The sequence below is a fragment of the Ectobacillus sp. OTK genome (genome assembly GCF_059698935.1).
Genome location: NZ_AP048547.1, coordinates 4,852,501 through 4,907,999, shown reverse-complemented (window position 1 = coordinate 4,907,999; position 55,499 = coordinate 4,852,501). Strand labels below are relative to the sequence as shown.

Genomic DNA, 55,499 nt, shown 5'->3' with positions numbered 1-55,499 from the left:
TCTTCATCAGCAGGTGAACGGCAAACAGCTTGTGTATTTGGATAATGCCGCAACTTCACAAAAGCCGCTCTCTGTTATTGAGACACTAGATCGTTACTATAAAGAATATAATTCAAACGTACACCGCGGCGTTCATACGCTTGGCACGCAAGCAACTGATGCATATGAAGGCGCACGCGAGAAGGTTCGAAAGTTTATTAATGCACGTTCGATGCAAGAGATTGTGTTTACGCGCGGAACGACAACAGCGCTAAACATGATTGCAAGCAGCTATGGTATGGAGCATGTCGGTGCTGGTGATGAAATCGTCATAACGTACATGGAGCACCATGCTAATATTATCCCGTGGCAGCAGGTAGCAAAGAAAAAAGGCGCAACGTTAAAATATATCCCGCTTCAAGAAGACGGTACAATTTCTCTTGAAGATGTGGAGAAAATAGTTACGCCGAGCACGAAAATTGTATCTGTTATGTATGTCTCCAATGTGCTTGGCACCATTAATCCGATCAAAGAAATCGCTGAAATTGCGCATCGCAATGGTGCGATTATGGTAGTAGATGGAGCGCAAAGCACACCGCATATGAAGGTGGATGTGCAGGATTTGGACTGTGATTTTTATGTATTGTCGAGTCATAAGATGTGCGGTCCTACTGGCGTAGGCGTATTGTACGGCAAAAAGCACATTTTAGAGAATATGGAGCCGGCAGAGTTTGGCGGTGAAATGATTGATTTTGTAGATTTATACGAATCAACATGGAAGGAGCTTCCGTGGAAGCATGAAGCAGGCACACCAATTATCGGTGGCGCTATCGGACTTGGTGCAGCGATTGACTTCCTGGAAGATCTCGGTCTTGAAAACATTGAAGCCCACGAGCACAAATTGGTACAGTACGCAATGGAGCGCTTATCAGGAGTCGATGGCGTGACAATTTATGGACCAAAGCATCGTGCTGGTTTGATCACATTTAATATCGATGATGTGCATCCGCATGATGTTGCGACTGTTCTAGATGTAGAAGGAATTGCAGTTCGTGCTGGACATCATTGCGCTCAGCCGCTCATGAGATGGTTGAAGGTGTCCGCAACAGCACGGGCAAGCTTTTATCTATATAATACAGAAGAAGAAGTGGACGCATTTGTTGAAGGGCTAATTAAGACGAAGGAGTATTTCACAAATGTCTTCTAATAATCTCGATGCATTATACCGTCAAGTGATAATGGATCACTATAAAAAACCTCGCAACCGAGGTGTTTTAGGTGATGATAGTGTAACGGTAGATTTAAATAATCCGACCTGCGGTGACCGCATTCAGCTGACAATGAAGATTGAGGACGGCATCGTACAGGATGCGAAGTTTGAGGGAGAAGGATGTTCCATCTCGATGTCATCCGCATCAATGATGACGCAGGCAGTGAAGGGAAAGAAAGTAGAAGAAGCACTGAAGCTATCGACAATTTTTTCCAACATGATGCAAGGAAAAGAATATGATGATAGTGTAGACTTAGGAGATATCGAGGCGCTTCAGGGCGTTTCGAAATTCCCGGCGCGCATTAAGTGTGCCACTCTCGCATGGAAGGCGATGGAGAAGGGACTGCACGATCATAACTAATGCTCCCCGGGATATTAAGGAGGGAAAATAAAATGGCGAAGCAAATGCCGGATATCGGCGATTATAAATATGGATTTAAAGATAAAGACGTATCAATTTTCCGTTCTAAGCGCGGATTAACGAAGGAAATTGTAGAAGAGATCTCCCGTATGAAGGGCGAGCCGCAATGGATGCTTGACTTCCGTTTAAAATCGCTTGACCATTTCTATAACATGCCAATGCCTCAGTGGGGCGGAGATTTAAACGACTTAAACTTCGACGAAATTACGTATTACGTAAAACCGTCTGAGAAGTCCGAGAAGTCTTGGGATGAAGTACCGGATGAAATTAAAGCAACCTTTGATAAGCTTGGTATTCCAGAAGCGGAGCAAAAATATCTTGCAGGTGTATCGGCTCAATACGAGTCTGAGGTTGTATACCATAACATGAAGGAAGACCTTGAAGAGCTTGGAATTGTATTTAAAGATACAGATAGCGCCTTAAGAGAGAATGAGGATATTTTCCGCGAGCATTTTGGAAAGGTTGTTCCTCCAACTGACAACAAATTTGCAGCATTAAACTCTGCAGTTTGGTCAGGCGGCTCCTTTATCTATGTTCCAAAAGGAGTAAAGGTTGATACGCCTTTACAAGCGTACTTCCGTATTAACTCTGAAAACATGGGACAATTTGAGCGGACATTAATCATCGTAGATGAAGATGCACATGTTCATTATGTAGAGGGCTGTACAGCTCCTGTTTATACAACTAACTCGCTTCACAGCGCTGTTGTAGAAATTATCGTGAAAAAAGGCGGCTATTGCCGTTATACAACAATTCAGAACTGGGCAAACAATGTTTACAACCTTGTAACGAAGCGTACAGTTTGTGAAGCAAATGCGACAATGGAATGGATTGATGGCAACATTGGCTCGAAGCTGACAATGAAATATCCTGCGGTTATCCTAAAGGGAGAAGGTGCGCGCGGTCTGACACTTTCTATCGCAATTGCTGGTAAGGGTCAGCATCAGGATGCGGGTGCAAAGATGATTCACTTAGCACCAAATACATCCTCAACAATCGTATCTAAGTCCATCTCGAAGCATGGCGGAAAAGTAACATACCGCGGTATCGTTCACTTTGGACGTAAAGCGGCAGGCTCCCGCTCAAATATCGAATGCGACACGCTCATTATGGATAATCAATCGACGTCGGATACAATTCCATACAACGAGATTTTAAACGATAATATCTCGCTTGAGCACGAAGCGAAGGTATCGAAAGTATCTGAAGAGCAATTGTTCTATCTCATGAGCCGCGGTATTTCCGAGCAGGAAGCAACAGAAATGATCGTTATGGGCTTCATCGAGCCATTTACACGTGAGCTTCCAATGGAATATGCAGTTGAAATGAACCGCCTTATTAAGTTTGAGATGGAAGGTTCTATCGGCTAAGACTATCGTTGTCTGAATTAGATTGATTTTATAGTGAAACACATCAACAGGCTTTAGGGAAGGTTCCTAAAGCCTGTTTCATTTGAATATACATGTACCCTTACCGCCGGGCTGTACCTTCCTTTATAAGAGAGCTGTCCCCTCGCAAGCTAATCGGGCTATGCCCGCTTTTTTGAGAAAAAATCTCTTTTGGAAACCCGTTCTTTTTATTGATTTTTCTCCTTGAAATAACATAATTTAAAATAAGGGACTTGTACAGTTGCCGTTGCCTTCTATATTGTACGCAAGTGGGATAAAGAAGATGGACAAACGGAGAGAGGAGTGTTGTTTTCTGAAACAAGACCATGAAACAGTCGTTCATTTATACCATACAAATGATTTACATAGTCATTTTGAAGAATGGAGTTCTATTTCCCGGTTTGTCCGGCAGGAAAAGCAAAGGCATAAGCAGCAGGGGGAAGCTGCTTTTATATTAGATATTGGTGATCATATTGATCGGTTTCATGTTATTTCCGAAGCAACGGCTGGTAAAGGGAATGTGAAGCTGTTAAACGAAGCCGGGTACGATTATGTGACAATCGGAAATAATGAAGGCATTACGCTCTCTAAAAAGCAGCTGGATGAACTGTATGAAGACGCAAAGTTCCAAGTGCTGCTTGCAAATTTATTTGAAGAGAACGGAAGTCGCCCGAGCTGGACAAAGCTGTATGATCTTTACACATTGCCAAACGGAGCTGTCATTGCGTTTTTTGGCCTTACTGTTGCATATGAAGCATTCTATTCGCAGCTTGGATGGAAAATCGGCGACCCATACGAGGCGTTGGAGGAGGTATTGGCGGAGATTCGGCATCAGGCAGATGCTATTATTCTTTTATCTCACCTTGGCCGCAATGAGGATGAGTATATCGCGGAGCATTATGATATAGATGTTATTCTTGGCGCGCATACGCATCACTTGTTTGAAACGGGACTGTTTGTGAACAATACGCTTCTTTGTTGTACTGGAAAATGGGGACAGTATGTGGGCCATGTAAAGCTGCAATTTACGGAGAATAAGCTCACGAGTAAGCAGGCGCGTGTGATTTCCTCGAAGCTTCTCGGCGGATATGCAGGGACGGATCATAGCATGCGGATACTGCAGGAGGAAAGTGAGCAGTTGATGAATGAGCCTGTTGTCGAATTAAGAGAAACACTATATGCACATTGGTATGAGGAAACGGCATTTAATAAAATGCTCGCGGACTCTTTAAAGGAATGGTGTGATGCTGAAATTGGCATGCTGAACGCAGGGGTGCTTCTGGATTCACTTCCGCAGGGACATATTACGCGTCGGGATATTCACCGTATTTGTCCTCATCCCATTAACCCGTGCCGTTTGCTTATTACAGGAAAAATACTGCGGGATGTCATTATTAAAGCACGCAGGCCGCAAACGGAACAGCTGGAAATTAAAGGTCTTGGCTTTCGCGGAAAAGTGATGGGGAAAATGATTTATTCTGGTCTTGAAGTGACTCCTGATGACATTCCGGGGAATAAGCTGCTGCTAAAAGAGGTGCTGGTGAATGGGCAGCCGCTCGAGCCGGAGCGGATGTACTCCGTTGGCACGCTTGATATGTTTACATTTGGATACATTTATCCGGAGCTTGCAAATGCAGCCGAGAAAAAGTATTTTATGCCGGAATTGCTGCGGGATGTATTACAGGACACCTTAACGAAATTGTAACATCTACTTCCTCCTTTCATACAGATAAAAGGAGAGGAGTGTGAGAAGCAGTGGTTACATTAGAGCCAATTGTCATCAACAATCATATCTTTTTGGCAGTAAGCGTGCAGCTCCCGAAAACAAATCTGCTGGCAGTTATGAGCGAGAAAGGCTACATTATGTGCGGTGCGCTCGATGTTGCTTTATTGAATGAAAAGCTGCGTGATCGCGGCATTATTGCGGGGCGTGCAGTTGGCGTACGCACGATTGAGCAGCTCCTTGAAGCACCTTTAGAATCTGTCACGTACGAAGCGGAGAAGCTTGGCATTACAGTCGGCACAATTGGGCGCGATGCGATGCTAAAAATGATTTAACAGATATTGTCCTTTCTTCCTGCATACATATGGTTAGGAAGGAGGGATTTTTTATGCGCAGAATACGACGCAGCTTCAGGCTTCGCCGCGGTCCGCTCCCATTTCGGTATGTGCTAATGATTTCGTTTTTCATTTTTCTCGTACTGACCGTTCAAGGACTATGGATTGTAAATAAAAGCATTGAACCGACGCTCATATCTTATGCGGAAGTACAGACGAAGCGGCTTGCTACCGTTATTATTACAAAAGCTGTGGAAGATAAGGTATCAGAGGGATTAAATACAGAAAAGCTTGTAAAGGTGAAGATGGATAACGATGGCAATGTATCGTCCGTCGACGTTGACGCACAAATGGTGAGCTCCATCGTGACGTCTACGACAACTACTATGGAACAGTATTTGCATGAAGCAGAAAAGGGAAATATAGAGAAATTAGGTATTAAAGAGACGGCGAAGGTTAATTTGGCCAAAAGTTTAGCTGATGAGGGCATCTTATTTACGGTACCGCTTGGACAGGTAACGAAAAACGCTATTCTTGGAAATATTGGCCCCGAAATTCCTGTTAGCTTTACAACAATCGGAGATGTAAGCGCAAAGGTAAAGGAGCAAGTTAAGCCGTATGGGATTAATAATGCCATGGTGCAGGTCGTCATGGAGGTAGAAGTGATGCTGAAGGTCATTATTCCGTTTGAGACGAAGGAAACGAAGGTAAAAACGGATATTCCGCTCATGATCAAGATCATCCAGGGAGATGTTCCAAGCTATTATCACAACGGAGGAGCAAATGGTGCAAGCCCGGCACTTCCCTCTTTAAAGGAAAAGAATTCATAATTAATTAGTAAACTATTCTGTGGATTGCCCTTCACAGAGCTAAGGAAGGGGACTTCTTTCAGAAATAAACTAAATCCTTCCCTTATACATAGCGGGGGAAATTGATTCTTTGGCAGAGGAAAGCAGCTTTTCTTTTCACTTTGCTGTAAAAAGAGGTATATGGCATTTTTGATCATATACCTCTTTATTGCTTTTACAGCTTGATTTATCTTTTCTTCTTAAGCATTTGCCATTCCTGGCGCTCCCAAAAGCTAAGTTGATAGTAAGGATCGTACGCCCATTCCGTATAGCCGTTATCTTTATATGCTCCATAGTGGAGATGGGGCGGGAATTTTCCAGCTGTTCCTGGAGGCCCGTAGCCTGTGTTGCCGACAAAGCCAATTACCATACCCGGCTCGACAATTTGTCCAACTGCTACGTTCTTTGCAAAACCTCCTAGGTGGGCGTAATAATGATAGTTGTTGTTTAAGTCGCGAATCCCAATGCGCCAGCCGCCTAGACGGTTCCAGCCCTTTAATTCTATAATGCCATAGCATGTTGCGCGAACAGGAACACCGTGAGCCGCGAAGATATCTGTCCCTTCATGCATGCGTCGTCCGCCGAAGCTTCGTTTGTCACCAAAGGTACTTCGGTAGCTATGGTTGCTTCGAACCGGTACAGGAAAGGCATTTCCTTCAATTTGTAAACGTCCGTAATGATCATAGATACGGGCGTACCCTAAAATAATTTCAACTGTTTTGGCGCGTTTGTAGTACTCCCAAAGCGCAATTTTTAAGTGGTCACGGTCTGTACCGAAATGGCTGAGCACTGTAGCCATCGTATACAGTACATCCCTGTCATTATTTTGGTCAGCAGAGCCATCCCCGTCACCGTCTAGTCCCATTCCTCCAAATAGCCCAATTGTATAGGGATTGCTGTCCCCCTGGTTTGGATTGCTAGGGCCAGCCCACATTTCCGGTTTGAAATAAATAGAGATGACACCGTTTTGCTTTTTAGGAATATCACGGCGTACAGATCGAACGCTGCGTTCGTATTGATCGACTGCTGCGTAGTAATACCACGGAATAAACGTGACAGTTTCCATTTCCTTATATAAAGCCATTCGTTTTTTGTAAATCTTCTCTTTATCTGCTTCTCCGTATACTTTTCCTTGAAAGAGAAGCAAACTAATACTCATGAGAAGGAAGAGTTTTCTATACACGGGTATAAGCTCCTTTCCAGCCGTTACTCTTTATAGTTTGGGATATACACGGTATTTCATAATGGTAAATTAATGGTAATGACACGCAATGTTTGAGCATTTTGCAGAATTCCTTTAGAATAGATATGGGACTTTGAAGTATGCGGAAAAAGTGGAGTGATGATAATGACAAATAAAACAGAACATGTGCGCAAGCCGGAATGGTTAAAAATTAAATTAAATACCAATGAAAATTATACGAGCTTAAAGAAAATGATGCGCTCGGAAAATTTGCACACGGTTTGCGAAGAGGCAAAATGCCCGAACATTCATGAGTGTTGGGCGGTAAGAAGAACGGCAACATTTATGATTCTTGGCGATATTTGTACACGTGCCTGCCGTTTCTGCGCAGTCAAAACAGGTTTACCGACAGAACTGGATCTCCAGGAGCCGGAACGTGTAGCAGATTCTGTGTTCCAAATGAATCTAAAGCACGTTGTAATTACGGCAGTTGCTCGAGATGATTTGAAAGACGGGGGAGCGGCTGTGTTTGCGGAAACAGTTCGCGCAGTACGCCGTAAAAATCCATTTACCTCTATTGAAGTCCTGCCTTCTGATATGGGCGGTGTAGAGGAAAATTTAAGAATGTTAATGGATGCGCGCCCTGATATTCTCAATCATAACATTGAGACGGTACGCCGCTTATCTGATCGTGTTCGTGCACGGGCAAAATATGACCGTTCTCTTGAGTTTTTGCGCCGTGCGAAGGAAATGCAGCCTGATATTCCAACAAAATCAAGTATCATGATTGGTCTTGGGGAAACGAAGGAAGAAATTGTGGAGGCATTGGACGATTTACGCGCTAATAATGTTGATATCGTTACCCTTGGACAATATTTGCAGCCTACTAAAAAGCATTTACCGGTTGTAAAATACTGGTCTCCAGCTGAATTTGCAGAGCTAAAGGAAATCGCACTATCCAAAGGCTTTAGCCATTGTGAAGCAGGCCCGCTTGTTCGTTCGTCTTACCATGCAGATGAGCAAGTAAAATCTGCACAGGAAAATAGCGCACAGGCTCAATAAATATGAAAGCGGAATCGCTCGTCTTAAAGAGGAAAACAAGCAGCTGAACATTCAGCTGCTTGTACTATTTCTTCATATTTTGCAGTGAATCATCACGCTGATTGTTCAAATGTGGCTTAGTGCTCATTTCTTGCTTCAACATATCAATTGTTTGGGCGAATTCTGTATTGTTCATTCTTCCGGATTTTAAGCCTTCCATTTGCGTCATCAGTTTCTGCTCCGTGGATGTATACACATGATAGTAGCGCGGTACGACGGAAAGTGCAGTTCTGCGGACTTGATCTTGAACGAGCTTTGGATTGGTTGTGTTCGCCCGGTAGACAACAAATACTTCATCATCCGTTACCATCGTTGCTGCATCTGTTACATCTGGCATCTTAATTTCTAGATCGGTAATAATATTGGCGAGAGTTTCTCTGTCAATATAGGCAACCTGATTGCGGTCGCGATCTGTAGTGTCATTTTTTTGTCTGCGTGAATAGCCCATATTTGTCGTTGCATACCGCATATGGCTTGTGTCAGATCCATGTCTGTACATACTGTTTCCATTTCCCTTATTGGATAGAAGTACACGCCCGCCTTCTTCCTGCTGGAGTGCATCACCTCCTTCTCCCACTTCAGCTGTATCCCGTGTTTGGCATGCTGTTAAGAGAGAAAGGGCGGCAACGGTTGTTAGCAATATCTTCTTCATTACTTTCACCTCCTTAGACTTATCATTTGTCAGTAACGCCTTTTTCAGATTAGAAATTGTTGGCTGTCACTCTTTATGATACGATTAGGATAATTACGTGCAGAAAGGAAAGGAAACACGATGGAACAAAAGGAAGAGGTAACGAAAACGGTCACCATCAATAACATTTCCTATGAACTGATGGACGAGCATCGGGAAGGCTTTAATGAACAGGCGTTTAAAGAACGCTATGCTGAAATTTTAAATAAATACGATTATATTGTTGGTGATTGGGGCTATAATCAGCTGAGGCTGCGCGGGTTTTTTGAAGACAGCAGCCAGCGCGCAACATACGATACGAGAATTAGCACATTGTCTGAGTACTTGTATGAGTTTTGTAATTTTGGCTGTGCGTACTTTGTCTTGAAGAAAATAAAGAAGTAGGGCGTACGGATCTGCGATCTGTACGTTTTTTCTTTGGAGAGGATATCTTATTAAGGGGTTTTAAAGGGCTGGGAGAGAAGAAATAGAAGTGTGCGCCCAAGCTTCATGGAAACAAGGGCACGCATGTTAGATGAGAAGATGATAGCGTGTCTGTCTGCTTTTCTTAGATCAGAAAGTATAACTTTTTGCGGGGACGCCGCCCTGCTCCCATGACCCGTTTGCTGTAGGGAAAGAACTCTGCCTATTGGGGCAAAAAGCGCCTCAATGGGCGGAGAACTGTCTCCTTTGGGAGCAGGACGGACCGCGTCTGCTTTTCTTGCTAAAACGGTTACATAATGACTTCATATAAAAATGAACGGAGTTCCTCTGCCCCTTCTTCATCAAGACCGTATGCATATTCTAAGTATCCAGGTTCGTCTAGATCATCTCGGCCGATAATGGCAAATCTGTTTCGCAAAATGTCTAGAACCAATACCTTACCATAATAACGGTCAGATATAACTAATGCTAAATCGTAGCGCTCGCTTTCCCCCATAAAACTAACAAAGCGCGTTTGCGTCGTTACGGTATCATCATATAGAAAAAAACGTTCTGACATATGTTTTTAACTCCTTTTTACCGGCTTACTCTAAGCGCGGTTTATAATTTAGGTTTATGAAGAGCTGGATTGAAATGTACTATTTTTGTTATGGAGACGTTGCTTGTCATCTCCACTCCTAAATAAATTGACACATGCCCCCCTATAACTAACTATAACAGAGTGAGAAGAAAAGTTGAATTTGAAAAAACATCGATTTTTCCTGTATAAAAAGATACAATGAAAGTGAATATTTTCTAAAAGAGTGCACTTTTTTAAGTGAAAGGTAAAGGGTGACAAACATGTATTTTGTAGATCGGAAAAAAATTGAACAAACTCTGCAATGTCTTGAGCAGGTAATGACTGTTTTTTCTGCCAAGGAAGAGTACGTACAGCAGACAGATCAATATGCCCTAGAACGGATGGCACATCTTGTTATTGATTGCATTCTAGATGTCGGGAATGCAATGATTGATGGCTTTATTATGAGAGACCCAGGCAGCTATGAGGATATTATCGATATTTTAGTGGATGAAAAGGTCGTACAGTCAAAAGAGGGAGAGAGCTTAAAGGAAGTTGTCCGTCTTCGAAAGATGATTGTGCAGGATTATGTGAGCGTGCAGCATAAACAAGTGGTATCAACCCTGCAGGAAAACCGCGCTGTAATTGAGGCGTATCCTTCCCGTGTGCGTCGTTATCTCGAGCAAGAGCTTGGTCCTGTGTCAGCGTTTACAAACCTATAGGAAGAAAGAAGGGAGAGGCTAGGACGGATCATACTCTTGTTTATACGAAATTGCATCCAAGTAGTGAAACGCTTTGCACCGAAGCGTTTTTTCTTTGCAGCTTAAGGAAGGGTAAATCTCCAGCTTAGAAGCGAATTCGACGTAGTCGGAAATTTTAGGAACAAAGTATAAGTGCAGCTACGCTTCTGTCTTCGCCTAACGGCTCGCCAATCGGCGAGTTTTCTTTTCACATACAAGCGGATTTAAGCTAAAAGGGATTCTTATTGTAAAGGAGAGGGAGAATATGAAAGCATATAAAGGCTATTTAATTGATCTGGACGGTACAATGTATAAAGGAGAAGAAAAGATTGAAGAAGCAAGCGACTTTGTGAAAGCTTTGCAGGAGAAGGGTATTCCATACTTATTTGTTACAAATAACTCATCACGTAAGCCAGAGCAGGTGGCGGATAAGCTGATGAGCCTCGATATTCCGGCGGCACCGGAACAAGTATTTACAACAAGTCAGGCAACAGCAAACTTTATTTATGAACAAAAGCCTGATGCGTCAATTTATATGATTGGCGAAGAGGGATTACATGCGGCTCTTGTAGAGAAAGGCTTTACCTTTGACGATAGCAATCCAGATTTTGTGGTGATGGGCATCGATCGCGATATTACATATGAGAAGCTTGCGAAAGCATGCCTAGCTGTGCGTAACGGTGCAACCTTTATCTCGACAAACGGAGATATTGCGTTGCCGACAGAACGCGGCATGATGCCGGGCAACGGCTCTCTTACCTCTGTTGTTGCTGTTTCAACAGAGACGAAGCCTATTTTTATCGGCAAGCCTGAGTCCATTATTACAGAGCAAGCGTTAAAGGTAATAGGTACACCAAAGGAAGAAACAATTATGGTCGGTGACAACTACGATACTGATATTATGGCGGGTATCAACGCTGGACTGGACACGCTGCTTGTACATACAGGAGTTACGACTGTCGAGAAGCTGCGTGGGTATGAAACACAGCCAACATATGCCATCCATTCATTAACAGAGTGGCTGGAGAAATTATAGTATCTTCCGCAAAAAGGTACAGCCTAGATTTTGGAATCGATTTCTTATATAATGGTGAGGGGAAACAAAGTAATTTACTTACTTTTGTAAGAATACGATTCATAGGGGCGGGAGATATGATGAAACGACAACTGATTTTCTTTGACATAGACGGTACGCTTTTAGATCATGATAAGCAATTGCCGCTCTCTACGAAGCAGGCAATCGGAGCATTAAAGGAACAAGGCCATGAGGTTGCAATTGCTACAGGGCGTGCTCCTTTTATGTTTGAAGAGCTTCGCAAGGAATTAGAGATTGATACGTATGTAAGCTATAATGGGCAGTATGTAGTCGCAAATAATCAAGTCATTTATAAAAACCCATTGTCGACAGAAACATTAACAGCTCTTACCCATACTGCTGCCGCAAATGATCATCCGCTAGTCTATATGGATCATGAAGATATGAAGGCAACGGTTGAAAACCATCCTTACATGGAGGAAAGCATGGGTACGTTAAAAATTGATCGTTATCCAACGCATAATCCTAAATATCTTGAGGAACGTGAAATCTATCAATCTTTGTTATTTTGCAAGGATGAAGATGAAGCACAATATGCAAATGCGTTTGCACAGTTTCGCTTCGTGCGCTGGCATCCGCTATCAACGGATGTTTTGCCTGCGGGAGGATCTAAGGCAAGAGGAATACAAGCTGTGATGGAAGCATTCGATTTCACAGCGGAACGGGTGTATGCGTTTGGCGATGGATTAAATGATATTGAAATGCTGCGATTTGCAGGAAACAGCGTTGCAATGGGAAATGCCCCTGATGAGGTAAAGAAGGCAGCCGTGCATGTTACAAAAGACGTTCAGGATGATGGCATCTTGCATGGACTTGAGATGTTAGGACTATTAAAATAAAGTAAAACAGCTGCGGGTGAGAGATGCCCGCAGCTGTTTGTGAGATTAGAAAGTATAACGTTTTGGATTTAGCTTTTCTACTCTGCATGTGCTGCGCGGTGAGCAAGGCGGCTGGATGCTGCAGCGGCAATCGCGCCGACAATATCGTCTAGAAATGTATGCACATATCCGCTCGATTTATCATTCAACATCTTTAAAATACCCGGCTTTACTTTGTCTACATATCCGAAATTTGTAAATCCAATAGAGCCATATACATTGACGATGGACAAAGCAACAACCTCATCGATTCCGTACAATCCTTCATCATTTTTTATAATGGTTTGCAGGGGCTCCTCTAGTAAGCCTTTTTCTGCTAGCATATCAAGCTGAATTCCGGTGACAAGCGCATTTTGTACCTCTCGCTTGGATAATACACGTTCTACGTTATAGCGGCATTCTTCCATCGTAAGATTTGGATGGTAGTTTTCTTGTAGAAAATAAACGAGCTCTGCGATATGCTCAATGGTTACCCCGCGCTGCTGCAAAAGCTCCATTGCTTTTTCTCCAATTTGTTTTTCTTTAGTCATCGTATCACCTTTTCTTTTTAATATTCTATACGTAAAGACGCTTTATTATGTGAAAAGACACCACCTATGAAAAAATAGGTAAAACAATCGAACGCGCTCATATACATAGAAGTAAAAACACGAGGTGAAATAGATGATACAAGAGCTGTTCGATCAATATCAAATCACCGTTAGCCAGCTTGCCCCATTTGGACCGTACAAAAGCTTTTGGATTCGCAACAAGGTGTACATCCTCGTGCCTGTCGGCAAGTTTCAAGAAGAGGAGCTTGTTGAGATGAAAAAATTGAGTGATTATATGACAGAGCAAGGAGATTTGAGTGTTGCCTCCTTTGTCCCGACTATACACGGTTATTATGTGAGTGAGATCGAGAACCAAAACTATTGCCTGCTCAAAACGATGCGACAGCTGGACCGGCAGATATCCGATTTGAGCGAGGGAAAGGAATTGGCAGTATTTCATGAGCGCAGCAAGCTGTTTCCCGAAGAGATTACAGAATTGGCCCGTATTGGTGAATGGAAGGGACTTTGGGAAAGGCGGCTTGATCAGCTCGAAAAGTTTTGGCAAGGAAAAGCCGGCTCCCATCCTGCTGATCCATTTGAACGATTATTTATTGAATCGTTCCCGTATTACTTAGGGATAACAGAAAATGCAATTCAGTACGTTGTAGATACTGAATTAGACGATGAACCGAAGCTGGCCGATGCTGCAGCTATTTGCCAACAGCGCTTTACACCACAAACGTGGCAAAAAACAAAGCGCATCAAAATTCCAATGGAATGGGTATACGATCATCCGACCCGCGACCTGGCAGAATGGATTCGCTGCACCTACATGGAGGAGCAGGATGGTGCCGAGGAGCGGATTCTGCAGTTTCTCACCGATTATGAAAGCGTGAGCCCGCTCTCTTCCTTTGGATGGCGTATGCTATTTGCCCGTCTCCTATGTCCGCTGCAATATTTTGAAACAGTCGAAGGGTATTACTTAGCCAACAAGGAGGAGGTACGAAGTATGTATTATGAGAACCTCCAACAGATGATAGAACGTTCAAGGGAGTTCGAGCGCTTCCTAAGCGGCTTCTATAAAATGGTTCGTCTTCCTGTTCAAAAGCTCGGTATTCGAGAAATTGACTGGCTGCAGCGATAAACAGGGAATGTGTTTCAAATTTGCAGCATGATCATCTTAGTTATTCTCTCTTCTCCAAGACTGACTCCCAGCATGAAGCAGCGCTTCTGAAGACGGTTCTAAAGGTGACAAAAAAGAGACCTTTCCAAAAAGGTCTCTTTTCAATTGCATATATACAAGCCTCCGCCCTGAGCAAGTCAGTTTCCAAACGGCAGCTTTTCTTAAAAGAAAAGAATGTATGAATCTTCTCAAGGGGCAGTGTCTAGCTGTATCGGCCAGCTCCCATCCGTAGAATAACCCTCTCCATGCAAAGGCAAAAGGGCCTTTGATGGGGAGGAACATTTTACTGCAGGAGCAACTAGGCCGATTCCGCTTTTCGTATTAAAATACTTGTTCTACTTCTACAACACCTGGAACTTCTTCTAAAAGAGCACGCTCAATGCCTGCTTTTAACGTGATAGTAGAGCTCGGGCAGCTGCCGCAAGCGCCCATCAAACGTAATTTTACAATACCGTCTTCAATGTCAACCAATTCTACGTCTCCGCCGTCACGAAGCAAGAATGGACGCAATTTATCTAATACTTCCTGAACTTCTTCAAACATGTTTTCGTTTGCCATTATTATCGACTCCTTTCTTCCCTTTTATTATAATCATTATAAAGCGAAAAATCTATTGATATCTCTTAGCTTTCAATGAGGATCCGACAGACATAGTCGGCTCCTATAGTATATGCGTTTAAAAGCTAGCTTGTCAGGAGGTTGGGGTATGGTGAAAATTAGCATTTATGGAGCGAAGGCTATTTGCGCCAGCTGTGTTGGCATGCCTTCATCGCTCGAGACATTTGAATGGCTGCAGGCAGCAATCGGGCGTAAGTATCCGGAGCAGCTGTTTCAGTTTGAGTATATCGATATTTTTGAACAGCAGGAGGAGCTCCACAAGCAATTGTTTGCACAGCGCATTATAGATGAAGATTTGTTCTACCCGGTTGTACTTGTAAACGATTGTATTGTGGGAGAGGGAAATCCGCGTTTGAAGGATGTATATGAGGAAATTGAAAAATATTTATAAAGAAAACTCGCCGATTGGCGAAGACAGAGGCGTAGCTGCACTTGCACTTTATTCCTAAAGTTTCCTGCTGCGTCGAATTGGTTCCTAGCTGGAAGCTTATACTTTCTTAAAGTGTAAGAAAGCGGACCTGGTCCGCCTTACTCCCGAAGGGACAATGTCCCCATAAAAAATTATACTTTTTTAACCTTATAAAAAAGAGCGAGGACCTCGCTCTTTTATCCATTATGATATTTGTACATCCAAAGCAATCCGGATTTTAACAGACGCGGCACACGACCAATTAGTGTTTGATTAGCTAGTAAGCCGAATCCCCGTTTTTTACCGAGAGAGCCAAGCACACCCTTGAGCTTAATGATAGGCATTTCTTCAGGGAGCGGCTCATTCTTCCATCTCTTTTGCAGGACGCTGACAACCTGCTCAGCCTGTGCCTCCGCTAGCTGTGCGGACGGTGCATGGGCGGAATGCGCACAATCTCCAATTACATAAGCGTTCTCAAAGTTTGGTATATTATGGTATTTCGTTGTAAGAATCCGTCCCATGTTGTCTTTTTCTACTGGAAGCTGCTGTACAATGTGATGTGCTTGGATACCTGCTGTCCAGACAATTGCATCGCATGAAAGCGCTTCATCATGATTGTATACAATGCCCGGCTCTACCTTCGTAATGTTAGAGTTACGAATAATCGTTACATCGTGATCGATAAACCAATCTTCTACATAGTTGCTTAAACGCTCAGGGAACATAGAAAGGATGCGTGAACCGCGGTCGAATAAGTAAATCGTCAAATCCGATCTGCTTTCACGTAATTCGCTTGCAACCTCAACACCGCTTAGACCTGCGCCAACAATGCCGACTGTTGCGTTCGGTTTTAAATCGTTTAAATGCTGATACGTTTGTCTCGCTTTTTCAATGGATTGCAGGCTCAATGTGTGTTCTGGGGCACCGGGTACATTATGATATTTGTCCTCACAGCCGAGTCCAATCACAACGTCATCATACTGAATTTTTTCACCATTTTCCAGTTCTACAAAGCGATTTTCAAGGTCGATATGAACAACAGTACCATATTTTTTTGCTAAGCGTGGATGCTCTGGAAATGGCATACGAACGTGCGTATCTGAAATTGTTCCAGCTACAAGTGCATAGTATTCTGTTTTGAAGCAATGATATGGAACTTTGTCAATCAAGGTAATTTGGACATCGTCCGGAAGTAGATTGTTTGGAAGAAGACGTTGTAAAATTCTCATTCCACCGTATCCGCCACCGACAAGAACAAGGTGCTTCATGATGGATTCCCCTTTACTATAGAATGATTCCTTTTAAATGTAAAAATTTTATATCGAAAAAAACTTTTTTGTATCTTGCCCAACAAAATTATAACGAATTCATGAACAAATAACAATGAATATATAGGAAACTGAGAGAAAAACTAGAATGTTGACGAGAAAAATAAAAACTATTACAGTAGGGGGAGCGAGGTGAGAAGCAGTGATAAAGCCAATTATTGAGTTTTGCATCAGCAATCTGGCGAACGGGTCGCAAAAGGCGCTTGCGGTGCTAGAGAAGGATCCGAATCTAGATGTTATTGAGTATGGTTGTCTCGGCTATTGCGGCATTTGCTATGAAGGTCCGTATGCTTTAGTAAATGGAGATGTCGTGACAGGAGAGACACCGGACAAGCTCATTGAAAATATATATGAATATTTGGAAGAGAATCCAATGTTTTAAGCATGGCCTTATAGGCGATGCTTTTCTGTTTTAGGATAAAATAAAAAAGAAAAACCCTATCTAACGGGCTTTTCCTTTTATAATGAGAAACGGGGGATGTCTCTATTGTGCTCAAAAACATCTCGTCTTATACTTAGATAAATATATTTTTTGGAGTGGAATAAAATATGAATCAATTTTCCTTTACGAAAATGCATGGCCTCGGTAATAATTATATTTATGTGAATCTGTTTCAAGAGCATCTAGAAGAAGCGATGCTTCCTGAACTTGCCCGTCGAGTATCGGATGTGAATACCGGTATTGGATCGGACGGTATGATTTTAGTTTGTCCTTCGGAGAACGCACCGGTGAAAATGCGCATTTTTAACCGCGATGGTTCCGAGGCAAAAAGCTGCGGCAACGGCTTGCGCTGCGTAGCAAAGTATGCGTACGAGCATAATTTGGTAGAGGATACGGTATTTGCAATTGATACGTTATCCGGACTGGTACACGCGGAGGTAACGGTTCAGGAAGGAAAGGTAACACTTGTTACGATTGATATGGGGCAGCCGCGCTTAACAAGAAGCGAAATCCCGATGCTTGGAGAAGGAGAAACGCCGTTTATTATAGAAGAGTTTTTATATGAAAATAACCGTTACGAGCTGACAGCAGTTTCAATGGGAAATCCGCACGGTGTTATTTTCGTGGATCGTATTGAAGATGCACCGCTTACGACGCTCGGGCCGGTATTAGAAAAGCATGAAATGTTCCCGGATAGTGTAAACGTAGAATTTGTTGAGATTGTAAATGAGAAAGAAATGAATTTTCGCGTATGGGAGCGCGGTTCCGGTGTAACGCAGGCGTGTGGTACGGGCGCGTGCGCTGCGGTAGTTGCGGCTGTGTTAAACGGCAAAATGGAAAAAGGAATGGAAACGATCGTTCATCTGGCAGGAGGAGATTTGTTCATCACCTGGACAGAGGATGGTACTGTTTTAATGAAAGGTCCTGCCGAAACGATTTGCAGCGGCATATATTATTACTAAAATTCTACCAGTAATCAACAAATCTCTCTGTTTGAGGGGAGATATGTCTAAAGGGTATAATAGGGCAAGAAAGGAAGGTGTTATACGTGATTGTTGTAACAGAACAGGCAGCATATCAAATTCAAGAGATGATCAAGGAGGCTGGAGAAGGAGAGCAATATGTACGTCTTGCAGTAAAGGGCGGCGGTTGCAGCGGTCTTTCCTACGGCTTAGGCTTCGAGAAGGATGCGAACGAGCAGGATGAAGTTCTTGATTTTCATGGTGTGAAATTTCTTATCGATAAACAGGATGCTCCGATTTTACAGGGAGTAAAAATCGATTACAAGCAATCCATGCTTGGCGGCGGCTTTACCATCGATAATCCGAACGCGATCGCAACATGCGGCTGCGGCTCCTCGTTCCGCACAGCGGCAAACGCGGGAACGCCAGAGCAGTGCTAGTGCTAAGGAATCCCAATAAATCAACGCTTTCTTACAGCGAGATATGATTGGTCGATCTTTTTCGTAGACAAGTAGCGCATAGGTGCGGCGTAGGAGTGAGGGCAGTAAAGAGCGTCCACAATCTGCGCATCAAGTGGTCACGATTCTATACTCGATCTTGGAATGCGCTTATAAGGGTTGATAATAACGACCTTCTTAACGGTGAATGATGAAATTCATTCGTTAGGGAGGTTTTTTATTGGCTCTTAAGCGTAAGAAGAAGCGAGCTGAATATGCTGCGCGAAGATTGGAAGCTATGTGAAAATTGAAGGAGGCACAGGCGGCAGAAATGCACATAGTAACATTTAAATGCTTGTCAATATTGCATAGTTTGGGTATGATGTAGGTAGCACAATACATTGTCAGTAAGATGATTAGTATTAACCGTTGGAGGAAAGAGTCATTACGCTGCACGTGTATAAAGGTCAAGGTCAAGAAGCTTCTTAGTGTGATTCGTCGCTGCCTGCGAGGACATTATGCCTTCAAAAGGCTGTATCTGTATTGGCAAACTCTGAATTGCCTGTCTGGTAATCAAGGCAAGGATGTTGAATGTTACTTACTATCATGTGCATTAGATACTTTTTTGGGTTCTAAAAGAGTTAAATGTGAGTGCTTTTTGTAAAGAAAGTTTATAAAAAATTTGCTTTTGTAATCATTTTTACACACCATAGTGTTTCATTTTGTAATATACTATACGTTGGTGATTGAAAGTGGAAAGACAGGATGAATTGTTAGTTCAAATTGGAAATACGATCAAAAATGAGAGGCTGCGAAAGGGACTTTCCCAGGCTGAGCTTGCGGAACGGGCTGATCTTCATAAAAACTTCATCGGTATGATCGAACGGGGACAGCGCAGTACAACCATCTCTTCTCTGCGGAAAATATGTCTAGCTTTAGGGATTAGTTTAACGGAATTTTTTCATTATTTGAATGTATAATCGAAGTATAAAACAGATGCCATCCCGTTGCTCAATGATTTACCCGCAGCCGAATGAAATTGAGGGACGGTAAAAAAGGATTGATAAGCACATGCTATCAGTCCTTTTTTTATGGCTAAGAAAGTATAGCTTTTGCGAGCAAAAACGGACCGCTTCCGCTTTTCGGTGCCTGGCTCCCTCAGCCTGCTCCCATCCGTAAAATAACCTTCCCTACATAAAAGCAAACAGCGCCTTTAGTGGTGTGAAGAATACATGGAAAGTTTCTACGAATAAGCTTCGCCGAACCACACGTTTTGTGTACGGGTTGTTTTGCTATGGGAGCAAAACAGGCTGTGGGGGCTTTTCTTTGTATAAGCCTGTTTTTGTTTTTCGCCCACCCCATGTCCCCTTAAGATGAATAGTATACATCGAGTCCATTAGCTTTAGGAAATGATTTCTGAGGCTTGTAACATAAAAGGGGGAAGACAGATGAGTGAAAATGGCGTACAAGGAGCGCATGACAAAGACTGCGACCATGGTCATGGACATAGACATGGGCATTTCGGTCATGGATTTGCGTTAATTGTGGTCCTATTTGTTCTGTTAATTATTGTTGGTGCAAGCTGGGGCAGCGGCGGCGGCTATGGCTACGGCTATGGCTACGGCTATTAGTAAACTGTAAAAAAATATATGCTCACAAGGAATCCTCTCTTGAATGGGAGGGTTCTTTTTATGTTTTAAGAATTTATAAATTTTCAGCTGGAAGATCTCTGCCCACCGAGGAAAAAGCGCCCCACAAGCAGAGAACCGTCTCCTTCACACGATTGAAGTAGCGGTACTCTTTCGGTCAAATCTCATAGAATAAACCTTCCCTGAATAGAAATAAATTTGGTAAGGTTTTTATAAAAAATGTACTTTTATATCAAATATATAGACAATTAAGTATAGAGAGCTATAATAGGAGTTAAGTCTCGTTTTTCCATTTTTTTGAAATGTTTGTTTTTGTGGAAGTTAAATTTATTAGAGAAATAGAGTAAGGGGATGGGAAACTGAAAGATAAACGTCTGGGAACTCGCAGATTGAAGGAAGAGTAAACAGAGGTGTTTGGGAACATCCCAGCCATTTGTCTTACTATTGAAAAATATACATAAGGGAGAGATTTCAATGATTAAACGAATCGGTCATCTTGCGCTTACTGTGGAAGACATGGAGAGATCCTTGCATTTTTATTGCAATATTCTTCGTTTTCAAAGAGCCTTTGATATTAAGGATGACAATAACAATCCGTGGATTGAGTACATCAAAGTATGTGATGGGCAGTTTATTGAGCTGTTTTACGGAGGGAAAAATAGATCTGAGCCCATGCAGGATCAAGTTGGCTTTAACCATTTATGCTTGGAGGTTGAAGATATTTATAAAATTGCTGATCATCTAAAATCTCATGGTTTAACGTTGGATGTTGAGCCTATGCGGGGAAAGGACAACAATTATCAATGCTGGGTCCGTGATCCGGACGGTAATCGTATTGAGTTTATGCAGCTTGATCCAAGTTCTCCACATATGAATTGTTAGATTTAGGTTATGTATAAGAGGTGCAGGTGAATACACTACATCATATGTTTTAAAAGGCTGTTATTCAAACAACTCATTGCTGAGTTGTTTGATTTATGAAGAGGCAAAAAAAGCGCCTATTCAACATGGCAACAGGAGCAAGGAGGGATTGGAATGGAGAGCATACGTTGGATATGGGGTTATATGAGAAGGTATAAGGTTCGGTTTATGTTTGGAATGTGTCTTGCCCTAAGTGTGACTTTTTTAAATCTATTAAACCCGTATTTCTCAGGGAGAATTGTCGATGATGTCATTAAGGGGGATCGAAGTGATTTACTTTGGAAGCTGTTAGGCTTTATGGTTGTGGTAACTATATGCAAAACAGTAATCCGTTATTGCTACCAAATGCTGTTTGAAACAGTATCGCAAAGCGTTGTATTTGTAATTCGTCAAGAGATGTACGACAAATTGAATCGACTAGACTTCAATTTTTTTGATAAGACGAAAACAGGCGATATAATGGCTAGGATGACAGGCGATATGGAAGCAGTCAGACATTTCACCGCCTGGGTAATGTATATGATTTTCGAGAATAGTATGATGCTATTGTTAGCTATTTGCTTCATGTTTTATATTCATCCGCCGCTTGCGCTCGTACTGCTAACAGTTACGCCTGTTATCGGGTATGTTGCGTATCGATTAAGCACGGATGTGCAGCCGACATTTTCAGCTATTCGTGAGCAGTTTTCAAGATTAAACTCTGTTGTACAGGAGAATATAAGCGGCAACCGAGTTGTGAAGGCTTTTGGAAAGGAAGATTACGAGATTAAAAAGTTTTCGGTGCAAAACGGAGACTTTAAAGAAAAAAATTTGATATCATCTAGAATTTGGAGCAAATATTTGCCTGTTCTTGACTCTTTAGCAGGTATGCTGCTCGTTCTTATGATTTTCGCAGGAGGAACGATGGTGATCCGCGGATCACTTACAATCGGAGAGCTTGTCACATTCAACTCCTTGCTTTGGGCACTAAACAATCCGATGCGTATGGCAGGTTGGCTTGCTAATGATATCCAGCGTTTTATCGCTTCTGCCCGAAAAATTCAAACATTATTACAGACAGAGCCTGAAATCGTAAACAGCCCGCAGGCGAAAGCACCCCAGAATTCGCATGGGTATGTTTCCTTTTCTAACGTTAGCTTTCGTTATGAAGATGAGAAGGTATTAGAGGGTGTTTCCTTTCATGTAAAACCAGGCCAGACAGTTGGCATTATAGGGCCTACTGGTTCAGGGAAATCGACACTTATGAGCCTACTTTGCCGGTTTTACGATGTAACAGATGGAGGGATTTTTGTAAACGGTGTCAATGTAAAGGAATGGGATGTGCGTAAATTAAGAGAAAATATGGCGCTTGTCATGCAGGATGTTTTTTTATTTTCGGATACAATTGAGGGGAATATTTCCTATGGGATCCCTGATGCTTCTATAGAAGCTGTTCAGGCGGCAGCAAAGAAGGCGGAGGTACATGAATTTATTTCCCGGCTTCCCGATGGCTATGATACGATTATCGGCGAACGGGGAGTTGGCCTTTCGGGAGGACAGAGACAGCGCATTGCACTTGCGAGAGCTATTTTAAAGGATGCACCGTTTCTGATTTTAGATGATACAACATCCGCAGTAGATATGGAGACGGAGCTTCGTATTCAAAGAACCTTAAAGGCTGTGTTCCAAAATAAAATCTGTTTTACGATTGCGCACCGGATTTCCTCCGTAAAGGATGCCGATTTCATTCTCGTTATGGAAAATGGCAGGATTACGGAACAAGGCACACATGAAGAATTGCTGTGCAAACAAGGCTACTACTACAAGGTATATCAAAACCAATTCGGTAATTTTGACAGTTACGTTTCCAACGAAGGAGTGGTGTAGATGGCTCGTAATAAATTTGATGTCGATGAGGAGCTGGATACCCCGTTTCAATGGGCGCATTTCAAGCGGATGCTTCGCTATATTCAACCATATAGAAAGCAAGTTGTATTTGCGGTTCTTCTCATGCTGGCGGCAAGTGGTGCCAATTTAATCGGTCCGTACTTAATGAAGCATGCGATTGACCAGGAGATTCCAAATGGAAATGTGAAGGGGCTTGCTTTGTTGGCGGGGATTTATTTGCTTGCTATTGTGATAACAGGACTATGTATGAGGTTTAGAATTCGGATTATGTCTGAGCTTGGGCAGAACGTGATCTACAACATTCGAAAAGATTTGTTTACCCGCTTACAGGAGCTTTCCTTTTCCTATTATGACAGTAGACCGCACGGGAAAATTTTAGTCCGGGTTGTTAACTATGTGAATTCCTTGAGTGATTTACTTTCAAACGGAATTATTAACCTTATTGCCGATTTGTTTAGCCTGCTTGTGATTGTTGGTTTTATGCTGGCGATCGATGTGAAGCTGACGCTCTATGCAATGGCAGGTTTTCCAATTTTGGCAGCTGTTGTGTTTGTCATTAAAAATGCACAGCGTAAAAGCTGGCAGCAGCTAAGCAATAAGCAATCCAATATGAATGCTTATATTCATGAGAGCTTAAATGGGATAAAGGTAACGCAGGCGTTTGTAAGAGAAGAGGAAAACATGCGAATTTTTCTTGATGTTTCAAACAGCTATAGAGGAAGCTGGATGAAGGCTGTTTCTATTCAATTTTTACTTTGGCCGGCTATCGAAAATATCTCTGTTTTAACTGTTTCCTTTGTCTATATTATGGGAATTCAGTCTATGGGACAGGGAGAGGTTACATTAGGAGCGCTCGTTGCCTTTGTCGGGTACATTTGGATGTTCTGGATGCCCCTTGCGAATATCGGAAACTTTTACAATGCGATCATTAATGCAATGGCCTATTTAGAACGGATTTTTGAGACGATGGATGAACAGCCGGAAGTAACAGATGTTCCAGATGCCGCAGAGCTTCCGACTATTAAGGGAGATGTAGAGTTTGAGGATGTTGTGTTCGGATATGAAGATACTGCCATCCTGGATCGCACAAGCCTCCGAGTTAGTGCCGGTGATACCATTGCGCTTGTCGGGGCGACTGGGTCCGGAAAAACGACGATTGTTAGCTTAATCAGCCGCTTTTATGATGTGAAAAGCGGTGCTGTGAAGATTGACGGGATGGATATTAGTAAGGTAAAGCTAGCCTCGCTTAGAAGACAGATGGGTGTTATGCTGCAGGATCCTTTTATTTTTTCGGGCACAATTATGGATAATATTCGGTATGGCCGTTTGAATGCAACAGATAAAGAGGTCATCGCGGCAGCGAAGGCAGTTCGGGCACATGAATTTATAATCGGTTTACAAAGCGGCTATCATACCGAGGTGAACGAGCGTGGAACAAGGCTATCCGCAGGACAACGCCAGCTCATTTCGTTTGCACGCGCTTTATTAGCTGATCCCCGCATTTTGATTTTGGATGAAGCAACATCGAGCATTGATACAGAAACAGAGCTTGCTTTGCAAAAAGGTTTGGAGAAGCTGTTAAAGGGGAGAACATCTTTTATTATTGCGCATCGGCTCTCTACGATTCAAAATGCGACGCGTATTTTATGCATTGAAGCAGGTAGAATTGTCGAGGAAGGTACACACGAGCAGCTCATGGAAAAGAAGGGGCATTACTGGAAGCTGCATCAATCGCAGCATACGTCGTTAATTGATGTATTCTAATTTTAGTTATTTACGTGCTGCAAGCAGGGAGACGCATGGGGGACACATAAGTTCAATCGGGAATAAGCTGATATGTTTATTATGGCGAAAGAGAAGGCAGATTCTGGGGAAAGAATTTGTCTTCTTTGCATGCTTAAAGAGTTTATAAATTTCCAGAAGGAATTTGAAAATCACATTTCGAATATGTACAGAAATAGAGGGGGAAGGCCATGATTCAGGATATGAATGCGGCTGTTGCACCAACCTTGCCGCCGTGGGTATGGGTCTGTTATTATTTTTGTATTGCAATTGGTTTAGCGCTCACGGTGATGCATTTGCTGACAGGCAGCAGCCATCCGCGTGAGAGAATGTTCAATTTGTTTAATCTAGTATTTCTGTTGTCTGTTCCAATCATATTTCTTGTAAATTCTATTGGACAAACTGGTACCGAGTATGACAATTTCTTAACCGCGCTGCAGAAAAATGAGAGCTGGGCGTTATTTGTTGTGTGCGGGTATGTGTATGTGTTCATACGTACGGGCATTATTGTGAAAAAGCTCTGGCGTCAACATAAACAGAAGAATGGAAGAAAATTGACGTTATAGAAGTAACGATGGGAGCAGGACATATACAACCTACAACAAAAGCATCGGCTCAGCCGATGCTTTTGTTGTTCCACTTTAAGAAAGCATAAATTCCCAGCTAGAAGCTCATTCGACGCAGTAGGAAATTTTAGGAACAAAGTGTAAGGGCAACTACGCCTCTGTCTTCGCCTAACGGCTCGCCAATCGGCGAGTTTTCTTTATAGAAAGATTAATCGAATGTCCGTACAGTCGGCACGCGAAGTGCGACGAATAGAACAAACAAAATAAGGGCAATTGCACCAGTTTTCATAATCGTTAGGACGGATAGGCCGAGTGCTAAAAGAAGAGATGCTCCTGCATACGATACAGGAATAAGTCCCATCGACGATAGCATAAGCAGGCTCATCACCCGTCCCATCATATCCTCGTGCACAGTGGACTGAATGACGCTCATAAGCGGAATTGCTGCCATAGCAAGCGTTACACCGAATATGACCGCAGCAAGCAGCGCCTGCCAGAGAGTGGTGCTGTAATTAAGTAGTAAAAAGGAGATTCCTGCTAAAAAGAGCATGATGATACAAAACCAACCTCGTCGCTTTTGAATGTTTAAAATAGCAACTAGAATAGCTCCAATTGCCATACCTCCCCCAGCAGATCCCTCTAAATAGCTAAAATGCAGGGAGTCACCGTGCAGGACAGTTTTCACGAAAATCGGGAAGCCAATTTGCATAGGTCCAATCAGAAAGAAATTTAAGAAGGCACTGCAAATCAACAGAGTTGTTAGAAAAGAGGACTGCTTTACATACAGAATCCCTTCTTTAATAGAAGTAAGCATGTCTTTATCGTGCTGCTCCTCTCCCTTTTGTGTCTCCATCCGAATGTATTGTACAAGAACAGCTGAGATGACAAGCATGACAATTGTAATAATGAAAATTGTTTCATAGTTACCAACCTTAATAATTACGCCAGCCAGCATCGGTCCGAGAATGAGTGACGACTGATTTGTCATTTGCGTAATAGAGTTTGCTTGCGTTAGCTTGTCCTTTTCTACCAGCTCCGGCAAAATAGAGCCGTCTGCTGACCAGAAAAAAGCATCCGCCAATCCGAAAAATAGGGCAAACAGAATGAATGTATACAAGGTAATGTGACCGAAAAGCAGCCAGACAAGAATAGACCCTACAAGAAGGGCACGAATAAGATTTGAAAAAAACATGATGTTTTTCTTTGGAAACTTGTCAGCCACTGCACCGCCGACAATCATAAAAATCAGACGCGGCACACTTGACGCAACGAAAACAATTCCAAGAGATGCTTCTAAATCAAGTGTTTTGACGATATACCACGTTTGGGAAAACATAAAAAAGGCAAGCGCAAAGCTAGAAAATAGTGTAGCCGCCCATAAGTATAAGAAGTTTGCATTCCGAAACAGCGAAGTGCTAGGCAACGGAACAGAGAGCTTTTGATTTTGCTGTAATTCTTCCATAGTATTTCCTCGCTTTTAAAAGGTGACGTGCTTTACATCTAGATTCCATTGTAGACAGAAAAACAAATGTTTTACAATGTATTTTAAAAAATATAAGATATTATGCAGTTTTATATAAAAAGGCCTGAAGTACATAATGTACAACAGGCTTTTTAAAAGATAAGAAAGCATAACTGTTTAGCTCCCACGGTCTGCTCCCTTCCGAAAAATAACCTTCCCCAGTGTATTGGAAAAAAGCGCCTCGATGTGCGGGAAACTGCCTCCTTCGGGAGCAGGGCGGACTGTGTCCGCTTGTCTTACACTTTAAGAGAATATAAATATCCAGCTAGGAGACCATTCGGAGTAATGGGGATTTTAGGAATAAAGTATAAGGGCATCTGCGTCTCTGTCTTCGCCTAATGGCTCGCCAATCTAGAACATGCTGGAGCTGTGGAGCGGTTGGATTTTCGCTTTCGGGTCAATGTATGCTTTTGCATTATTAACTGCTGTTGGTGCTTCACCGAAGCCGCAAGCAATCAGTTTTACTTTTCCTTCGTACGTACAAATATCGCCAGCTGCATAAATGCCAGGAATGTTTGTTTCCATTTTTGAGTTAACGACAATGCTGTTTTTTGCGATAGAAAGACCCCAATCTTTAATTGGACCTAAGGAGGAAACGAAGCCGTAGTTCACGATTACATCATCTACATCAATGGTGATTTTTTCTTCTGTTTGTACGTGCTGAATGACAACCTGCTTAATGGTGTCGCTGCCAATTAATTCAACAGGAACATATGGTGTTTTTACAGTTGCGCGGGAATTCATTAGACTCTTGACACTGTGTTCATGTGCACGGAATTTATCACGGCGGTGCACAATCGTTACTTGCTCTGCAATTGGCTCAAGCATAAGTGTCCAGTCTACTGCGGAATCGCCGCCTCCGAACACAATAACCTTTTTGCCGGCAAATTTATTCATGTCATCTACAAAATAGTGCAGGTTTTTCTTTTCATATTGTAACGCACTCTCGAGCTCTAGACGGCGAGGCTGGAATGCGCCATTTCCCGCTGTGATAATAACAGTCTTGGAATAGTGTGTTTTTTTATTTGTAACAAGCTTGAAAACCCCATCTTCTCGTTTTTCTAATGTTTGTACAGATTCCTCAAGACAAACAGTCGGTTCAAATTTGCTCATTTGCTCCTTTAAATTATTTATAAGCTCCTGCGCGCGAATTTTGGGAAATCCAGCTACGTCATAGATGTATTTCTCTGGATAGAGCGCAGACAGCTGACCGCCGAGCTGAGGCAAGCTTTCGATAATTTTTACGCTGGCTTGCCTCATGCCGCCGTAAAACGCAGTGAACAATCCCGCAGGACCTCCGCCGATAATGGTAATATCGTATACATTTTCATTTCCTGACATTGTTTACGCCCCCATCGTTATGTACTCAAATCAGATTTTATGTACAGTTTAAGCAAAAGGTACCGCACCTTTTACATAAAAATCCAGGTGCTCATAAAAAATGATATCATATTTCTTATAAAAAATCTTAGCTAAAGATAAGAAAAGCTCTCGCGGTCTGCAGTTTGTAACGGTGGTTATTTTGAGGAGAGGCTAGACACTGCCTCAAAAAGGAGTGCATATCTTTAAATTAAAGGAGAAATATCCACTTGCATATATTTGTAGGGAGGGGAAAATCATCACAAGCAGGCAGGAAGAAGAGAAATGGCTATTGTATACAGGATATGCTTGAAAAATGAAAAAAAAACGACTAATATAGGATAGAATATAGTAGTTTTTATGACAAATTTCTAACAAATTATTATTTTCTCTTGTGAGAGATTCCACAAAAAGCGGCAATTATATATATGCCGTACTCCTTCAATTTTTCATTTATATTATAAAGAGGGTTGTGATTAGGGTGAGAAAGCCAAAAATCGTTGTTTTAGGTGCGGGCTACGGCGGGATGATTACTACTGTGCGCCTGCAAAAATTGTTATCGGTAAATGAAGCCGAAATTACACTTGTTAATAATAACAGCTATCATTATCAAACAACTTGGTTGCATGAAAATGCAGCTGGTACGTTGCATCATGATAAAACTCGTTTAAATATTAAAGATGTGATCGATACAAGCAAAGTAAATTTTGTATTAGATACAGTGACAGAAATCCGTGGAAAAGAAAAACGCGTTATTTTGAAAAATGGTGAGCTTGAGTACGATTATCTTGTAGTCGGTTTAGGCTTTGAGTCCGAAACATTCGGCATCAAGGGCTTAAAGGAGCACGCATTCTCCATTGCAAACATTAATGGCGCGCGTCAAATCCGCGATCATATTGAATACATGTTCTCTCGCTATGCAACTGAAAAACGCGACGAGCTATTAACAATTGTTGTCGGCGGTGCGGGCTTTACAGGTATCGAGTTCGTAGCAGAATTAGCAAACCGTGTACCTGAGCTTGTACATGAGTATGACCTTCCTCGTGAAAAAGTGCGCATACTTTGTGTAGAGGCTGCACCAACTGCGCTTCCTGGATTCGATCCTGAGCTTGTTGAATACGCGGTGAAATTCCTTGAGAAAAAAGGCGTAGAATTCCGCATTGGTACAGCAATCAAAGAAGCAACTGAAACAGGCATCATTGTCGGCAAGGATGACAAAATTGAGGAAATTAAAGCTGAAACAGTAGTATGGGCTGCTGGTGTTCGCGGTAACTCTCTTGTAGAAGAATCCGGCTTTGAAGCAATGCGCGGCCGCATTAAGGTAGACGAATTTTTACGAGCTCCTGGTCATGACGATGTATTTATCGTGGGAGATGCAGCGCTTATTTTCAATCCAGAAAACGATCGTCCATATCCGCCAACTGCACAAATCGCAATCCAAGAGGGCTACAATCTAGCAAAAAACTTAGCAGTTCTTGTTCGCGGCAAAGGTGAACTTGAGCCGTTTAAATTTGACAATAAAGGTTCTGTATGTTCCTTAGGTCATGATGACGGCATTGGTGTTGTATTTGGTAAAAAGCTAACTGGCTGGCAGGCTGCCTTCATGAAGAAGATTATCGACAACCGCTACTTATTCTTGCTTGGCGGACCATTATTGGTATTGAAAAAAGGAAAGTTAAACTTCTTTTAATACATGAAAGAGCAGAAGCAGCGTGAGTTGTTTTTGCTCTTTTCTTTATAAGGTAAAAAGTACAGCCTTTGGGCCGTGTTCGCTTTTCTTGAGTCCATTTTTTACATACGAGGGGAGGGTAGGCATGGGAAAAAGAAATCATGTGTGGCTGGCTGTAAGCGGTCTCGTTGTGACGAAGGATGGACGATGGCTTGTCGTGAAAAAGAGATACGGCGGGCTAAAAGGGACGTGGTCAATTCCGGCCGGATTTGTCGATCCTGGTGAAACAGTTGATGAGGCAGTGCTGCGAGAGGTGCAGGAAGAAACGGGGATTGCTGCCGAGGTTGTCGGTGTGATTGGCATTCGCTCTGGTGTTATTCGGGAAGAAATTAGTGACAATATGATTATGTTTTTACTCAAGCCGCTCCATGAACAGATTGTGACCGAAGAGAAGGAGTTATACGAGGCGGCCTTCATGCATCCGGATGAGCTGCGCTTTGATGAAAACGCTTCAGTTTTAGTCCGCTATTTATTAGATGCAAAACCGCGTCCCGTAATGGAAATAGACAAATCGGTGAATCCGGGTGACCATTTCGGGTATACGGCATACCATTTATTTTTGCAGCGTGGAAATTGACGATTTCAAAAGCCGTCAAGTACACTAGAAAGAGAAGGAATGGGAGAAGGGGAGACAGGTATGAGTATACCAGTTTTACTAATTTCAATGCTGTTGTTTTTTGTGTTATTCTTTGGAATTGGTTTTCTGTTAAATATGATTTTACGGGCTACATGGGTGATGGTCATTGTGTATCCGCTCGTTTGTATATTGATTATCGATAAAGTAAGCGTGTTTGAGTATTTTAAAAGCCCGTCTGCTTCCTTGCTCGCATTAAAGACACATATACTTGCCCTTGGTCAAGCGGATATGATTATTTTAACGACAGGATTGATTGGTGCAGCATTATCAGGTGTAACGATTCGTATGCTCCGCCAACGAGGCTATCAAATGTTCTGAACCTCCCGATATGGGGGGTTTTTTTATGCTTTAAGAAAGTATAGGTTTCCAGTTAAGAAGCCATGTAACGCAATGGGAGTTTGCTGCAGGACCAACCCAGGCTGTGTCCGCTTTTCTTTGTATAAAGTAGTGTCATGTTGGTTAACACTAAGCATGAAGGAGTGTTGAGAACAAGCATGACCATATTTAGACGATTTGTTATTCGCATAGTTATGACATGTTTATTTTGTGCGGCCTTTTTTGTTACGTTCCAAGCGTTTTCCGGTGTTACTGTCTCTGATTTAGAAGAGTGGTATAGAAATCGGACAGCGGCCGATGCTGTTGTCGCGCAGCCTCCAGCGTATACAGCGGCGGAGCTTAATAAACAACCGAAAGAAACGCTCGAGCAGGAGATGGAGCGATCCAATTATTATTCAATTACAGTAACGGCAACTGGATATACGGCAGGAGTGGAATCCACAGGGAAGGATGCAAATCATCCATCCTACGGTATTACGTATTCGGGTGTGCGAGTTAAAAGAGATTTATACTCTACTATCGCTGCAGATTTAAAGGTATTTCCGATAGGCACCATTTTGTTTATTCCAGGCTACGGCTATGGTGTAGTAGCAGATAAGGGAGGGGCCATAAAGGGAAATTCCATTGACCTGTACTATGATACTGTACAGGATGTATATAAGCAGTGGGGCAAACGGAATGTTAAGATATACGTGGTAAAGGTAGGGAATGGAACGTTAACAGAAGAAGAGTTAAAGCGTTTGAACGAAAATGAGACGATGCAAGTATTTCGGCAGCAATATCGAAAGCAAAAATAGTCTAGAGCAGCTTTGTTCTAGACTATTTTTATGAACATTTTTCCTAAAATAAAGAGCCGCTTGCAAGGGCGGCTTGTTTTATTGATATAGTGAATATTGGGATTTTCGATTCTGTGTTTGTTTTTGATATTGTAAGATGAGCTTGTCTAATATTTGACTGATTCTGACCGTTTCAGCGTGCATTAGCCCCTTTTGTATAGCGGCTTCATGCATTTCTATACGTATCCGTTCTATTTCATTCATCAACATGCATAATGCTTCATTCATAAGCAGCCCTCATTCGCGTTTGAAGTAGAGGATTGTTCCTTTGTAATATAACGTTAACATAAGAGCAGAGTGTATCGCAAGTATCATTTTACAAACGGTTACAAATTAGTAATCGATTCCTATTTGAGATGTATTCTTCAATATTTTATTTCGGTTTTTCTGATAAAATTGTATACGAATGATGAACGGAAATAGTAGGTGGAGGATGAGCGATGGCGGATTATCCAATGGAGTACTACGAGTTTTTCATTGCATATAATGAGGGAGATTACTATACATGTCATGATTTGCTGGAGGCAGTATGGCTGACGGAGCGTGATAACTATTTTTTAAAGGGACTACTGCAAATGAGTGTTGCTTTGTATCATTACAGTTATGGAAATGTAAAGGGAGCCCGGCTCATGATGCAGACTGCACATAGCTATTTACAGCCGTACCGTCCGCTTTATTGGTCGCTTGATGTAGAGAAGGTATACTCATTTATCGAAGAATGCTTACACATTATGCCAGCTAATATAGAGAATGTACCCTTTGAGAAAGCAAATGCGCTTCCCATGCTTCCGCAATTGCTTTTGTATATGGAGGAGCATTGAAGTTCTCATTTTTAGTTAAATAGGATTATAATGGAAGAGAAGTTGAGATGGAGGTGTGGATTATGTTTCAAACACAAGAGCAGCTCAGCAGCTATGAAGCAGTTGTTGTCGCTGTATTCGAAGGTGACGATACGAGCTCATTCATCAAGGATATTGATGATTCGTTAGATGGACATATTACAACTTTATTAGAAGAAGGTGAGATTTCTGCCAAGAAAAAAGCAGTATCAAAGGTATATACATTAGGAAAAACAAATGTAAAACGCTATTACTTTGTTGGTCTTGGCAAAAAAGAGGCGTATACAACAGAGGTGCTGCGTCATTCTTTCGTTCGGTTGTTCAAAACGTTGAAAAGCGTAAGCCTAAAGAATCTGTCTGTACTGCTGGACTCATTTGCAGCCGGGGATATTACAGCACTTGATGCAGCTCATATTTTGGCGGAAGCATACTGCCTTGGTACATATCATATTGAAACGTATAAAACGAAGCAAAGAGAAAAGAAAATCTTTGATGCGGTTACTGTGATTACAAAGGAAGAACGATCAGAGGTACAGGCAGCACTTACAGTTGGCTACACGTATGGGCGTGCAACGAATTCCGCGCGTACGCTTGTGAATATGCCGCCAAACAAGCTGACGGCTGTAGAGCTTGCTGATTATGCGATTGAGCTTGCAAAGAGATACAATCTGGAATATAAAGTTCTTGAAAAAGCTGACTTAGAGGAGATGGGAGCGGGTGCACTGCTTGCAGTCAATCAAGGGTCTGTAAATCCTCCGAAAATGGTTGCGCTTCTTTATAAAGGGAAAGAAGAATGGACGGACGTCATTGGTTTTGTCGGAAAAGGGATTACGTATGATACGGGCGGATATTCCTTAAAGCCGCGCGAAAGCATGGTCGGTATGAAGGGTGATATGGGGGGAGCAGCTTCTGTGCTTGGCGCTATGGAAATTATCGGTGAGCTGCGTCCAGAGCAAAATATTGCGGCAGTCATTCCAATTACAGATAATATGGTGAGCGGAACCGCTTTTAAGCCCGATGATGTGATTACCTCACTTAGCGGAAAAACGATAGAGGTCCTAAATACAGATGCGGAAGGCAGGCTTGCATTAGCCGATGGCATCACGTATGTAAAGCAATTAGGTGCGAACTACTTAGTGGATGTGGCAACTTTAACGGGAGGTATCATTGTCGCACTCGGTAATCAGACAACAGGTGCTATGACAAACGATGAAGCGTTTTATGAGCAAGTACTTGAAGCTGCGCTGGAAACCGATGAGGCAATTTGGAGACTGCCCATTTTTGAGCGTGACAAGGAGCGCGTCCGCAACAGCAAACTTGCTGATTTAAATAATTCACCTGGCCGCGACGGCCATGCTATTATGGCGGGAGCGTTTCTTGGCGAGTTTGCCGAAGACACGCCCTGGGTGCATCTTGATATCGCGGGAACATCTGATACAAAAAACGATCATGATTTAGGTCCTGCAGGCGCAACGGGAGTGATGGTCCGTACGTTGGCGACGCTTGTAGAGCGTTTTGGGCAGAAGGAGGAGTGAGAGACGGGAGATAAACAATGTCTCAAAGAAATGCTTTCTTAATCCTATAAAAAACAGGACGCGTCTTAATGATGCGTCCTGTTTTATGCATTTAGTTAAGCAGATTGCTTGCGTCCAACGATCGTCGAACGGGAGACAGCACGATATAGACGCGGGGCAATCACCGCTCCTAGTACTGTAAACGCCAAATCCTTTACCATAAACCAAGTCATGATTTTCCAAGCGGCTGCATAGCCAAGCTTGCCGTTTGAAACGAAGAACATATAGTTCGTTCCAATGACATAAATTAGAACAATCCCGACTAAGGAAGCGATAAGAAACGTTCCAAACCCTGGAGATTTTTTAAGTTCTACAATTTTACCAGCTGCATAGGCTGCTGTGATATAAGAGAAGATAAATCCACCTGTCGGTCCGAACACAACCCCGAAGCCAGCAGCAAATTTTGCGAATATTGGTACACCAGCTGCTCCTACAAGCATATATACAAGCAGGGAAAAAGCACCGAGACGGCTGCCGAGTAAAAGACCTGCTAAAATTGCAAAAAATGGACCCATAGAAAGAGGGACGCCTGCCACCTGTAAAAATGGAGCCCAGGATGTAATATTTGCGCCAATTGCCATTAACGCAACAAACATTGCTGCCAATGTTAAGTCTACCGTGCGAAATTTACGCATTCTAATGTTAACCTCCTGATATTTCGAGTTAACATTATCGTAGCGACAAAGGTTTTACTTGTCAATCAAAATTTTTCGATAATTTGGTTTTAAATCGTTTTGCAGCAGCGTGTAAGGGATTCGGAATGTTGGAATTCCGCTCGCATACGGCGCAATTTCATAGAGTGGATAATATAATACAATATGCTCTGGTTCGAGAAAAAACTTGAATGATGTTGCTTTATCTATAAGTGCTGCCGCATCTGGAAAGAACTTGCTGCTGTCTTGTTCAATTTGCCGTTTGGCTTCTTGTTTGATTGTCTCCATAAATTTGCTGTCCTGCTGGAATAAATCTGCAAGCGAGATTTCTTTCTCTTTATCTATATCAAAGGTATTTGCTTTCCATTCGTACATGCCATGTGCTCCGCCGGTGTATTGGTAGTAGCTAATATATAAGCTTAAAAGCGGTGCCTTGTTCAAGGTAATCTTATAGTCGACATGAGCAACGTACGGATGCAGTGTTGTTGGATTTTGTTGGGCTTCATCATAATACTTCTTTGCTTCCGCTTGGAGCTTCTTTTTAAAGGAAAGAATGTTTGTTTCATAGTAAGAGTTCAGTTTCTTCTCAAAGCCTTTATTTTTGATATGGTCAAACGTAGGGATATTGAGCTGATAATGAAAGTAATCTGTTTTTCCTTCTTGCTTTTTTGTTCCTACTTCTACATTTTTCTCTTCTTGTGAGCTTGCAGGCTGATATGCAAATACGTATTCTGGTACAATATTGGTACAGAAATACAATGCTAATGCAAGGTACCATAATTTTTTCACAGACGTAGCCTCCTTTTCTGATTACAATGGTAGTTTTCAGTAAAACAGCAGGATTTATACATAATTTGGCAGTGAGGCGATCGAGAGCTTCGATATGGAAAGGAGAACAGTATGAAGCATACATTAATTGATTTACTGGGAATTAAGGTGGTGGAGATAAATGAGGAAAAGGCGATTGCGACGATGCCGGTAGATGAGCGGACGCATCAGCCATTTGGTTATTTACATGGAGGTGCATCGTTGGTGCTTGCTGAAACAGTAGCGAGCATGGGCACCTATCATCTAATCGATAAGGAACGAGAGCTTTGCTTTGGTCTTGAAATTAATGCAAATCATATACGTTCAAAGCAAAGCGGGACCGTGACTGCAATTGGAACACCGCTTCATAAGGGGAAAACGACAATGGTGTGGGACGTGAGGATTGTAGATGAAGATGAACAGCTCATTTGTGTATCACGTTGTACGGTAGCGGTGAAGGAAAAGCGCAGTTAATGGATAAAAATTTTTACAAAAAAGAGATATTGTTTACATTATTTTGAATATATTGTAAAATATAATTAATAACAGCATACAGGATTCAAAGGGGAGTAGCTTCAGGGGAAATGCCCTGAAACAAAGTCGTCATGACGTGAATAGTTGGATTCACCGGCTTTGTTGACATGAAAACTATGTCTTGCAAGACCTTTGCCGCTATCGGCAAAGGTCTTTTTGATGTCTTTGGACATACTCGACAAAGGGAAGGAGAAGTACTGATGAAGAAAACAAAAAAAATTATGCTCGGCGTAACAGCAGTACTGGGAGGAACATTGGCTGGATGCGGGGAAGAAGAACTGCCGCCTAAGCCAGAAGATCCATATTGCGCCAAGTACGAATATGACTATGGTGATGATGAGTGGGAGTGTGATGACCCCGCTTCCCGTCATTATCGTTATTTTTATGTTGGTAACACAGCGTATCCGGATACGGATGAATATAAAAGCAAAAAATCATCCATTTCGAAAGGAAAGGCAACGAGCGGCTTTGGGGGAAGTAAGGCAAGCGGTTCTTAAGTAAATATCAGATGCAACGAGCTTTTGAAGTGCAGCGCCGGGCAGGATGGATCAAATGGACATTGTTGCGCATGAAATTCAGGCTGATGTCTCTATGATTACTAATGATCAGCTTTTTCGGTTGTTTTTTCAATATAGAGTGAGTGTATCCATACAAAAAGAAAAGCTGCTAAGGTTGATACAAGTCGCACTTTAGCAGCTTTTCTACAAAAAGTATAGCTTTTAGGATATTGCCTAGCATACGTACTTTTTAGTCCATATTGATCATATCAAGGCGAACGCGGTCAATCAGCTTTCGATCCGCTGTTATTCGATCATCCACTTCATTACCCTGCGGATCCTCAATGCGGGCAATTCGTTCTGTTGCTTCGATGGAGCGTGTTTCCTTATCTTGTTGTTTTCGATCCATTTTCCTATCTCCTTTTTACTTCGATGTCTTGTTAGTATGCACAGGAAAATAAGAATATATGGAGTTTTTGCAGCTGGAGTATGAAAAACAAAAAAAGGAAAAGAGCAGCTTTTCTAAGCAGCAAAGAGAAGAGCTGAAGGAACGGAAGAGGGAATGAACCGTCAAAAAGCGAAAGAAAGGTATTGCGGGAGATAGTGCCCTCGAATGAAAATAGAAGAAAAGCCGCATAAGATCGATTATGCGGCTTTTCTTTTTATAAATTAGTTTAAAACGCAATTTTCTGTTCTAAGAAGCTCTTCAATTCGCTAATTGGCATACGAAGCTGTTCCATTGTATCACGATCACGCACTGTTACTTGTTTGTCTTCCACAGAATCGAAGTCAAATGTAATACAGAACGGTGTACCGATTTCATCCTGACGGCGGTAGCGCTTGCCGATCGAGCCTGTTTCGTCAAAGTCCACCATAAAGTGCTTTGATAGCTCTGCATAGACTTCAGCTGCACCTTCGGAAAGCTTTTTAGATAACGGAAGAACCGCTGCTTTAAATGGCGCAAGAGCTGGGTGGAAGCGAAGCACAGTACGTGTTTCGTTTTCTAGCTGCTCCTCTTCGTAGGCATCACATAAAAATGCTAATGTAACGCGGTCCGCACCAAGGGATGGCTCGATGCAATATGGAACGTAGCGTTCATTCGTAACAGGATCAACATAGTTGAAATCTTCGCCAGAATGCTCCATATGACGCTTTAAATCGAAGTCTGTGCGGTCTGCAATCCCCCAAAGCTCGCCCCAGCCGAACGGGAACTTGAATTCGATGTCTGTTGTTGCGTTGGAGTAGTGGGACAGCTCATCTTCTCCGTGATCACGAAGGCGCATGCTGCTCTCCTTCATTCCAAGTGTTAACAGCCAGTTTTTGCAGTAATCGCGCCAGTATGTGAACCACTCTAGGTCCTCACCAGGCTTACAGAAGAACTCAAGCTCCATTTGCTCAAATTCGCGTGTACGGAATGTAAAATTGCCTGGCGTGATTTCATTACGGAAGCTTTTTCCGATTTGGCCGATACCGAATGGCAGTTTTTTACGCATTGAACGCTGTGCGTTTTTAAAGTTAACAAAAATACCTTGTGCTGTTTCAGGGCGCATATAAATTTCGTTAGCGCTTGACTGTGTTACACCCTGGTGAGTTTTAAACATTAGGTTGAATTGGCGGATTTCTGTAAAATCCTTGCTGCCGCAGTCTGGGCATGTGATGTCATGCTCCTGGATTAATGCTGCCATTTGATCAAAAGAAAGACCGTCGACAATCATTTCGATGCCTTTTGCCTCTAATGCATTCTCAATCAGCTTGTCAGCACGATGGCGCGCTTTACAATTTTTGCAGTCGATCATTGGGTCGTTGAAGTTGCCTACGTGACCGGATGCCACCCATGTTTGCGGGTTCATTAGGATTGCTGCATCAAGACCGACATTGTACGGGGATTCTTGAATGAATTTTTTCCACCATGCTTTTTTAACGTTGTTTTTTAGTTCAACACCAAGCGGACCGTAGTCCCAAGTGTTTGCTAAGCCGCCGTAAATTTCAGAGCCTGGAAATACAAAGCCGCGATGCTTCGCTAAGTTTACGATTTGCTCCATTGAAGCCATTGTTAACACCCTCCTTAAATTAAAAAACATAAAAAAGCTCGTCCGAAGGCCTAATGCCTAGGGACGAGCTTGTATGCACGCGGTTCCACCCTAGTTGACATGCAGATGCATGCCCACTTTATCAAGTATTGCTCGAGACTGCCGTTTCCTTGCGTTTTCAGGCTTTCACTATCCCTGAATCGCTGGGGTGCAAGTACTTATTTGTCTGTCATCGCTACAATATGAAAATGGCTGTCCATATTCTAACACGTTGCGAAAAAAATCACAATACAGGTTATCTGCAGCTTATGTAATTTTGTAAGATATGTACCTATTCAGTATGCCCAATTGTGTTCTGAATATGCTTAAGTGCCTCCCTTTTGCTCAAGGGAGCAAGTGTATGGGAGGAAACAAATTGTAAAACAGTGTGCGGGCTTGTTTTTGCGTACTCACGCAATACCCAGCCGATTGCTTTTTGGATAAAAAACTCTTTTGAACGGCTGAGCTCTTGAATTATAGAAAACAAGAGATCTGTGTCCGTTTTGTCCTTGTACTTAAGCTGAAATAAAATGCAGGTGCGCTGCAGCCAAATGTTGCCCGATGCCATCCATTTTGGAACATAATCTCTAATGAGCTGCGGCTTTTGTGCAAAGATCGGACCAACTAAGCGCGGGGCAATGTAATCGACTGTGTCCCACCAGGATTTTGTTGTAATGATGTGTTCTAGAAGAGGAAGAAAGGTTTCATCTATAAGCTTATGCTGTTTTTCCAGCAGGTTGAGGGCGATAATTTGGAACTCCCGCTCAGGCAATTTCCACAGATCTTGTACAATATGAGAGAGTTCATCCCTAGAGGATACACCATTTTCCTTCAAAAATTCGCGGAGAAGCTGCGTTCGCTCTGGTGCTTGAATGCCGAGGAACGGATATTGATTTCTCATATACTGTCTCATAGGTTCCGCTTTTTCTGGATTTCGATATGATTCGAAATATGCTTGTAGGGCTTGAGAGTATTGATGCACACAAACATCTCCTTTTTATCCTTGTTTTTATTATCATACAAGCTAGGCATGTTATAATCCAACCCTTATATGGCATATGAATAAAAAATGTATAGAGTAAAAATAACATCTTAGAGGAGGCTCTCCATGGACGATCAAGTGTTATTTGAGCAAATGCTGGCGTGGGGAATCGTTTTTGCATTCATTATGATTATCTGGTGCATTGCCGCATATTTGCTATCGGCATTTGCATTGCACACGATGGCGAAAAAGCAAGGCCTTGAGGATGCATATTTTGCGTTCATTCCTATCTTGAATTGTAAAACATGGGGAGATTTAGTAGAGTCAAAGCTGCCGGACTACTTGCGTCCACAGTCCGGATGGAAGGTGCTTGGGGTATTCGTTGCGTGCTTTATTTTAAACTTTATTCCAATTGTCAATTTTATTTCATCGATAGTTTCTCTTGTTCTCGCTATTTGGATTATGTATTTGCTATTAGAGCGATATACAACAAATTCGGTCTTATTTACGGTTATCCATCTTATAACAGGTTCTTTGTTCTTTCCGCTGCATCTTTTCCTTATTCGGAAAAACGAGCCAAGATTTTGAGAAGAAAAGGAGGGGGCGTTGCTCCTTCCTTTTTTACACTTTTAAGAAAGTATAAGTTTCCAGCTAGGAGTTAATTAGACATAGTAGGAAACTTTAGGAATAAAGTGTAAGTGCAACTACGTCTCTGTCTTCGCCAATCGGCGAGTTTTCTTTAAAAGATAAAAGTACAAGTTGTTTGTATGGACATGGTCTAACTCCCGCGGTTTGCACCCTTTTGTACAATAATCTTCACAACAAAAGATAAGGAGTGCCTTCTGTGGTGAAGAACAGACAGAATACTGCTGTAAATTGTCTCTGCTCGAGCTGTATGTTTTGTGAGCGGGTTGTTTTCCTGCGGGAGCAAAGGTGATGTTAAGACAAGCTGTTTTTAGGTGAATTCCATATTTTGTGCAAAAAATGGAACGAATTTTTCATTTTTCGCCTTGTCAGCGTTGTTTTATGAAAATATTTGTCTTGCTGTTACATATATATAAGATACATCATAATGAGAAATTATGGAGAAACAGAAGAGAGAAGCGCCGCGTTTTTAGTTGATACGTGCTATAATGAAGGTACGTAAGACGGAAAGAAAAGGTAAGGAAGGGATGTCATGAATGAACAGCAATTTTTATTTGTAGACTTTGAGTTTACGATGCCGGAAAACAAGAGACAGCCGGAAGGATTCGTTCCTGAAATTATTGAGGTTGGGATTGTAGCGGTTGTTCGTGATGAAGTGCTTGACACATTCTCCTCGTATGTGAAGCCGCAACAATTTCCGATTTTGACAGAACGGTGCAAAAGCTTTTTGAACATCGGGCAAGAAGCCATTGATAGCGGTATTTCCTTTTCTGGACTGATTGATCGGCTGGCGAACTATGAATCGGCATATCCGAGTACAGTTGTCACATGGGGCAATATGGACGTAAAGGTATTAAAGCAGAACTGCAGTCTGGCAAAGATCCCCTATCCTTTTAAAGGCAAGCATCGCGACTTGTCGCTTGAATACAAACGTTTTTTTGGGGATCGTAATCAAACGGGTCTTTGGAAGGCGATAGAATCCTATGGAAAAAAAGGGACGGGTAAGCATCATCGTGCGTTGGATGATGCCCTGACAACGTATAGCATTTTTAAGTTGGTAGAAAAGGATAAAGAATATTTACTTAAGCCCGCTCCAACGAAAATTGGAGACTTAGTTGATTTTGCGAAGCTAATGAAAAAGGTGAGTACGAACTAAAGGCCAAATTACTGTTAGTAGTAATTTGGCCTTTAGTTTTGCGAGATTCAAAGTATATGTATGACCGGCTGCCGCTTAGGCTTGTATGTTACAGCTTGTAGTCACGCTGCAAGCTTCTTAGACTTTCAAGAGAACGCTCTGCCCAAGGTGAACCATCCTCCTGCAGTTCGCTTATTTGCCGTTCCAAGGCTTGGCGAAGGGACTCTTTGTAATCTGGAACCTCCTCCTCATAGCGTTTTACCATTTGCTGCGGGATATTTGTTTGCTCTCGGAATGCCAAAGCGCGGCGTTCATGAAAAAACGGTACATCTGCCTGTTTGACGCTATGCAGATCCCCTTGTGTCGGATGCTTCAGAACAGCCAATACTTTGACGAGATAGTGCTGTGGTCTAATATCAGTAATTTCCCCGATATATTTCCCAGTTTTATATATACCTGTTACAATATCACCGATTTTCAGTGTATGTTCCATCTTCTGGCCTCCTTTTTCCCATCGTACCGAATTTGCAAGACTCCTGTCAAAGGTCCGCGCTATATTTTTGAAGCGGGATTTTATATAATGAAAGAATAACCATGCTCGTCAATAAAGGGGTGGAACGGTCACGATGCCATTATTGTATTTTCCAGAAAATAAGCTTGAATATATTCCAGCCGGTCTTACGTGTTTATTGTTTATTCTTGGTGCATTTTTAACATGGAGAATGTTCGTGAAGGCTTCCAAGCGGGAGCAGCAGCAATTTGAACAGATGGAAAAGAATTTGGAGGAAATGAATGATACAGTATCGGATACACCTGCACCGAAGTAAGCGAGCTTGCCTATGAGGCGGCTTTTTTTGTATGCGGGCTGTTTTACTACGGCAGCAAATCGGGATGTGTCCGCTTTTCTTAGTATGTTTTGTTTGGAGCGGGAGAAGATAAGGAGAGAATGACTGTTGGAGGGGGATTGTATGCAACGAAAACTGCTATGTTCGTGTTTTGTACTCGTTCTTCTTGCGGGCTGCGATCAAGGTGAGCCGAAGGAAGTAGAGGTGAAGCTGCAAAATGCAGCTGGAGATGAAGTAGGGAAGGCAACGCTTTCTGAACAGCCAGGCGGCTTACAAATTAAGATTGAGGCAAAAGGCTTTAAGCCTGGTCCGCACGGCTTTCATATCCATGAAGTAGGAGTATGCAAGGCCCCTGATTTTTCTTCCTCCGGTAATCATTTTAACCCAGAGGGAAAAGAGCATGGCCTGCTGAATCAGAACGGGGCAGAGAACGGCGATTTACCAAATTTGATTGCGGATGATAAGGGAGCAATTAAGGCGGAAATTATGGCGCCGAACGCATCATTGACAGAAGGGAAAAATACGTTGCGCCGTAAAAATGGAGCCTCTCTCATTATTACGGAAAATGCGGATGACGGCATGACGCAGCCAACAGGTAAGTCCGGTAAGCGTTTAGCCTGCGGGGTAATTGTAAAAAAATCTGCGGGGTAATTGTAAAAAAAAAAAATCAATGGAAACAAAAAAATAAGGCGGCCCCGCCTCCTGGGCCGCTCTTTTACATTCAGCTGCCTAGGCGGCGGCAGATTATGCAATTCCGCTTTTCTTGATGTCTAGCTCCATCGGCCAGCTCACTGCGTGAGAAAGACCTTCCCTCATAAAGGAAAAAAGCGCTTTTTCGTGGGAAGAACTGTCTCATTCGCGAGCAAACAAGGCCGATGCCGCTTTTCTTATATGTTTTGCGTAGATTCTTTTACAGCATTTCGCAAACGAATTAATGCTTCTTTCAAAATAGCTCTTGGACAGCCAAGGTTGAGACGGATAAATCCTTCGCCGCCTGGACCGAACTTTTCTCCTGGTTCGACAACAATTCTTCCCTTCTTTTGAAGGAGATTAAGGCGCTCTTCCTTCGACAGCCCCAGCTTGGAACAATCTACCCAAAGCAGGTATGTTCCTTCAGATCGATATGGCGTTAGCTCTGGAATTTCATTTTGAATATATTCATATGCGAACCGAGCATTTTCTTCTAAATATAACAGGAGCTCATCCAGCCAATCGGCACAGCTTGTATAGGCTGTCTCCATTGCTGTTGAAGCGAACAGATTCAATGAATAGAAGCCTTGCTGCTGCAATACTTTTGTAAATTGCTTTCGAAGCGCCTCATTTGGAATAATGGAAGCTGAGGCCTGTAAGCCGGCAATATTGAATGTTTTACTTGGGGCGATGCATGTAACAGTACGTGAAGCAAGGTCGTCGGACAGTGAAGCAAGCGGTGTATGAACATGCCCGCTGAAAATAATATCGGCATGGATGTCATCTGATACGATGATTACATCATACTCTATACACAGCTGTCCTAACCGCTGCAGCTCCTCCTTTGTCCATACGCGTCCAACTGGATTATGGGGACTGCATAAAATCATAAGGCGGATTCCTTGCTTAAATTTCGCCTCTAGATCTTCCCAATCCATTTCATATCGACCATTTCGGACAACGAGAGGATTGATCACTACCTCTCGTCCGTTTTTCGCCACCATATCAAAAAATGGTGCGTATACAGGAGGTTGAACGAGCACCTTTTCACCCGGAGCCGTGAAGGCCTGAACGGCAACACCCAACGCTGGTACGACACCTGGCGTAAGCGCAATAGAGCTTTTCTCAATTGTCCATGCATAACGATCCTTTGTCCAATGTATAATGGCGCGGTATAAATCTTCACTGCCAAATGTATACCCGAAAACTCCATGCTCTACTCGCTGCCGCAGAGCATCCTGAATCGCTTTTGGTGCGGCGAAATCCATATCTGCCACCCATAAATGCAGTAGGTCCTCGTCCTTATGTAAATCCCATTTCACAGAATTGGTTCCACGCCGATGTATCTTTTTATCAAATTCTCCCATGAATGTTCTGCCTCCTTTGTTGATATCTTTTTTTTCAGCATAGCGTATGTGTTACAATAAAGAAAGAAATCAATCTTGTAAAAAAGGAGCTAATCTATGGACAACGTGTACGCACAGATGGTTGAAATAGTAAAGGAGTGGGATCCGTTTGGTTATGGTCCTGACTTTTACGAAACAGAAGCTATCGATGTCGTGCAAATTGCTGATGCATTCGATGATGCTGATTACATTTCCAGAAAAATTCAGCATGTTTATTTTATGTCCTTTGAAGAAGTCGTTGCGATAGAAAAATGCAAGCAGCTTGCAGAACGACTGTTGAGCATTAAAAATGCAGGAAGCTGCGGATAGAGCTCGGTTTAGTCATAGGAAATGTAAAAAGATGAGTCTTGTATAGGCTCATCTTTTTACTATGAACACATACATTTTTAGGTGCTATCTAGCGGGTGCTTCTAAACATTTCCGTGTGCGGAGGTTGTCCCCTTCGCGAGCAATTGGGTCGTGTTTACATTTTTTATGGATGAGCAAATAAACGGGAGATATTTATCAGGATTATGAACCGCCGGCAAATTCCATGATGTTTTCATACACATGCTGCGGCTTTTCTTCCGGAAGCAGATGACCTGCTTTTTCATAGGAAATAAATTGCGAGTTTTCTAAATCGCTATGCAGGCGTTTTCCGACAGAAATAGGAACGACTTTATCCTCCTCTCCCCAAATGAGAAGAGACGGTGTTTTAATTCGTTGCAGCTCACAGGATGGCAAGTCCCCTTCACGATCGCGAATCATGCGTGTTAAAGCATGGAAGATGCGTTCATCAAAAAACGGAGCAGCATAGCCTTGCATCATTTCATCATCAATCAACGAGCGATCATGAATGACATTGAGCAAATTTTTCAGCACGCCGCTGCGCACAAGCCAATTTTTGACATACAAATAAAAGAATGGCAGGTACGAGGAGTACACGAGAGAAAAATGAGACTTCGGTAAATATCCTGAGCTGCAAAGGAGTACTGTTTTATCCACAAGATCAGGACGCAGCCTGCTAATATATAATGCGATTTGCCCGCCCATAGAATGTCCAACGAGAATGATATTGGAAAGGTGTAAGTGCTCAATGAGCGAAATTACAATACTTGCCATGTTTTTATAAGAATACGTAAAATCTTTTGATTTGTCACTTTTTCCAAATGGCGGTAAATCGAGAGCAATAACGGTTCCATGCTGGGCAAGCAGTGGAATCATGCGACGATAGCTGAAGGTAGAGGATAAAAAACCATGAATTAAAACAAAGGTTGGTTTTTTTGAATTGGGTTCATAATTATATAGCTCATAATGAACCGTAATACCATATATGGAGAATGGAGGGAGAGGGAACTGCCCGTGTTGTTTCATCTTTTATCACCCCATCATTTTTTTTTCTATCATCTCCATTTTGTTATGTTCTATGCTCAGGAAAAGACAGAAGTGTTAGGAGGATATATGCGGTCTTTCATTTTTTCGTCTCCTTCTGTCTCATAATTGTGGCATAATATAGAGAGATGCTTGCGTTTGCAAACATATTTCTTCTCTGGCTAGTTGAAAAGAGAAATTCTCAAAAGTTCAGATAATCTGTATACTTTTAGTGAAAGTACATGAATAAGGAGTTTAGAAAGATGACTGAAAAAGAATTGGAATTGTTGGAATGTCTCGAAAAGAATAGCCGTCTGCCGGTTGATACATTGGCAAAAATGCTGGATGTTGATGTTGAAGAAGTGCAGATGATGATGAAAAAGTTTGAAGAAAATAAAGTAATCGTTAATTATGTGACACTTGTTGACTGGACGAAGGTAGCAGAGCAGGAAGGCTTAACGGCGATGATCGATGTGAAGGTCACACCAAAGCGCGATGTTGGCTTTGATGAAATCGCAGAGAAAATTTACCGGTATCCAGAAGTGAAATCTGTTTATTTAATGTCCGGCGCATATGATTTATCTATTGTTTTAGAAGGGAAAACCATGTCAGAGGTAGCTAGCTTTGTGGCGCAAAAGCTTTCTACACTTGATTCCGTTTTATCTACAACGACGCACTTTATTTTAAAGAAGTATAAGCATGACGGTATTGTGTATGATCAAGGTGATAATAATGATAAGCGGATGATGGTGACGCCATGAAGACGTTCACTTTGTCTGAAACTGCAACATCGCTGAAGCCGTCTGGCATCCGCAAATTTTTTGATCTTGCGTCAGGTATGGAGGGTGTTATTTCGCTTGGTGTTGGTGAACCGGATTTTGTAACTCCTTGGAATGTGCGCGAAGCATGCATTCGTTCGCTGGAGGAGGGCTATACCGCTTATACGGCAAATGCCGGACTGCTGGAACTGCGTCAGGAGGCATCTAGTTATTTCAAACGAAAATTTGATGTTTCTTACGATGCGTCAGAAATTCTGATTACAGTAGGAGCAAGTGAAGCAATTGATATTGCGTTACGAACAATTATTAATCCAGGCGATGAGGTGCTTATCATTGAGCCGTGCTTCGTTGCATACGCACCGCTTGTTACGCTTGCGGGTGGAATTCCAATCCCTGTTTCCACACGTCCTGAAAACGGATTTAAGCTGCAGCCAGAGGAATTAGAGACAGCTATTACAGAGCATACGAAAGCAATGCTTCTCTGTTCGCCAAGCAATCCGACCGGCACTTCATTAAACAAGGCAGAGCTGGAGGCGATTGCTGATGTTGTGAAGCGGCATAATCTGATTGTGCTGTCTGATGAAATTTACGCAGAATTAATGTATGACGAGCCGTATACAAGCTTTGCAAGCATTGAGGGTATGCGCGATCATACTATTTTAATTTCCGGCTTTTCTAAAGGTTTTGCAATGACAGGCTGGCGCCTTGGGATGGTGGCGGCTCCAGTCTTTTTTCTTGAGCATATGTTAAAAATTCATCAATACACGCTCATGTGTGCACCGACGATGGCACAGTTTGCGGCGATTGAGGCACTGCGGTCAGGGGAGCGTGATGTGATTGCAATGCGGAAAAGCTACAAGCAGCGAAGAAATTTTATCGTAAAATCATTTAATGAAATGGGTTTAACGTGCCATATGCCAGGAGGTGCATTTTATGCGTTTCCGTCCATTCGCTCCACAGGCATGACATCGGAACAATTTGCCGAAGAATTACTGCTTGAGGAAAAGGTTGCGGTTGTGCCCGGCTCTGTATTTGGAGAAAGCGGCAGCGGGTATATTCGCTGCTCATATGCAACCTCCATGGAGCAATTAATGGAAGCCGTTAAGCGCATCAAACGTTTTGTAGACAAAAAAAGAGACAAAACGATGAACGTTTTGTCCCAAAAAGGGGGGGAATACTAGAAAGCCATGTGTTAGTATTGTATCCGCATTTTTACAATTTATACGTGATGACAGAAAAAATTTTTCGTAATTTTGAATGAAATAGGAGCGCGTGGTATAATTTACTAATATGAAGAAAAGGTAAATTTATAGGAGTGTTTCTATGCCGGACAAATATCATCGCGGGACAGTTGTGAAAGGAAAGGTTACAGGCATTCAAGGATACGGGGCGTTTGTTGCTTTGGATGAATCAACGCAAGGCTTGGTCCACATCTCGGAAATTACAAACGGATACGTGAAAGACATTCGGGATTTTTTAAAAGTGGGAGATGAGGTACAAGTTAAGGTGCTGTCTGTAGATGAAGAAAGCGGGAAAATTAGCTTATCACTCAAGGCGACCCAAGAGCCGTCTTTATCAAAGAGACAGACAGTACTGCATGTTCCAAAGCCGGATGCCGTAGGCTTTAATACGCTGCGTGACAAGCTGACAGAATGGATTGAGCAATCACAAGAACATAATGCAGTAAAATGAGGACATCTCCCTTAGTCTGTTTTGTGACCATGGGATAATGCTTCTCGGTATGGAAGGAAGCAGGATAAGGGAACGAACAAATAAAAAAGAAGGCGAATAGCCTTCTTTTTTATTTGTTCGTTATACTAACGTACTTCCCTAGCTTCTGGACGTGTTCCGAGTTCTTCGGAAGGCTTAAATAGCAAGCCGAGATTGATGAGACCAGAAAGTCCTACAAGGCCGTATACGATACGTGCTAATGCTGCATCTTGTCCGCCAAAAATGGCGGCTACTAAATCAAATTGGAAAAAACCGATGAGTCCCCAGTTTAATGCACCAATTATCGTTAATACTAAAGCAATACGTTGTAAAGTGCTCATATAAGAGTCCCTCCTTGTTTTCTTGCTTCTTTTATAGAATGTATTTCACATAATCTCCTTATGCATATTTTTTTGGAAAACGGATATTTTTTGTTATGTTAGTATTTAAGGGTGTTGTATTATACGTAAACGGTGAATCTATTTTATGAACCGATAAACAGGAGTATTTCAGTTAGCATTTGTGTTGATAGGTATTAACTCTTAGTTCTTGAGCAAGAGATTGGACCTCGCCCTGTAGAGAAAGTTATATTTCTAAAAAAGGAGGAACATGCATGCAGAATTTTACATTTTATAACCCAACGAAGCTGATTTTCGGCAAGGGACAGCTGGAGCAATTAAAGGTAGAGGTGCCGAAATATGGTCAAAAGATACTTGTTGTATACGGCGGCGGCAGCATTAAGAGAAGCGGTTTGTATGACCAAGTGATGGATATGTTAAGCGGGCTCGGGGCAGAGGTACATGAACTGAGCGGCGTGGAACCCAATCCCCGCTTAACGACTGTTCAAAAAGGCGTGGATATCTGTAAAAAGCATAATATTGATTTGCTCTTAGCTGTTGGGGGCGGAAGTGTGATTGACTGCACGAAGGCTATTGCAGCAGGAGCGAAGTATGACGGGAATGTATGGGATGTTATCACACGTAAGGCAGCAGCAACTGGAGCCCTCCCGTTTGGTACAGTGTTGACACTTGCGGCGACGGGATCTGAAATGAATTCTGGCTCCGTTATTACAAACTGGGAGACGAACGAAAAATATGGATGGAGCAGTCCATTTACATTTCCGCAGTTTTCTATTTTGGATCCTGTACATACATTTACTGTTCCGCGCGATCAAACGATTTATGGAATAGTTGACATTATGTCGCACGTTATCGAGCAATATTTCCATCAGGGAACAAATACGCCGCTGCAGGACCGTTACTGCGAGTCGTTGCTAAAAACGGTGATCGAAACAGCTCCGAAATTGGTAAATGACTTGGAAAATTACGAGCTTCGTGAAACAATTCTCTACTGTGGAACGATGGCATTAAACGGAATACTGCAAATGGGCGTACGCGGCGATTGGGCGACGCACAATATTGAGCATGCTGTTTCAGCGGTATACGATATTCCGCATGGCGGAGGCCTTGCGATTTTATTCCCAAACTGGATGAAGCATGTACTTGATGAAAATGTAACACGCTTTAAGCAATTTGCTGTGCGTGTATTTGATATACAAGCAGAAGGAAAATCTGATCGCGAAGTTGCGCTCGAAGGCATTGAGGCGCTGCGCAGCTTCTGGACATCAATTGGTGCTCCTGCTCGTCTTGCAGATTATAAAATTGGTGATGAGAATATTGAGCTTATGGCGGACAAAACAGTCGTATACGGACCGTTCGGCAACTTTAAGAAATTGACGAAGGAAGATGTTATAGAGATCTATCGTGCATCGTTATAATGTGTTATAAAGGCGGCTTTGGCCGCTTTTTTTATATCTTTCATTTGTATACGCTTACAATGATAGGACTGCTTGATTTACAAGCGCTGTTTCGTTAAAGTGAAAAGAGGTACTAATTTTTACAATTGGAGGGAGAATTATGACACACGTAACGTTTGATTATTCCAAAGCATTATCGTTCATCGGTGAGCACGAAATTACATACTTACGCGATGCAGTAAAAGTATCACATCATGCGCTTCATGAGAAAACAGGAACTGGAAATGATTTCTTGGGTTGGATTGAGCTTCCGGTTGCGTATGACAAAGAAGAATTTGCACGTATTCAAAAATCAGCTGAGAAAATCAAATCTGATTCTGATATTTTGCTTGTTATCGGTATCGGCGGTTCTTACCTAGGAGCACGTGCTGCGATTGAAGCATTGAATCATTCCTTCTACAGTACATTAACGAAAGAACAGCGTCGTACACCGCAAGTTATATTTGTTGGTCAGAATATCAGTTCCACATATATGAAAGACTTAATGGATGTACTAGAAGGAAAGGACTTCTCCATTAACGTGATTTCCAAATCTGGTACAACAACAGAGCCTGCTCTTGCTTTCCGTATCTTCCGTAAAGTGTTGGAAGAAAAATATGGAAAAGAAGAAGCTCGCACACGTATTTTTGCGACAACAGATAAAGCACGCGGTGCATTAAAAACTTTCGCAGACGAAGAGGGCTATGAAACATTTGTAATCCCAGATGACGTAGGCGGACGCTTCTCTGTATTAACAGCTGTTGGATTGCTTCCAATTGCCGTAAGCGGTTTAAATATTGAAGAGATGATGAAGGGTGCAGCACAAGGCTATGAAGATTTCGGAAAATCCGAATTAGAGGAAAATCCAGCTTATCAATATGCGGTTGTGCGCAATGCATTATATAACAAAGGAAAAACGATTGAAATGCTCATTAACTATGAGCCGGCATTGCAATACTTCGCAGAATGGTGGAAGCAGCTGTTCGGCGAGAGTGAAGGGAAAGACCAAAAAGGAATCTATCCGTCATCTGCAAACTTCTCAACAGATTTACACTCCTTAGGACAATATGTTCAAGAGGGACGCCGTGATCTATTTGAAACGGTACTGAATGTGGAGAAGCCTCGTTATGAGTTGGAAATCGAATTGGAAGAAAACGATTTAGACGGTCTGAACTATTTGGCAGGAAGAACAGTAGACTTTGTCAATAAGAAGGCGTTTGAAGGTACTTTGCTTGCTCATACAGATGGCGGCGTGCCAAACTTAATTGTAAACATTCCTACATTGGACGAGTATACGTTCGGCTACCTTGTTTACTTCTTTGAAAAAGCTTGTGCGATGAGCGGTTACCTTCTTGGGGTGAATCCGTTTGATCAACCAGGAGTAGAAGCATACAAGAAGAATATGTTTGCGCTTCTTGGTAAGCCTGGATTCGAAGAATTGAAGGCGCAATTGGAAGAACGTTTAAAATAAGAAAATAAGAAAAAAAGAAAAGGGCTTTGGCTTTAGCTAAAGTCTTTTTCTTTTTAAAAGGGCGGCAAAGTATAACTGTTTGGGCATTGTCTAGCTCCAACGAACATATTTCCGCCTCCATAATAACCCGTGTATGCCAAAGCGAATTTTTCTGCTTTTCTCGTCAAAAAGTCTATTCTTTTCAGTAGTAAAAACGTACCATGCTTGCTAGGTTTATTATTTATTGGATGCAAATGGAAGAGAGCTGCTTTGGGTAAGCTATATGCAAAACATACTATGGAAAGGAAGAAGAATATGATCCCTATTTCATCTAAACTAGAAGGGCAGGTATTTCAGTTATATAAGCTGGAGCGGCTTTTAAAACCGCTCGGCTATGTAATAGGCGGCGGCTGGGATTATGAAAGAGGCTCTTTTGACTATAAGCTTGCAGAGGAAAACGGTTATCAGTTTTTGCGTATTCCGTTTGAGGCTGTAAATGGTGAGCTTGACGCCAGAGGAGCGGTTGTAAGAATTGGTACCCCGTATTTGTTATCCCATGTGTATGAGGAGAAACTTGATGATCATGTCAATACATTTACCTCAGCGCTAACATCACTTGATCAGTTTTCTGAGCCGAAAAATCCGGACGGTCCAGTTGATCAAAAATACGTAGATGCTGGAGCCGCCCTTTTGAGAGAAGCAGAGGAAAGGATTCTTACCTCGTAATTACAATTAACATATCATCCTGGTAAAGAGGGAAGGGATGGGGAGGGTTGATATAATTCTCACCGTCCCGTTTTACCCCAAGCAGCAGAATATTTTTCTCTAGAAAACGTATGCTGCATGATCGGAATGTCTCTTCTGCTTCGCTGTCATGGGGGATGAGACGAATGCTTGTTTCCGATGAATGATTACAGAAAGAAATTAATGTTTGCGAGACGGTCGGGAATAAGAGCGAGGCAGTCAGAATGTGGCTTACTAGCTTATTTGTTTGCACGACTTCATTTGCTCCAGCGCGATTTGCGTTGTCTACTTGCTGCGATGTCAATATTTCGGCAATGCAATAGAGAGAAGGATTGATTCCTTTTGCTGCTAAAATCGTTAATACAGACAGAGTATCAGCACTACTCTCATCCTTTTCCTGATCCGCAGTAATTACAATTGTTTGGGCGCTTGTAATGTTAGCTCGTTTTAAGGTGTCATCGTGGTACGGGCATCCTTTAATGAAAAATAAATGGGCAAATTTTTTTGGTAATATTGGCAATGTTTCATCGATGAGTACAAGATTTGTTTTGGGATAAAGTGTCTCTAATTGCAGTAAAAGCTGCTTTACACGTTCATTCCAACCTACGATGATAATATGATTTTGAAATGAGACGATAGACTTCCCTTTTTGTCTCATATATTGCCTGCTCAGCATTTCTGTTGCGAATGATACCATATAGTAAGAACCGAATCCTGTTCCGAGTAAAATTAAAATAATAGCAGTTGTGCGACCTATATATGTTTGGGGAACAAAGTCTCCATAACCTACAGTAAAGGTTGTTACAATGGCCCACCAGATTCCATCAAAGAAGGTGGGGAATGTTTTGGGTTCCAGGAAATGAGCAATAATACCGAATAATAAAATAAGGCCGCCCATAATGGCGATTAAGCGCCAAAGAATGGATAATCGAAATGTTTGTACAATTGAATCGTTTGAATCCAAAAGCTGCTCCCTCCTAAAGATTGAAAAGTTGTATGTGTTATTTATTTTTGTATAAGAGGAGAGCTGGGATTTAGAAGCTCTCAACTTCCGTGCTGCGTACGTCCGCAATGTTTTGAATCGCGAAATAAATATCCGGTGTACGGAGTTTTTGATCAACTGACAGTTTTACTTGTATAAAATGCTCTCCTGTATCCAATGCTTTGAGTCTTATATTGTTTACTTTAATACCCATACTTTGAATTTCTTTCATAACCTTTGGGATGTTTTGTAAATCGTTTACTATTACCTTTAGTCCGAGTTCGCGTTGGCGAAGCGGTCGAGGTCCGAATACATTCATAATCAAAGGAATGAATTCTACACTTATAATGAGAAATATCATTCCGGCAATAGATTCGATATAAAAACCTGCACCAACTGTAATCCCGATACCGGCCGCCCCCCAAATCATTGCTGCTGTTGTAAGACCAGCAATGCTGTCGTTTTCTCTTCGTAGAATCACGCCTCCCCCTAAAAAGCCGATACCGGAAATAATCTGTGCTGCGAGACGCAATGGATCCATTCGAATATGGTCAGGGCTAGGGAGTCGATATGATGCTTGAATAGAAACAATTGTAAGGAGGCAACTGATAATTGAAATTACAAGACACGTTTTTAAACCGAGCGGCTTTCTTCTCAACTCCCGTTCCAATCCGATAATAAAGCCGAGAAAAGCCGAAAGCCCGAGTTTTAAAAGAGCATCAGCATAGTCCATTCTTTTTCCTCCTTTAACCTAATAGATAGTATGCCAAAAGTGTTGGTATTTTAATTTATATGGGAGAAGGAAGGGAAGTTCACCTTATGATATAAAAAAAATAAAAAAGATGTTGCATTTCATTTTAGGCGATGATATATTAATAAACGTCGCTGATGCGAAACGGTTGAAGCGAATGTTTTAAAAAGTTGACATCGAAATGAAGAGATGATAATATGAGGAAGTCGCTTTGAACGATAAATAGTTCTTTGAAAACTGAACAAAACACAAAACGTCAATGTTTTATTTAAGAAGCTAGACAAACACTTTTATGGAGAGTTTGATCCTGGCTCAGGATGAACGCTGGCGGCGTGCCTAATACATGCAAGTCGAGCGAGGTTCTTCGGAACCTAGCGGCGGACGGGTGAGTAACACGTGGGTAACCTGCCTGTAAGACTGGGATAACTTCGGGAAACCGAAGCTAATACCGGATACTTTTTCGCATCGCATGATGTGAAATGGAAAGGCGGCTTTGGCTGTCGCTTACAGATGGACCCGCGGCGCATTAGCTAGTTGGTGAGGTAACGGCTCACCAAGGCGACGATGCGTAGCCGACCTGAGAGGGTGATCGGCCACACTGGGACTGAGACACGGCCCAGACTCCTACGGGAGGCAGCAGTAGGGAATCTTCGGCAATGGGCGAAAGCCTGACCGAGCAACGCCGCGTGAGCGATGAAGGCCTTCGGGTCGTAAAGCTCTGTTGTTAAGGAAGAACAAGTGCGAGAGTAACTGCTCGTACCTTGACGGTACTTAACGAGAAAGCCACGGCTAACTACGTGCCAGCAGCCGCGGTAATACGTAGGTGGCGAGCGTTATCCGGAATTATTGGGCGTAAAGCGCGCGCAGGCGGTTTCTTAAGTCTGATGTGAAAGCCCACGGCTCAACCGTGGAGGGTCATTGGAAACTGGGAAACTTGAGTGCAGAAGAGGAAAGCGGAATTCCACGTGTAGCGGTGAAATGCGTAGAGATGTGGAGGAACACCAGTGGCGAAGGCGGCTTTCTGGTCTGTAACTGACGCTGAGGCGCGAAAGCGTGGGGAGCAAACAGGATTAGATACCCTGGTAGTCCACGCCGTAAACGATGAGTGCTAAGTGTTAGAGGGTTTCCGCCCTTTAGTGCTGAAGTTAACGCATTAAGCACTCCGCCTGGGGAGTACGGTCGCAAGACTGAAACTCAAAGGAATTGACGGGGGCCCGCACAAGCGGTGGAGCATGTGGTTTAATTCGAAGCAACGCGAAGAACCTTACCAGGTCTTGACATCCTCTGACAACCCTAGAGATAGGGCTTCCCCTTCGGGGGCAGAGTGACAGGTGGTGCATGGTTGTCGTCAGCTCGTGTCGTGAGATGTTGGGTTAAGTCCCGCAACGAGCGCAACCCTTGATCTTAGTTGCCAGCATTTAGTTGGGCACTCTAAGGTGACTGCCGGTGACAAACCGGAGGAAGGTGGGGATGACGTCAAATCATCATGCCCCT

The 55,499-nt window shown here is 42.5% G+C and carries 61 protein-coding genes and 1 rRNA gene (2 of these 62 only partly in view); 42 read left to right on the top strand and 20 right to left on the bottom strand.

The genetic code is table 11. The features are described 5' to 3' along the window. The 6 genes from AC6HZ4_RS24410 to yunB form a co-directional block, all read left to right on the top strand. Window positions 1–1,186 carry the 3' portion of a cysteine desulfurase gene (locus tag AC6HZ4_RS24410; RefSeq protein ID WP_497492432.1) on the top strand. It extends 35 nt beyond the left edge of the window, so 1,186 of the gene's 1,221 nt are visible here — the last part of the coding sequence; the start codon falls outside the window, past its left edge; its stop codon occupies window positions 1,184–1,186. Beyond that, complete coding sequence (gene sufU / locus AC6HZ4_RS24405) at window positions 1,176–1,610, top strand: Fe-S cluster assembly sulfur transfer protein SufU (RefSeq protein WP_497492431.1); 435 nt, start codon at window positions 1,176–1,178, stop codon at window positions 1,608–1,610. Before AC6HZ4_RS24410 ends, sufU begins: the two co-directional genes overlap by 11 nt. A 32-nt stretch (window positions 1,611–1,642) precedes the next feature. Next, window positions 1,643–3,040 carry a Fe-S cluster assembly protein SufB gene (gene sufB / locus AC6HZ4_RS24400; protein ID WP_497492429.1) on the top strand — a complete coding sequence of 466 codons (1,398 nt, stop codon included), beginning with the start codon at window positions 1,643–1,645 and terminating at the stop codon, window positions 3,038–3,040. Window positions 3,041–3,341: 301 nt separating this feature from the next. Further along, complete coding sequence (locus AC6HZ4_RS24395) at window positions 3,342–4,763, top strand: bifunctional metallophosphatase/5'-nucleotidase (protein WP_497492428.1); 1,422 nt, start codon at window positions 3,342–3,344, stop codon at window positions 4,761–4,763. Between the two features lie 50 nt (window positions 4,764–4,813). Continuing rightward, on the top strand, window positions 4,814–5,116 hold the full coding sequence (locus AC6HZ4_RS24390; protein WP_497492427.1) for a YunC family protein: 303 nt from the start codon (window positions 4,814–4,816) through the stop codon (window positions 5,114–5,116). 53 nt (window positions 5,117–5,169) lie between these two features. Further along, complete coding sequence (gene yunB, locus AC6HZ4_RS24385; protein ID WP_497492426.1) at window positions 5,170–5,946, top strand: sporulation protein YunB; 777 nt, start codon at window positions 5,170–5,172, stop codon at window positions 5,944–5,946. Window positions 5,947–6,151: 205 nt separating this feature from the next. Here yunB and AC6HZ4_RS24380 read toward each other — a convergent pair whose 3' ends face one another. After that, window positions 6,152–7,147, bottom strand: coding sequence for a M23 family metallopeptidase (locus AC6HZ4_RS24380; RefSeq protein WP_497492425.1), 996 nt, complete (start codon window positions 7,145–7,147; stop codon window positions 6,152–6,154). Window positions 7,148–7,312: 165 nt separating this feature from the next. Between AC6HZ4_RS24380 and lipA the strand changes: the two genes are divergently transcribed. Then, window positions 7,313–8,209, top strand: a complete 897-nt coding sequence (gene lipA / locus AC6HZ4_RS24375; RefSeq protein WP_497492424.1) for a lipoyl synthase — start codon at window positions 7,313–7,315, stop codon at window positions 8,207–8,209. Window positions 8,210–8,273: 64 nt separating this feature from the next. Here the strand turns inward: lipA and AC6HZ4_RS24370 are convergent, their stop codons facing one another. Beyond that, a complete protein-coding gene (locus AC6HZ4_RS24370; RefSeq protein ID WP_497492423.1) occupies window positions 8,274–8,900 on the bottom strand; it encodes a YhcN/YlaJ family sporulation lipoprotein in 627 nt (208 codons plus the stop codon). Between the two features lie 120 nt (window positions 8,901–9,020). Here AC6HZ4_RS24370 and AC6HZ4_RS24365 point away from each other — a divergent pair, with 120 nt between their 5' ends. Beyond that, a complete protein-coding gene (locus AC6HZ4_RS24365) occupies window positions 9,021–9,323 on the top strand; it encodes a YutD family protein (RefSeq protein ID WP_497492422.1) in 303 nt (100 codons plus the stop codon). A 328-nt stretch (window positions 9,324–9,651) separates the two neighbouring features. Here the strand turns inward: AC6HZ4_RS24365 and AC6HZ4_RS24360 are convergent, their stop codons facing one another. Further along, window positions 9,652–9,921 (bottom strand): DUF3055 domain-containing protein, encoded by a 270-nt coding sequence (locus AC6HZ4_RS24360; protein ID WP_497492420.1) that lies wholly within the window; start codon window positions 9,919–9,921, stop codon window positions 9,652–9,654. A 281-nt stretch (window positions 9,922–10,202) separates the two neighbouring features. On the opposite strand from AC6HZ4_RS24360, the gene AC6HZ4_RS24355 reads away from it, so the two are divergent. From AC6HZ4_RS24355 to AC6HZ4_RS24345, 3 genes are all read left to right on the top strand, one after another. Then, a complete protein-coding gene (locus AC6HZ4_RS24355; RefSeq protein ID WP_497492419.1) occupies window positions 10,203–10,643 on the top strand; it encodes a DUF86 domain-containing protein in 441 nt (146 codons plus the stop codon). Between the two features lie 283 nt (window positions 10,644–10,926). Continuing rightward, complete coding sequence (locus AC6HZ4_RS24350; protein ID WP_497492418.1) at window positions 10,927–11,697, top strand: TIGR01457 family HAD-type hydrolase; 771 nt, start codon at window positions 10,927–10,929, stop codon at window positions 11,695–11,697. 116 nt (window positions 11,698–11,813) lie between these two features. Beyond that, on the top strand, window positions 11,814–12,596 hold the full coding sequence (locus AC6HZ4_RS24345) for a Cof-type HAD-IIB family hydrolase (protein WP_497492417.1): 783 nt from the start codon (window positions 11,814–11,816) through the stop codon (window positions 12,594–12,596). 77 nt (window positions 12,597–12,673) lie between these two features. On the opposite strand, the gene AC6HZ4_RS24340 is transcribed toward AC6HZ4_RS24345, so the two are convergent. Then, window positions 12,674–13,165, bottom strand: coding sequence for a phosphatidylglycerophosphatase A family protein (locus AC6HZ4_RS24340; RefSeq protein WP_497492416.1), 492 nt, complete (start codon window positions 13,163–13,165; stop codon window positions 12,674–12,676). Window positions 13,166–13,298: 133 nt separating this feature from the next. Between AC6HZ4_RS24340 and yutH the strand changes: the two genes are divergently transcribed. Beyond that, a complete protein-coding gene (gene yutH / locus AC6HZ4_RS24335) occupies window positions 13,299–14,309 on the top strand; it encodes a spore coat putative kinase YutH (RefSeq protein WP_497492415.1) in 1,011 nt (336 codons plus the stop codon). Window positions 14,310–14,669: 360 nt separating this feature from the next. Here the strand turns inward: yutH and AC6HZ4_RS24330 are convergent, their stop codons facing one another. Further along, on the bottom strand, window positions 14,670–14,906 hold the full coding sequence (locus AC6HZ4_RS24330) for a NifU family protein (RefSeq protein ID WP_497492414.1): 237 nt from the start codon (window positions 14,904–14,906) through the stop codon (window positions 14,670–14,672). A gap of 148 nt (window positions 14,907–15,054) precedes the next feature. On the opposite strand from AC6HZ4_RS24330, the gene AC6HZ4_RS24325 reads away from it, so the two are divergent. Next, window positions 15,055–15,357: a YuzD family protein gene (locus tag AC6HZ4_RS24325; RefSeq protein ID WP_497492413.1), complete on the top strand. Its 303-nt coding sequence runs from the start codon at window positions 15,055–15,057 to the stop codon at window positions 15,355–15,357. 215 nt (window positions 15,358–15,572) lie between these two features. Here the strand turns inward: AC6HZ4_RS24325 and AC6HZ4_RS24320 are convergent, their stop codons facing one another. Beyond that, the gene (locus AC6HZ4_RS24320) at window positions 15,573–16,643 is read right to left on the bottom strand and encodes an NAD(P)/FAD-dependent oxidoreductase (RefSeq protein WP_497492412.1); all 1,071 of its coding nucleotides are present in this window, start codon (window positions 16,641–16,643) and stop codon (window positions 15,573–15,575) included. A 202-nt stretch (window positions 16,644–16,845) separates the two neighbouring features. Between AC6HZ4_RS24320 and AC6HZ4_RS24315 the strand changes: the two genes are divergently transcribed. The 9 genes from AC6HZ4_RS24315 to AC6HZ4_RS24275 all read left to right on the top strand — a co-directional run bounded on the left by AC6HZ4_RS24315 (window position 16,846) and on the right by AC6HZ4_RS24275 (window position 25,349). Continuing rightward, window positions 16,846–17,085, top strand: a complete 240-nt coding sequence (locus tag AC6HZ4_RS24315) for a YuzB family protein (protein WP_497492411.1) — start codon at window positions 16,846–16,848, stop codon at window positions 17,083–17,085. A gap of 167 nt (window positions 17,086–17,252) precedes the next feature. Continuing rightward, window positions 17,253–18,107: a diaminopimelate epimerase gene (gene dapF, locus AC6HZ4_RS24310; protein ID WP_497492410.1), complete on the top strand. Its 855-nt coding sequence runs from the start codon at window positions 17,253–17,255 to the stop codon at window positions 18,105–18,107. An 86-nt stretch (window positions 18,108–18,193) separates the two neighbouring features. Then, the gene (locus AC6HZ4_RS24305; RefSeq protein WP_497492409.1) at window positions 18,194–18,547 is read left to right on the top strand and encodes a HesB/IscA family protein; all 354 of its coding nucleotides are present in this window, start codon (window positions 18,194–18,196) and stop codon (window positions 18,545–18,547) included. A 749-nt stretch (window positions 18,548–19,296) separates the two neighbouring features. Continuing rightward, a complete protein-coding gene (locus AC6HZ4_RS24300) occupies window positions 19,297–19,524 on the top strand; it encodes a helix-turn-helix domain-containing protein (protein ID WP_497492408.1) in 228 nt (75 codons plus the stop codon). 468 nt (window positions 19,525–19,992) lie between these two features. Next, window positions 19,993–20,175, top strand: a complete 183-nt coding sequence (locus tag AC6HZ4_RS24295) for a YjcZ family sporulation protein (RefSeq protein WP_497492406.1) — start codon at window positions 19,993–19,995, stop codon at window positions 20,173–20,175. Between the two features lie 492 nt (window positions 20,176–20,667). After that, the gene (locus AC6HZ4_RS24290) at window positions 20,668–21,075 is read left to right on the top strand and encodes a VOC family protein (protein ID WP_497492405.1); all 408 of its coding nucleotides are present in this window, start codon (window positions 20,668–20,670) and stop codon (window positions 21,073–21,075) included. A 153-nt stretch (window positions 21,076–21,228) separates the two neighbouring features. After that, on the top strand, window positions 21,229–22,980 hold the full coding sequence (locus AC6HZ4_RS24285; protein WP_497492404.1) for an ABC transporter ATP-binding protein: 1,752 nt from the start codon (window positions 21,229–21,231) through the stop codon (window positions 22,978–22,980). Further along, on the top strand, window positions 22,981–24,765 hold the full coding sequence (locus AC6HZ4_RS24280; protein ID WP_497492403.1) for an ABC transporter ATP-binding protein: 1,785 nt from the start codon (window positions 22,981–22,983) through the stop codon (window positions 24,763–24,765). Window positions 24,766–24,974: 209 nt separating this feature from the next. Continuing rightward, window positions 24,975–25,349 carry a hypothetical protein gene (locus AC6HZ4_RS24275; protein WP_497492402.1) on the top strand — a complete coding sequence of 125 codons (375 nt, stop codon included), beginning with the start codon at window positions 24,975–24,977 and terminating at the stop codon, window positions 25,347–25,349. Between the two features lie 208 nt (window positions 25,350–25,557). On the opposite strand, the gene AC6HZ4_RS24270 is transcribed toward AC6HZ4_RS24275, so the two are convergent. Continuing rightward, window positions 25,558–26,811 carry an MFS transporter gene (locus tag AC6HZ4_RS24270; protein ID WP_497492401.1) on the bottom strand — a complete coding sequence of 418 codons (1,254 nt, stop codon included), beginning with the start codon at window positions 26,809–26,811 and terminating at the stop codon, window positions 25,558–25,560. Window positions 26,812–27,222: 411 nt separating this feature from the next. Next, window positions 27,223–28,212, bottom strand: coding sequence for an NAD(P)/FAD-dependent oxidoreductase (locus AC6HZ4_RS24265; RefSeq protein ID WP_497492400.1), 990 nt, complete (start codon window positions 28,210–28,212; stop codon window positions 27,223–27,225). 499 nt (window positions 28,213–28,711) lie between these two features. Between AC6HZ4_RS24265 and AC6HZ4_RS24260 the strand changes: the two genes are divergently transcribed. The 4 genes from AC6HZ4_RS24260 (at window position 28,712) to spsC (ending at window position 31,729) form a co-directional block, all read left to right on the top strand. Continuing rightward, window positions 28,712–29,920 (top strand): NAD(P)/FAD-dependent oxidoreductase, encoded by a 1,209-nt coding sequence (locus AC6HZ4_RS24260; RefSeq protein ID WP_497492399.1) that lies wholly within the window; start codon window positions 28,712–28,714, stop codon window positions 29,918–29,920. A 124-nt stretch (window positions 29,921–30,044) separates the two neighbouring features. After that, window positions 30,045–30,536 (top strand): NUDIX hydrolase, encoded by a 492-nt coding sequence (locus AC6HZ4_RS24255; protein ID WP_497492398.1) that lies wholly within the window; start codon window positions 30,045–30,047, stop codon window positions 30,534–30,536. Between the two features lie 60 nt (window positions 30,537–30,596). Next, entirely contained in the window at window positions 30,597–30,914 is a 318-nt protein-coding gene (locus AC6HZ4_RS24250; protein ID WP_497492397.1) for a YuiB family protein, read from the top strand. A 134-nt stretch (window positions 30,915–31,048) separates the two neighbouring features. Then, window positions 31,049–31,729: a stationary phase survival protein SpsC gene (gene spsC, locus AC6HZ4_RS24245; protein ID WP_497492396.1), complete on the top strand. Its 681-nt coding sequence runs from the start codon at window positions 31,049–31,051 to the stop codon at window positions 31,727–31,729. 78 nt (window positions 31,730–31,807) lie between these two features. Here spsC and AC6HZ4_RS24240 read toward each other — a convergent pair whose 3' ends face one another. After that, window positions 31,808–31,996, bottom strand: a complete 189-nt coding sequence (locus AC6HZ4_RS24240; RefSeq protein ID WP_497492395.1) for a Spo0E family sporulation regulatory protein-aspartic acid phosphatase — start codon at window positions 31,994–31,996, stop codon at window positions 31,808–31,810. Window positions 31,997–32,208: 212 nt separating this feature from the next. On the opposite strand from AC6HZ4_RS24240, the gene AC6HZ4_RS24235 reads away from it, so the two are divergent. Further along, complete coding sequence (locus AC6HZ4_RS24235) at window positions 32,209–32,589, top strand: DUF309 domain-containing protein (protein WP_497492394.1); 381 nt, start codon at window positions 32,209–32,211, stop codon at window positions 32,587–32,589. 62 nt (window positions 32,590–32,651) lie between these two features. Beyond that, the gene (locus tag AC6HZ4_RS24230; protein ID WP_497492393.1) at window positions 32,652–34,142 is read left to right on the top strand and encodes a leucyl aminopeptidase; all 1,491 of its coding nucleotides are present in this window, start codon (window positions 32,652–32,654) and stop codon (window positions 34,140–34,142) included. Window positions 34,143–34,237: 95 nt separating this feature from the next. Here the strand turns inward: AC6HZ4_RS24230 and AC6HZ4_RS24225 are convergent, their stop codons facing one another. Together AC6HZ4_RS24225 and AC6HZ4_RS24220 are read right to left on the bottom strand one after the other, a co-directional pair. Beyond that, window positions 34,238–34,816: a biotin transporter BioY gene (locus tag AC6HZ4_RS24225; RefSeq protein ID WP_497492392.1), complete on the bottom strand. Its 579-nt coding sequence runs from the start codon at window positions 34,814–34,816 to the stop codon at window positions 34,238–34,240. Between the two features lie 54 nt (window positions 34,817–34,870). Continuing rightward, window positions 34,871–35,623 (bottom strand): DUF3298 and DUF4163 domain-containing protein, encoded by a 753-nt coding sequence (locus tag AC6HZ4_RS24220; protein ID WP_497492391.1) that lies wholly within the window; start codon window positions 35,621–35,623, stop codon window positions 34,871–34,873. A 111-nt stretch (window positions 35,624–35,734) separates the two neighbouring features. On the opposite strand from AC6HZ4_RS24220, the gene AC6HZ4_RS24215 reads away from it, so the two are divergent. Further along, window positions 35,735–36,115, top strand: coding sequence for a hotdog fold thioesterase (locus tag AC6HZ4_RS24215; RefSeq protein WP_497492390.1), 381 nt, complete (start codon window positions 35,735–35,737; stop codon window positions 36,113–36,115). A 260-nt stretch (window positions 36,116–36,375) separates the two neighbouring features. Then, window positions 36,376–36,672, top strand: a complete 297-nt coding sequence (locus AC6HZ4_RS24210; protein ID WP_497492389.1) for a hypothetical protein — start codon at window positions 36,376–36,378, stop codon at window positions 36,670–36,672. A 250-nt stretch (window positions 36,673–36,922) separates the two neighbouring features. On the opposite strand, the gene AC6HZ4_RS24205 is transcribed toward AC6HZ4_RS24210, so the two are convergent. The 3 genes from AC6HZ4_RS24205 to AC6HZ4_RS24195 all read right to left on the bottom strand — a co-directional run bounded on the left by AC6HZ4_RS24205 (window position 36,923) and on the right by AC6HZ4_RS24195 (window position 39,723). After that, window positions 36,923–37,081 carry a hypothetical protein gene (locus AC6HZ4_RS24205; protein ID WP_497492388.1) on the bottom strand — a complete coding sequence of 53 codons (159 nt, stop codon included), beginning with the start codon at window positions 37,079–37,081 and terminating at the stop codon, window positions 36,923–36,925. Window positions 37,082–37,346: 265 nt separating this feature from the next. Next, a complete protein-coding gene (locus tag AC6HZ4_RS24200) occupies window positions 37,347–38,723 on the bottom strand; it encodes a glycine--tRNA ligase (RefSeq protein ID WP_497492387.1) in 1,377 nt (458 codons plus the stop codon). 310 nt (window positions 38,724–39,033) lie between these two features. After that, entirely contained in the window at window positions 39,034–39,723 is a 690-nt protein-coding gene (locus tag AC6HZ4_RS24195; protein ID WP_497492386.1) for a DNA alkylation repair protein, read from the bottom strand. 126 nt (window positions 39,724–39,849) lie between these two features. Here AC6HZ4_RS24195 and AC6HZ4_RS24190 point away from each other — a divergent pair, with 126 nt between their 5' ends. Both AC6HZ4_RS24190 and kapD read left to right on the top strand, forming a co-directional pair. Beyond that, window positions 39,850–40,311 carry a hypothetical protein gene (locus tag AC6HZ4_RS24190; RefSeq protein WP_497492385.1) on the top strand — a complete coding sequence of 154 codons (462 nt, stop codon included), beginning with the start codon at window positions 39,850–39,852 and terminating at the stop codon, window positions 40,309–40,311. A gap of 589 nt (window positions 40,312–40,900) precedes the next feature. After that, complete coding sequence (gene kapD / locus AC6HZ4_RS24185; protein ID WP_497492384.1) at window positions 40,901–41,524, top strand: 3'-5' exonuclease KapD; 624 nt, start codon at window positions 40,901–40,903, stop codon at window positions 41,522–41,524. A gap of 88 nt (window positions 41,525–41,612) precedes the next feature. Here kapD and kapB read toward each other — a convergent pair whose 3' ends face one another. Further along, complete coding sequence (kapB, locus tag AC6HZ4_RS24180) at window positions 41,613–41,996, bottom strand: kinase-associated lipoprotein KapB (RefSeq protein ID WP_497492383.1); 384 nt, start codon at window positions 41,994–41,996, stop codon at window positions 41,613–41,615. A gap of 133 nt (window positions 41,997–42,129) precedes the next feature. On the opposite strand from kapB, the gene AC6HZ4_RS24175 reads away from it, so the two are divergent. Together AC6HZ4_RS24175 and AC6HZ4_RS24170 are read left to right on the top strand one after the other, a co-directional pair. Next, complete coding sequence (locus AC6HZ4_RS24175) at window positions 42,130–42,330, top strand: hypothetical protein (protein ID WP_497492382.1); 201 nt, start codon at window positions 42,130–42,132, stop codon at window positions 42,328–42,330. Between the two features lie 141 nt (window positions 42,331–42,471). Next, on the top strand, window positions 42,472–42,999 hold the full coding sequence (locus AC6HZ4_RS24170; RefSeq protein WP_497492381.1) for a superoxide dismutase family protein: 528 nt from the start codon (window positions 42,472–42,474) through the stop codon (window positions 42,997–42,999). Between the two features lie 236 nt (window positions 43,000–43,235). Here the strand turns inward: AC6HZ4_RS24170 and AC6HZ4_RS24165 are convergent, their stop codons facing one another. Continuing rightward, window positions 43,236–44,405: a MalY/PatB family protein gene (locus tag AC6HZ4_RS24165; protein ID WP_497492380.1), complete on the bottom strand. Its 1,170-nt coding sequence runs from the start codon at window positions 44,403–44,405 to the stop codon at window positions 43,236–43,238. Window positions 44,406–44,501: 96 nt separating this feature from the next. On the opposite strand from AC6HZ4_RS24165, the gene AC6HZ4_RS24160 reads away from it, so the two are divergent. After that, window positions 44,502–44,753, top strand: a complete 252-nt coding sequence (locus AC6HZ4_RS24160) for a DUF1871 family protein (RefSeq protein ID WP_497492379.1) — start codon at window positions 44,502–44,504, stop codon at window positions 44,751–44,753. 201 nt (window positions 44,754–44,954) lie between these two features. On the opposite strand, the gene AC6HZ4_RS24155 is transcribed toward AC6HZ4_RS24160, so the two are convergent. Further along, window positions 44,955–45,797 (bottom strand): alpha/beta fold hydrolase, encoded by an 843-nt coding sequence (locus tag AC6HZ4_RS24155; protein WP_497492378.1) that lies wholly within the window; start codon window positions 45,795–45,797, stop codon window positions 44,955–44,957. Window positions 45,798–46,057: 260 nt separating this feature from the next. On the opposite strand from AC6HZ4_RS24155, the gene AC6HZ4_RS24150 reads away from it, so the two are divergent. The 3 genes from AC6HZ4_RS24150 to yugI all read left to right on the top strand — a co-directional run bounded on the left by AC6HZ4_RS24150 (window position 46,058) and on the right by yugI (window position 48,265). Then, complete coding sequence (locus tag AC6HZ4_RS24150; RefSeq protein ID WP_497492376.1) at window positions 46,058–46,555, top strand: Lrp/AsnC family transcriptional regulator; 498 nt, start codon at window positions 46,058–46,060, stop codon at window positions 46,553–46,555. Beyond that, window positions 46,552–47,754 (top strand): aminotransferase, encoded by a 1,203-nt coding sequence (locus tag AC6HZ4_RS24145; protein WP_497492374.1) that lies wholly within the window; start codon window positions 46,552–46,554, stop codon window positions 47,752–47,754. The genes AC6HZ4_RS24150 and AC6HZ4_RS24145 overlap by 4 nt, the downstream gene beginning before the upstream one ends. Before the next feature lie 142 nt (window positions 47,755–47,896). Then, window positions 47,897–48,265, top strand: coding sequence for a S1 domain-containing post-transcriptional regulator GSP13 (gene yugI / locus AC6HZ4_RS24140; protein WP_497492373.1), 369 nt, complete (start codon window positions 47,897–47,899; stop codon window positions 48,263–48,265). 125 nt (window positions 48,266–48,390) lie between these two features. Here yugI and AC6HZ4_RS24135 read toward each other — a convergent pair whose 3' ends face one another. Continuing rightward, a complete protein-coding gene (locus AC6HZ4_RS24135; RefSeq protein ID WP_497492372.1) occupies window positions 48,391–48,624 on the bottom strand; it encodes a DUF378 domain-containing protein in 234 nt (77 codons plus the stop codon). Between the two features lie 272 nt (window positions 48,625–48,896). Here AC6HZ4_RS24135 and AC6HZ4_RS24130 point away from each other — a divergent pair, with 272 nt between their 5' ends. The 3 genes from AC6HZ4_RS24130 (at window position 48,897) to AC6HZ4_RS24120 (ending at window position 52,254) form a co-directional block, all read left to right on the top strand. Continuing rightward, window positions 48,897–50,060 carry an iron-containing alcohol dehydrogenase gene (locus AC6HZ4_RS24130; protein WP_497492370.1) on the top strand — a complete coding sequence of 388 codons (1,164 nt, stop codon included), beginning with the start codon at window positions 48,897–48,899 and terminating at the stop codon, window positions 50,058–50,060. A gap of 139 nt (window positions 50,061–50,199) precedes the next feature. Beyond that, the gene (locus tag AC6HZ4_RS24125; RefSeq protein ID WP_497492369.1) at window positions 50,200–51,549 is read left to right on the top strand and encodes a glucose-6-phosphate isomerase; all 1,350 of its coding nucleotides are present in this window, start codon (window positions 50,200–50,202) and stop codon (window positions 51,547–51,549) included. Between the two features lie 294 nt (window positions 51,550–51,843). Further along, the gene (locus AC6HZ4_RS24120) at window positions 51,844–52,254 is read left to right on the top strand and encodes a YugN-like family protein (protein ID WP_497492368.1); all 411 of its coding nucleotides are present in this window, start codon (window positions 51,844–51,846) and stop codon (window positions 52,252–52,254) included. Here AC6HZ4_RS24120 and AC6HZ4_RS24115 read toward each other — a convergent pair. Next, window positions 52,244–53,236 (bottom strand): potassium channel family protein, encoded by a 993-nt coding sequence (locus AC6HZ4_RS24115; RefSeq protein ID WP_497492367.1) that lies wholly within the window; start codon window positions 53,234–53,236, stop codon window positions 52,244–52,246. The genes AC6HZ4_RS24120 and AC6HZ4_RS24115 overlap by 11 nt on opposite strands. A 70-nt stretch (window positions 53,237–53,306) precedes the next feature. Then, the gene (locus tag AC6HZ4_RS24110; protein WP_497492366.1) at window positions 53,307–53,987 is read right to left on the bottom strand and encodes an MgtC/SapB family protein; all 681 of its coding nucleotides are present in this window, start codon (window positions 53,985–53,987) and stop codon (window positions 53,307–53,309) included. A gap of 307 nt (window positions 53,988–54,294) precedes the next feature. On the opposite strand from AC6HZ4_RS24110, the gene AC6HZ4_RS24105 reads away from it, so the two are divergent. Then, window positions 54,295–55,499: ribosomal RNA gene (locus AC6HZ4_RS24105) — 16S ribosomal RNA — on the top strand; it runs 333 nt beyond the window's last position.

Excerpts from the sequence above, each read along its gene's own strand:
- AC6HZ4_RS24345 (WP_497492417.1), top strand. The coding sequence starts at position 11,814 with ATGATGAAACGACAACTGATTTTCTTTGACATAGACGGTACGCTTTTA.
- AC6HZ4_RS24330 (WP_497492414.1), bottom strand. The coding sequence starts at position 14,906 with ATGGCAAACGAAAACATGTTTGAAGAAGTTCAGGAAGTATTAGATAAA.
- sufB (WP_497492429.1), top strand. The coding sequence starts at position 1,643 with ATGGCGAAGCAAATGCCGGATATCGGCGATTATAAATATGGATTTAAA.
- AC6HZ4_RS24250 (WP_497492397.1), top strand. The coding sequence starts at position 30,597 with ATGAGTATACCAGTTTTACTAATTTCAATGCTGTTGTTTTTTGTGTTA.
- yutH (WP_497492415.1), top strand. The coding sequence starts at position 13,299 with ATGATACAAGAGCTGTTCGATCAATATCAAATCACCGTTAGCCAGCTT.
- AC6HZ4_RS24160 (WP_497492379.1), top strand. The coding sequence starts at position 44,502 with ATGGACAACGTGTACGCACAGATGGTTGAAATAGTAAAGGAGTGGGAT.
- AC6HZ4_RS24350 (WP_497492418.1), top strand. The coding sequence starts at position 10,927 with ATGAAAGCATATAAAGGCTATTTAATTGATCTGGACGGTACAATGTAT.
- AC6HZ4_RS24135 (WP_497492372.1), bottom strand. The coding sequence starts at position 48,624 with ATGAGCACTTTACAACGTATTGCTTTAGTATTAACGATAATTGGTGCA.
- AC6HZ4_RS24145 (WP_497492374.1), top strand. The coding sequence starts at position 46,552 with ATGAAGACGTTCACTTTGTCTGAAACTGCAACATCGCTGAAGCCGTCT.
- AC6HZ4_RS24275 (WP_497492402.1), top strand. The coding sequence starts at position 24,975 with ATGATTCAGGATATGAATGCGGCTGTTGCACCAACCTTGCCGCCGTGG.
- AC6HZ4_RS24255 (WP_497492398.1), top strand. The coding sequence starts at position 30,045 with ATGGGAAAAAGAAATCATGTGTGGCTGGCTGTAAGCGGTCTCGTTGTG.
- AC6HZ4_RS24150 (WP_497492376.1), top strand. The coding sequence starts at position 46,058 with ATGACTGAAAAAGAATTGGAATTGTTGGAATGTCTCGAAAAGAATAGC.
- AC6HZ4_RS24200 (WP_497492387.1), bottom strand. The coding sequence starts at position 38,723 with ATGGCTTCAATGGAGCAAATCGTAAACTTAGCGAAGCATCGCGGCTTT.
- kapD (WP_497492384.1), top strand. The coding sequence starts at position 40,901 with ATGAATGAACAGCAATTTTTATTTGTAGACTTTGAGTTTACGATGCCG.
- AC6HZ4_RS24295 (WP_497492406.1), top strand. The coding sequence starts at position 19,993 with ATGAGTGAAAATGGCGTACAAGGAGCGCATGACAAAGACTGCGACCAT.
- yunB (WP_497492426.1), top strand. The coding sequence starts at position 5,170 with ATGCGCAGAATACGACGCAGCTTCAGGCTTCGCCGCGGTCCGCTCCCA.
- AC6HZ4_RS24230 (WP_497492393.1), top strand. The coding sequence starts at position 32,652 with ATGTTTCAAACACAAGAGCAGCTCAGCAGCTATGAAGCAGTTGTTGTC.
- AC6HZ4_RS24190 (WP_497492385.1), top strand. The coding sequence starts at position 39,850 with ATGGACGATCAAGTGTTATTTGAGCAAATGCTGGCGTGGGGAATCGTT.
- AC6HZ4_RS24165 (WP_497492380.1), bottom strand. The coding sequence starts at position 44,405 with ATGGGAGAATTTGATAAAAAGATACATCGGCGTGGAACCAATTCTGTG.
- AC6HZ4_RS24365 (WP_497492422.1), top strand. The coding sequence starts at position 9,021 with ATGGAACAAAAGGAAGAGGTAACGAAAACGGTCACCATCAATAACATT.
- AC6HZ4_RS24170 (WP_497492381.1), top strand. The coding sequence starts at position 42,472 with ATGCAACGAAAACTGCTATGTTCGTGTTTTGTACTCGTTCTTCTTGCG.
- AC6HZ4_RS24360 (WP_497492420.1), bottom strand. The coding sequence starts at position 9,921 with ATGTCAGAACGTTTTTTTCTATATGATGATACCGTAACGACGCAAACG.
- AC6HZ4_RS24240 (WP_497492395.1), bottom strand. The coding sequence starts at position 31,996 with ATGAATGAAGCATTATGCATGTTGATGAATGAAATAGAACGGATACGT.
- AC6HZ4_RS24285 (WP_497492404.1), top strand. The coding sequence starts at position 21,229 with ATGGAGAGCATACGTTGGATATGGGGTTATATGAGAAGGTATAAGGTT.
- AC6HZ4_RS24120 (WP_497492368.1), top strand. The coding sequence starts at position 51,844 with ATGATCCCTATTTCATCTAAACTAGAAGGGCAGGTATTTCAGTTATAT.
- dapF (WP_497492410.1), top strand. The coding sequence starts at position 17,253 with ATGAATCAATTTTCCTTTACGAAAATGCATGGCCTCGGTAATAATTAT.
- AC6HZ4_RS24205 (WP_497492388.1), bottom strand. The coding sequence starts at position 37,081 with ATGGATCGAAAACAACAAGATAAGGAAACACGCTCCATCGAAGCAACA.
- AC6HZ4_RS24340 (WP_497492416.1), bottom strand. The coding sequence starts at position 13,165 with ATGACTAAAGAAAAACAAATTGGAGAAAAAGCAATGGAGCTTTTGCAG.
- AC6HZ4_RS24395 (WP_497492428.1), top strand. The coding sequence starts at position 3,342 with ATGGACAAACGGAGAGAGGAGTGTTGTTTTCTGAAACAAGACCATGAA.
- spsC (WP_497492396.1), top strand. The coding sequence starts at position 31,049 with ATGTTGGTTAACACTAAGCATGAAGGAGTGTTGAGAACAAGCATGACC.
- yugI (WP_497492373.1), top strand. The coding sequence starts at position 47,897 with ATGCCGGACAAATATCATCGCGGGACAGTTGTGAAAGGAAAGGTTACA.
- AC6HZ4_RS24280 (WP_497492403.1), top strand. The coding sequence starts at position 22,981 with ATGGCTCGTAATAAATTTGATGTCGATGAGGAGCTGGATACCCCGTTT.
- AC6HZ4_RS24265 (WP_497492400.1), bottom strand. The coding sequence starts at position 28,212 with ATGTCAGGAAATGAAAATGTATACGATATTACCATTATCGGCGGAGGT.
- AC6HZ4_RS24175 (WP_497492382.1), top strand. The coding sequence starts at position 42,130 with ATGCCATTATTGTATTTTCCAGAAAATAAGCTTGAATATATTCCAGCC.
- AC6HZ4_RS24370 (WP_497492423.1), bottom strand. The coding sequence starts at position 8,900 with ATGAAGAAGATATTGCTAACAACCGTTGCCGCCCTTTCTCTCTTAACA.
- AC6HZ4_RS24125 (WP_497492369.1), top strand. The coding sequence starts at position 50,200 with ATGACACACGTAACGTTTGATTATTCCAAAGCATTATCGTTCATCGGT.
- AC6HZ4_RS24155 (WP_497492378.1), bottom strand. The coding sequence starts at position 45,797 with ATGAAACAACACGGGCAGTTCCCTCTCCCTCCATTCTCCATATATGGT.
- AC6HZ4_RS24215 (WP_497492390.1), top strand. The coding sequence starts at position 35,735 with ATGAAGCATACATTAATTGATTTACTGGGAATTAAGGTGGTGGAGATA.
- AC6HZ4_RS24235 (WP_497492394.1), top strand. The coding sequence starts at position 32,209 with ATGGCGGATTATCCAATGGAGTACTACGAGTTTTTCATTGCATATAAT.
- AC6HZ4_RS24290 (WP_497492405.1), top strand. The coding sequence starts at position 20,668 with ATGATTAAACGAATCGGTCATCTTGCGCTTACTGTGGAAGACATGGAG.
- kapB (WP_497492383.1), bottom strand. The coding sequence starts at position 41,996 with ATGGAACATACACTGAAAATCGGTGATATTGTAACAGGTATATATAAA.
- sufU (WP_497492431.1), top strand. The coding sequence starts at position 1,176 with ATGTCTTCTAATAATCTCGATGCATTATACCGTCAAGTGATAATGGAT.
- lipA (WP_497492424.1), top strand. The coding sequence starts at position 7,313 with ATGACAAATAAAACAGAACATGTGCGCAAGCCGGAATGGTTAAAAATT.
- AC6HZ4_RS24210 (WP_497492389.1), top strand. The coding sequence starts at position 36,376 with ATGAAGAAAACAAAAAAAATTATGCTCGGCGTAACAGCAGTACTGGGA.
- AC6HZ4_RS24325 (WP_497492413.1), top strand. The coding sequence starts at position 15,055 with ATGGTGAAAATTAGCATTTATGGAGCGAAGGCTATTTGCGCCAGCTGT.
- AC6HZ4_RS24320 (WP_497492412.1), bottom strand. The coding sequence starts at position 16,643 with ATGAAGCACCTTGTTCTTGTCGGTGGCGGATACGGTGGAATGAGAATT.
- AC6HZ4_RS24225 (WP_497492392.1), bottom strand. The coding sequence starts at position 34,816 with ATGCGTAAATTTCGCACGGTAGACTTAACATTGGCAGCAATGTTTGTT.
- AC6HZ4_RS24130 (WP_497492370.1), top strand. The coding sequence starts at position 48,897 with ATGCAGAATTTTACATTTTATAACCCAACGAAGCTGATTTTCGGCAAG.
- AC6HZ4_RS24355 (WP_497492419.1), top strand. The coding sequence starts at position 10,203 with ATGTATTTTGTAGATCGGAAAAAAATTGAACAAACTCTGCAATGTCTT.
- AC6HZ4_RS24110 (WP_497492366.1), bottom strand. The coding sequence starts at position 53,987 with ATGGACTATGCTGATGCTCTTTTAAAACTCGGGCTTTCGGCTTTTCTC.
- AC6HZ4_RS24270 (WP_497492401.1), bottom strand. The coding sequence starts at position 26,811 with ATGGAAGAATTACAGCAAAATCAAAAGCTCTCTGTTCCGTTGCCTAGC.